A 56131-nucleotide genomic window follows, 5' to 3' on the forward strand; every position below is an offset into this window, starting at 1 on the left:
TGCGCAACCTTCGTCGCCGCGTCACGCGGTCCTGCTGACTTCCTTGCCGATGTCTGTCCCATGGCTCGATCCTCCTTCCCAAAATTAGCATGGAAAGAAGCTTAAGAGGACAGACGGTATCGTCTCGGCCCAAAGCAGACATTGCCATTCAGCAAGTCGCATGGCCGCGAGGATAGCGAGTTCGGTGCCTCCTTGCGCCCCCCTACCCCGCCGCTTCCTTCTGCTTCGCCACCACCGGCTTCGCCGTCGTGAACTGCTCGTCCAGCGCATAGCCGGCGCCGCGGACTGTGCGGATGGGGTCGCGCTGGCGGCCGCGATTGATGGCCTTGCGCAGGCGCCCGACATGGACGTCGACGGTGCGCTCGTCGACATAAATGTCGCGGCCCCAGACGCCGTCGAGGAGCTGCTCGCGCGAGAAGACGCGGCCGGGCGACTGCATGAAGAACTCCATCAGCCGGAACTCGGTCGGGCCGAGCTTGATCTCGCGGCCCGCCCGGCGCACGCGGTGCGTCTCGCGGTCGAGGTCGATGTCGCCGGCGGTGAGCAGCGTCGCGATCTTCTCGGGCTTGGCGCGCCGCAGCATCGCGCGGACGCGGGCGATCAGCTCCGGCGTCGAGAACGGCTTGACGACATAGTCGTCGGCGCCGACGGAGAGGCCGCGCACGCGCTCGGATTCCTCGCCGCGCGCCGTCAGCATGATGATCGGCAGCCGCTCGGTCTCCGGCCGCTGGCGCAGGCGCCGGCAGAGCTCGACGCCCGAGAGGCCGGGCAGCATCCAGTCGAGGATGAGGAGGTCCGGCACCTCTTCCTTCAGCCGCAGATCCGCCTCGTCGCCGCGGGCGATGACGTCGACGGTGAAGCCTTCGGCTTCGAGATTGTAGCGAAGGAGGACGCCGAGCGCCTCCTCGTCCTCCACCACCGCGATACGTGCCGACATGGCCTGTCCGTCCTCAGCCCTCGAGGCCGGCGACGTGGTCGCCCGCCGCCGGCCGCTCGCCGATCAAAGCGGTGTCGTCGCCCTTCGGGCGCTCCATGTCGAACTGCTCGCCGGTCTTGATGTAGTAGATCGTCTCGGCGATGTTGGTCGCGTGGTCGCCGATCCGCTCGATGTTCTTGGCGCTGAACAGGAGATGCGTGCAGGCGGTGATGTTGCGCGGATCCTCCATCATGTAGGTCAGCAGCTCGCGGAAGATCGAGGTGTACATCGCGTCGATATTGGCGTCTTCCGAGCGCACCGCCTCGGCGCGCTTGATGTCGCGCGTGCCATAGGCGTCGAGCACGTCCTTCAGCTGCCCGAGGGCGAGGTCCGACAGGTGCTCGATGCCGCGCACCAGCTGGATCGGCTGCGAGTGGTCGTGCACCGCGATGACGCGCTTGGCGATGTTCTTGGCGAGGTCGCCGATCCGCTCCAGGTCGTTGGAAATGCGGATCGCGCCGACGATCTCGCGCAGGTCCTGCGCCAGCGGCTGGCGCTTGGCGATGGTCATCACCGCGCGCTCGTCGAGCTCGCGCTGGGCGGCGTCGAGCAGGATGTCGTCGGCGACGACGGTCTGCGCCAGCGACCAGTCGCTGCGCATCATCGCGGTCACCGACTGCTCGACCATGCGCTCGGCCTGGCCGCCCATCTCGGAGATGCGGCGCTCGATATATCTCAGTTCGTCGTCATAGGACGAGACGATGTGGTCCGAAACCATGCTCGGTCAGCTCCTTCAGCGTTCGCGGATCAGCCGAAGCGGCCGGTGATGTATTCTTCGGTCTTCGGGTTGCTGGGCGCGGTGAAGATCTTGTTGGTCTCGTCGAACTCCATCAGCTCCCCGAGGAACATGAAGGCGGTCAGGTCCGAGACGCGGGCCGCCTGCTGCATGTTGTGGGTGACGATGGCGATCGTGTACTCTTCCTTCAGCTCGTCGATCAGCTCCTCGATCTTCGCCGTGGAGATCGGGTCGAGCGCCGAGCACGGCTCGTCGAGCAGGATCACCTCGGGCCGCACGGCGACGGTGCGGGCGATGCACAGGCGCTGCTGCTGGCCGCCGGACAGGCCGAGGCCGCTCATCGACAGCTTGTCCTTCACCTCGTCCCAGATCGCCGCGCGCCGCAGCGCGCGCTCGACGCGCTCGTCGAGGTCGGCCTTGCCGAGATTCTCGTAGAGCCGGATGCCGAAGGCGATGTTCTCGTAGATCGACATCGGGAACGGCGTCGGCTTCTGGAACACCATGCCGACGCGGGCGCGCAGGAGGTTGAGGTCCTGCGACCGGTCGAGGATGTTCTTGCCGTCCAGCAGGATCTCGCCCTCGGCCCGCTGCTTCGGATAGATCTCGTAGATGCGGTTGAACATCCGCAACAGCGTGGACTTGCCGCAGCCGGACGGGCCGATGAAGGCGGTCACCGCCTTCTCCGGAACGGTCAGGCTGATGTTCTTCAGCGCCTTGAACTTGTCGTAGAAGAAGGAGACGTCCTTCAGCTCGATCTTCTTCTGCGCCAGGTTGGCCGGCGCCTTGCCGTTGCGGTCCAGGGTCGCTCTGGAGATGCCCTGCGGTGCCAGCGACTGGTCGGTCATCTGTCCTCCTTGGTCGCGGTCAGGAGCCGCGCCACGATGCTGAGTGTCAAGACGGCGAGCGTGGTGATCAGGGCGCCCGCCCAGGCCAGGCTCTGCCAGCTGTCATAGGGGCTGAGGGCGAACTGGAAGATCGTCACCGGCAGGCTCGCCATCGGTGCGTTGAGGTCGAGGCTCCAGAACTGGTTGTTCAGGGCCGTGAACAGGAGCGGCGCGGTCTCGCCGGAGATGCGGGCGACGGCGAGCAGCACGCCGGTGATCATGCCGGCGCTCGCCGCCTTGTAGGCGACCGAGCGGATGACGATCCAGCGCGGCGCGCCGACCGCCGTTCCCGCCTCGCGCAGCGCATCCGGCACGAGGAGCAGCATGTCCTCGGTGGTGCGCACGATGACGGGCAGGACGATGATCGCCAGCGCCATGGCTCCGGCGATCGCGGAGAAATGACCCATCGTGCGCACCATCAGCTCGTAGATGAACAGGCCGACGATGATCGAGGGCGCCGACAGGAGGATGTCGTTGATGAAGCGGATCACGTTGGTGATCTTATCGTGGCGGCCGTATTCCGCCATGTAGGTGCCGGCGAGGATGCCGATCGGCGTGCCGACGAGGACCGCGACGAAGGTCATGATCAGGCTGCCGACGATCGGGTTCAACAGCCCGCCGGTCTCGCCCGGCGGCGGCGTCATCTCGGAGAAGACGGCCCAGTTGATGCCGCTGATCCCCTCGTAGATCAGGTCGATGAGGATCAGCGCCAGCCACATCAGCCCGAAGGCCGCCGCGACGAGGCACAGCCCCATCATCACGTTGTTCTTGGCCTTGCGGGCCGCATGGGACGCCATGATTATTCTCCCGCCCGGCGCTTCATCTGCGCGAGCATGACACGCGCGATGGCGAGCACGATGAAGGTGATGACGAAGAGGACGAGGCCGAGCGCGAACAGCGACGAGGTGTAGAGGTCGCCGGTTGCCTCGGTGAATTCGTTGGCGATTGAGGCCGAGATGGTCGTGCCCGGCGCCAGCAGCGACGGCGTGATGCGATGCGCGTTGCCGATGACGAAGGTGACCGCCATCGTCTCGCCGAGCGCCCGGCCGAGCGCCAGCATCACCCCGCCGAGCACCGCGACGCGGGTGTAGGGCAGCACGATCTTGCGGGTCACCTCCCAGGTCGTCATGCCGAGCCCGTAGGCCGATTCCTTCAGGACCGGCGGCACGGTCGTGAAGACGTCGCGCGCGATCGAGGAGATGAAGGGCAGCACCATGATCGCCAGGATCAGACCCGAGGTCAGGACGCCGATGCCGTAGGGCGGTCCGGCGAACAGCGACGACAGCCCGGGGACGTAGTGGAAGGTGTCGATCAGGAAGGGCTGCAGCGTGTGCTGCAGGAACGGGGCGAAGACGAAGAGGCCCCAGATGCCGTAGATGATCGAGGGGATGCCGGCGAGCAGCTCGACGGCGATGCCGATCGGGCGCCGCAGCGGCCGCGGGCAGGATTCGGTGAGGAAGATCGCGATGCCGAGGCCCACCGGCACGGCGATGATCATCGCGATGAGGGAGGTCACGACGGTGCCGTAGATCGGCGCCAGGGCGCCGAACTTCTCGGTCACCGGGTTCCAGGTGCTCGTGGTGAGGAAGCCGAGCCCGAACGTCTCGAAGGCGAGCCAGGCGCCCGCGATCAGCGAGACCGCGACGCCGGCGAGCACGACGAGCACGATGATGGCCGCGCCGCGGGTGACGTTCCTGAAGATGGTGTCGCTGGTCGAGAACCGCTTGACCGCCTTGGCGCGGGAATGGGCGGATTGGCGGCCGGTCGTATCACCCTCGGCAAGGCTGACCATGAGATACCTCTCCAAAAGCCGGCGGCGCGAGACCGACCGGCGTCGAATTCAGCGATCGAGGCCGGGCGGCCAACAGAGCCGCCCGGCCTCGACGATTACTGCGATGCGGGCATTACGACTTCGGCTGGTAGACCGGCTTGCCGTCGGCCTGCACCTGCTTCCACTCGTCCTTGATCTTCGCCACGACGCTGTCCGGCATCGGGATGTAGTCGAGGCTCTGAGCCATCTTGTCGCCGTTGGCATAGGCCCAGTCGAAGAACTTCAGCGCCTCGGCGGCGTCCTGCGGGTTCTTTGGGTCCTTGTGGATCAGGATGAAGGTGGCGGCGGTCATCGGCCAGGTCTTGGCGCCCGGCTGGTTGGCGAGGATCACGCCGAAGCCCGGCTGGCTCGACCAGTCCGCGCCCTCGGCGGCGGCCGCGAAGGCATCGCTCTTCGGCGCGACCTTCTTGCCGTCCTTGTTCATCATGTCGGCGTAGGTCATCTTGTTCTGCAGCGCGTAGGCATACTCGACGTAACCGATCGAGTTGGCCGTCTGGCCGACATTGGCGGCGACGCCCTCATTGCCCTTGGCGCCGATGCCGACCGGCCACTCGACGGAGGTGTTCACGCCGACCTTGTCCTTCCACTCGGGAGAGACCTGGGCGAGGTAGTAGGTGAAGTTGAAGGTCGTGCCGGAGCCGTCCGAGCGGTGCACGACGGCGATGGCGGCGTCGGGCAGCTTGACCTTCGGGTTCAGCTTCTTGATCGCCTCGTCGTTCCACTGGGTGATCTCACCCATGAAGATCTTGGCGAGGGTCTGGCCGTCGAGGACGAGTTCGCCCGGCTTCATGCCCTTGACGTTGACGACCGGAACGATGCCGCCCATCACGGTCGGGAACTGGACGAGGTTGTTCTTCTGCAGCTCGTCGCCGCCGAGCGGCTTGTCCGAGGCGCCGAAGGTGACGGTGCGCGACTCGATCTGCTTGATGCCGCCGCCGGAGCCGATCGACTGGTAGTTCAGGCCCGTGCCGGTCTTCTTCTTGTAGGCGTCTGCCCACTTGGCGTAGATCGGGTACGGGAAGGTCGCACCAGCGCCGGAGATGTCGGCCGCCGAAGCGTAGGACACCGTCGACAGCGCGATCGCGCCGGCCAGGGCCGCCTTGGTGGTGAGTTTCAGAAGAGTGGTCATTCAAGCCTCGCTGTTTGCGATTTTCTGGCAAACGACGCGGGCTTGCCCCGCGCCGATGGCGCGACTCCTAGGGGAGCTGTGTGACAGCCGGATGAAGCTTTTCGCGCCTTTTTCCGCTGCGGTTCCGGTCGATTTTCCTCACAGGCACAGTCTTGCCAGATCGCGGACGAAAAAATCGTCCGCGGCAAAGACGAAGCCGATGGTCGCACTTTCCCTTTTACCCGGCCGGTCCGATCCAGCCCGCCGACGCTTCTGCCGATCGCCGCAGAACTACTGTCCTGGCCCGCCCGCGAAGCCCGTCTCGATCCGGCAATACTTGCCGACCGCAGGCTGCCGTCGCGATTGGACGGCACGAACCACGGCGCCGACCGCGTGTCGGCGGCCGCATCTTTATGACATCAGCGTATCGCTTTTATGACAGTCTAAGTAGCTGACATAACTGGCATTTCCGTCAAGGCCGGAATCGCGGGGAAGCGTGCGGTGAAGGTCGAGCCCTTGCCGATCTCGGATTCCACCAGAAGCCGGCTGCGATGGCGCAGCAGAATGTTGCGCACGATCGAGAGCCCCAGCCCGGTTCCCTGCTTGGCGCGGGAGTTGCCGACGCTGACCCGGTAGAAGCGCTCGGTCAGTCGCGGCACGTGCTCCGGCGGAATGCCCGGTCCGTAATCGCGCACCGACACGTCGACGACGGGCTCGCCCCGTTCGACGACGCGTGCGACCGACAGCTCCACCGCGGGGCTGCCCTCGCCGTATTTGCAGGCATTCTCGACGAGATTGGCGAAGACCTGGATCAGTTCGTCCTCGTCGCCGACGATCAGCACCTGTTCCTCGCCGGCGCAGAAGCGAACCTCCATGCCGAGGTCGGCGGCGAGCGGCGCCATCTGCGTCTGGACCTTCTTCAAGACGGAGACGAGATCGGCGCGGGCGCTCGGCGGCAGCTGCCGCTTCATCTCGATCCGCGACAGCGACAACAGGTCGTCGATCAGCCGCGACATGCGCTGCGCCTGCTCGCGCATGATGGCGAGGAAGCGTTCGCGCGCCGCCGGGTCGTTCTTCGCCGGCCCCTGCAGCGTCTCGATGAAGCCGGTCAGGGAGGCGAGCGGCGTGCGCAGCTCGTGGCTGGCATTGGCGACGAAGTCGGTCCGCATGCGCTCGACGCGGCGCTCGGCGGTGCGATCGTGGAAAAGCACGAGGAAGAAATGTGGGTCCTCGCCCTGATAGGGCGGGACCGGCAGGATCTCGATCTGCCAGGTGCGCTCCACCGGCCGGCGTTCGTCGAGCGTCGCCTGGCCGGGCGCCATGTTCTTGATCGCCCCCTCGATCGCAGAGACGAGTTCGGGGGCCCGGAAGCGCAGGAGGAAGGAGTCGCCGAGCGCCATGTTGCCGAAGGCGACGAAGGAGGCCGGGTTGCGATAGCGCAGCAGCATGGCGCGGTCGAGGAGGAAGGCCGGCTCCTGCAGCGCCTCGACGATGGCCTTCATGCCGCGTCCCGGCCAGACGATCTGGCCGCGGGCCTCTTCGTCCCTCAGGCGATCCTGGGCGACGCTCGCGCGGCTCGGCCAGTAGACCACGAGCATCAGGGCGACAAAGACCAGGAGACAGCCGAGGGCGGCCTGCGGAGCGCTCCAGGCGAGCGCGGCGAGGGACAGGGCCGCGACGGCCGTGATCCGCTTGGCGCGAAGCCGGCCGACCCGCAGAACGGTGATCTCATCTTCTGCCATGCCGGTCCTGCTCGTTTCCTGCGCCTCGGCGACCGTGGCTGCGAATCGGTCCTTTCCGCCCTTCCCCCGCTTCTACAGGGTCAGTTTCCAATTTCCGTGACGTGATCCGGAAGGCCGGCGGCGAGACCGCCGGCGGCGATCATCCGGCCGCCCGAATCCGGAAGTGGAAGACGGCGAGGTCGTGGGCGCCGTCGCCGGCGCCGGGGTCGATCGCCAGTTCCGCCCCCTCGCCGATCGAGGCCGGCAGATCCATCTGGACGAGGACCGGCTCCTCCTTGGCGGAGGTCGTGAAGCGCTGCTGGCCGCAGACGTTCTTGCCGCCGATCAGGCAGCGCACGGTGAAGGTGCGCGGCTTTCCGTCGGGCGAGCCGACGGCGAGCTCGCCGGTCGCCTTGCGGCCGGCAAAGCGCGACAGGATGTCGGGGGCGAGGTTGAAGGTGACCTCGTTGGACCCGCTGGGCGGCGTCGAGACGAGGACCGCCTGCTTGCCGTCGATGACGGTCGGCTGCAGCATGCCGCCGTCGACGGCGGCATCGACGATCGCCGGACCGGAGAACACGTCGACCCAGTCGGACGCGGCGCCCGGCACGGTCTTGCGGCCGTTGTCGGCCGAACGGATCGCATCCTCGACCGACATCTTCGGCGCCTCGGGCTTCGGCTTCTCGGCGGAAAACAGCGGCAGGACCAGCCAGACGGCCACCCCGAGGAGGAACAGAAGAAGCAGGACGATGACGGCCGGGACAATGTAGCTGCCGAAGCCACCGCGCGCCCCGCCTGCCTCGCTCCGGCGCCCGAGCAGGGCCCGGACCTTCGCCCGCCGATCGCCCGGCCCGGCCACCCGCTCTTCCGCCGACGACGATTCCGTCTGCGGATCGACCATCGACGGCATCCGGCCGCCGGCAGGACGCGCAGGCGCGCCGTCCGCCCCGAAGGCATCGACCGGATCGTCCACGCCGCCCGCCGCGAATGCACCCGGCGCTGCGGCGCCGGCCGAGGATCCGCCGTCCGGGGCGAAGCGCTCCGGCTGAACGCCTTCGCCGGCACCGCCCGCGGCATGATCGGCCTCGATGGCCTCGATCGCCGCGATCAGCTGCCGGCGATGCGCATCGGCCCCCTCGTCGCCCTCGCCCTTGTCCGCCTCCAGACGCAGCAGGGCGCGTTCCGCCGCCTCATAGACCCGCAGACGGAAATCCGGATCGGCGGCATTGCCCTTGTTCAGCGCGCGACGCAGGCTCGTTTCGATTGCGCTAGCCAAGGATAGCCGTCCTCTCCGCTGTCGGTCGCCGGCGCGGTAAGCACGGGCGTTTCCTGAAAATTTTACCAGCAGAGGCACGGCTTTCAAACCGTCCCCCCGCCGCCGTCCACCGGTTGGGCCCCGGTGTCGGCGTTCTTTACTTAGGCGACCAACGCCCAATGTGACAGCGCCCAACGCGAGACGAAAGCCGGATGCAGCACATCGACTCCTCGAAGACGCCCAATCGCATCGCCGAGCACGGCGTCATCGGGGACATGAGGACCCTCGCTCTCGTCGCCCAGGACGGCACGATCGACTTCTTCTGCCATCCCCGGATCGATTCCCCGACGCTGTTCGCCTCGCTGATCGACCCGGAGAACGGCGGCTCCTTTCGACTGAGCGTCAAGGACGGCGACGTCAAGCACCGACAGATCTACCTGCCCGACACCAACATCCTGATCAGCCGCTTCCTCGGCGAGGACGGGATCGGCGAGGTCTGCGACTTCATGCCGGTCGACGGATCGGGGCGAATCGTCCGGCGGGCCCGGGCGATCATGCGGCCGATGACCTTCGAGCTCTCGATCCGGCCCCGCCCCGACTATGCCCGGCGGCAGGCGCGGCTGCGGCCGATCGCGGGCGGCGTCGCGGTCGGCTGGGAAGGGTCCGACGACGAGGTCGCCTTCTATGCCTCCTTCCCGGTGGAAGTCGACGGCGACACGATCCGCGGCGAGACGGTCGTCCGCGAGGACGAGACCTGCCACGTCGTCTTCTGTCCCGGGCGCAAGGAACAGCCAGAGATCGATGCGCGCTACGTCTCGAAGGCCTTCTCCGCGACCAGCGAGTACTGGCACAAATGGGTGAATGCCGGCACATATCCCTCGTTCTGGCGCGAACTCGTGGTGCGCTCTGCGCTGACGCTGAAGCTCCTGACCTCCGCCGAATACGGATCGATCGCCGCTGCGGCGACCTTCGGGCTGCCGGAGGTGATCAGCGGCGAGCGCAACTGGGACTATCGCTTCTGCTGGGTGCGCGACGCCGCCTTCACGCTCTACTCGCTTTCGCGCCTCGGCTATTACGACGAGGCGGAAGCTTTCATCCACTTCCTGATGGAACGCGCCACCGAGACCAGCGAATCCGGCCTGCAGATCATGTACGGGATGGACGGCTCGGAGGAGATCGTCGAGACGACGCTCGACCATCTCGCCGGCTATGCCGGCTCGCAGCCGGTGCGCATCGGCAACGAGGCCGCCAGCCAGCGCCAGATGGACATCTTCGGCGAGTTCATGGACGCGGTCTACATCGCCAGCAAGGCCCGGGGAAAGCCGGCCTATTCTGTCTGGACGAAGATCGCGCGCATCCTCGACTGGCTGTGCGGCCAGTGGCACCTGCCGGACCAGGGCATCTGGGAGAGCCGCGGCGAGCCGCGCGAATATCTCTCCTCGCGGCTGATGTGCTGGGTCGCGCTCGACCGCGGGCTGCGCATGGCGAACGACCTGTCGCTCCCCGCCGACATCATCCGCTGGCGGGATGAGCGCGACAAGATCCAGCGCTCGATCGTCACGGAGTTCTGGAACCCGGACATCGGCGCCTTCACGCAGTTCAAGGCCTCGACGACGCTGGATGCCGTCGTCCTCCTGATGCCGCTCGTGAAGTTCATCAACCCGCGCGACCAGATGTGGACCGCCACGCTGAAGGCGGTGAAGGAGCACCTCGTCCACGACTGCCTCGTCAAGCGCTACATCAACACCGCCGAGAACGACGACGGCCTCGACGGGGAGGAAGGCGCCTTCACGATCTGCTCCTTCTGGTATGTCGAAGCCCTCGCCCGCACCGGCTATGTCGCCGAGGCGCGGCTGATGTTCGAGAAGCTCCACACCTATGCGAACCATCTCGGCCTCTACTCCGAGGAACTGTCCTCGGCCGGCGATCATCTCGGCAATTTCCCGCAGGGGCTGACGCATCTTTCGCTGATCTCTGCAGCCATCTGGCTGGACCGCGCGTTGAACGGCGACAAGCAGGACCCGAACCACTACGGATTTCAGATGATGGAGGATCCCGATGGCGTCTTCTGACCCGCTTCGCCTCGACGGCCAGGTTGCGATCGTGACCGGCTCGTCCTCTGGCATCGGCCAGGCCTCGGCGATCGAGATGGCGCGCGCCGGCGCCGACGTCGTCGTGAACTACCGCTCGTCCGAGGACGGCGCGCAGGAGACCGTCGCCCGGATCGACGCCCTCGGCCGGCGCGGCGTCGCGATAAAGGCCGACGTGTCGGACGAGACCGACGTCGCGCGGCTGTTCGACGAAGCCGAAGAGCGCCTCGGCGCGCCCGACATCGTCATGTCCAATGCCGGCCTGCAGAAGGACGCGGCGATCGGCGAGATGAGCCTCGACGACTGGAACGCGGTGATCTCGGTCAACCTCACCGGCGCGTTCCTGGTCGGGCGCGAGGCGATCCGGCGGTTCCGTCGCAAGGGCCGGCGCGAGAACGTCAGCGCGGCGCTCGGCAAGCTCGTCTACGACTCGTCCGTCCACCAGGTCGTGCCCTGGGCCTTCCACGCCAACTATGCGGCCTCCAAGGGCGGCATCCATCTCCTGATGCAGTCGCTCGCGCAGGAGGTCGCGTCGGAACGGATCCGCGTCAACGCGGTCGCGCCCGGCGCGATCGCGACGGCAATCAATGCCGACGAGCGCAAATCGAACAAGGACGCGATGCTGGAACTGATCCCGTACGGGCGGATCGGCGAGCCTGCGGATGTCGGCCGGGTCGCGGCCTGGCTCGTGTCGGATGCGGCGGACTACATCACCGGACAGACGATCTTCGTCGACGGCGGCATGGCGCTCTATCCCGGCTTCAAGGGCAACGGCTGACGCGGCCGGCCAGCTCTCCCTTCCCCGATCTCACGAATCCCGTCCGCTTCTGCTAAGGAGACGCGACCGCCGCACGGATGCGGCGACGATCACAGGGAGAAACGCGATGGCACTCGACGGACGTGTCGCGATCGTAACCGGCGGCGCCAAGGGGATCGGCTATGCGATCGCCCGCCGATATCTGCACGACGGCGCCAAGGTCGTCATTGCCGACATCGACGAGAAGGCCGGCGCGGCCGCCGCGGCGGAACTCGCCGATTTCGGCGAGGTGCGCGCGGTGGTCTGCAACGTCGCCGAGCGCCTGCATGTGCACAACCTCGTCGCCTCGGCGCTCGACGCCTTCGGCGACATCGACATCCTCGTCAACAATGCCGGCATGGTCCACAAGGGCGACTTCCTCACCCTCGACGAGGCCGATTTCGATCGCGTGCTGAACGTCAACCTCAAGGGCGCCTTTCTCTGCGGCCAGGCGGTCGCCCGCCACCTCGTCGAGAAGGTGAAGAACGGCGGCCCGGCCGGAACGATCGTCAACATGTCCTCGGTGAACGCCGTCTTCGCCCTGCCCGACCAGGTCGGCTATTCCGTCTCCAAGGGCGGCCTCAGCCAGCTGACCAAGGTGATGGCGCTGTCGCTGGCGCAGTACGGCATCCGGGTGAACGCGATCGGCCCCGGCTCGATCATGACCGACATCCTCAGGGCCGTCGCAGACGACGAGGCGGCGCAGAAGAAGATCCTGTCGCGCACGCCGCTCGGCCGGATCGGCGAGCCGAAGGAGATCGCCGCGATCGCCGCCTTCCTCGCTTCGGACGACGCCAGCTACATCACCGGCCAGACCATCTTTGCCGATGGCGGGCGGCTGCCGCTGAACTACACCGTCGACCCGCGCAAGGACGACTGAGCGCAACCTGCGCGACCGCAAGGACGCGGCCCGCGGCCGGGCGGCGGGCGGAAGCGCCGCCGCCCTCCCGTCAGCCTTGCGGAGCGGCCATGAGGCGGCTCCGCCGCCGCCGCGTTCTTCCGTACACGTACCCGCGGCTTCCCGCACGAGTCCTGACCCCGCCCCGGTGGAGCGGCGCGACAGCCTGCGATGCCGTGGAGGCTTCAGCATGTCCTGAGGCGAAGCGTGAGCGAACTTCCCCTTCCGGTCGCCCCGGGCTAGGATTGGATCGATCCAAACGGGGAAGACGGCAGGGCTGATGCGAAAGGGAGATCGAGTGAAGCGGCCGACGCTGCTGGACGTCGCGGACCATGCGGGCGTCTCCCGCGCGACGGCGTCGCTGGTCGTGCGCAAGAGCCCGCTCGTCTCGCAGACGACGCGCGCGCGGGTCGAGGCGGCGATGGCCGAGCTCGGCTACGTCTACAATGTCGGCGCGGCCCGTCTGCGCGCATCGCAGAGCCGCACCGTCGGCGTCGTCGTTCCCAACCTCACCAATCCCTTCTTCGCCGTTCTCCTCGCCGGCATGGAGGCGGTCTTCGAGACGGAGCGGCTCGCCGTCGTCTTCGCCAACTCCAACGAGTCGCTGGAAAAGCAGACCGGCTTCCTGACGCGGATGCGCGAACACGGGGCCGACGGGGTCATCGTCTGCCCGTGCGAGGGAACGGACAGCCGCCTCGTCGAGGACGCGGCGGCCTGGGGCCTGCCGCTCGTCCAGGCGCTGCGCTACGTGCCGGAGACGGTCAGCGACTATGCCGGGATCGACTATCGCGCCGGGATGCGCCACACGACCGAACGGCTGATCGCCCTCGGCCACCGGCGCATCCTGTTCGTCAGCGGCAACCGCAGACACTCCGCACAAGGCGACCGCCTGGAGGGCTTCCGCGACGCGATGCGGGCCCACGGCCTCGACGCGGGGCGCGTGATCGAACTGCCGCTCACCCACATGGCCGCGCGGGAGGCCGCCGCCGGGATCGCCGCCGCCCCGGACCGGCCGAGCGCGGTCATCTGCTTCAACGACGTCGTCGCCCTCGGCCTGCATCGCGGCTTCTTCGATCTCGGCCTGCGCCTCGGCCGCGACATCTCGCTCGTCGGCTTCGACAACGTCGCCGAGGCGGCGCTGGTGGTGCCCGGCCTCGCCTCCGTCGCCACCATGCCCTTCCAGGTCGGCGAGAACGCCGCGCGGCTTCTCCTGCGCCGCATCCGGATGCCCGACGCGCCGGTCGAACGCTCGGTCGCGGCAACCGAATTCGTCGAGCGGGAATCGCTGGGTCCGGCCGATCCTGCCGCTTGACCGTCAGCCTGACCTGCTTTAGATCGATCTAAACGACAGCAGGTCGCTCGAAAAGCCGCCGGATGGGAGACACCGCGGCCGGGAGGTTTCGAGACTTGAACTACCAGCTGAATTTCGCGCCGGTCTTCGAGAACTTCGGCCATCTTCTGGCGGGCACGCTCGTCACGCTCGAACTCTCGTTCGGCGCGATGCTGCTCGGCACGGTGGTGGCGATCGTCTGCGCCGCCGGCAAGACCGGCGGCCCGCGCCCGGTGCGCTGGATCGTCGACGTCTATATCGAGCTCATCCGGAACACGCCGTTCCTGATCCAGATCTTCTTCATCTTCTTCGGCCTGCCGGCGCTCGGCATCCGCTTCTCGCCGAACACCGCCGCACTCGTCGCGCTGACGGTGAATGTCGGCGCCTATGCGACGGAGATCATCCGCGCCGGCATCGAGTCGATCCAGAAGGGGCAGGTCGAGGCGGGCACCGCGCTCGGCCTGAAGCCGGTGCAGATCTTCCGCTACATCATCGTCAAACCGGCGCTGCGCACCGTCTATCCCGCGCTGACCAGCCAGTTCATCTATCTGATGCTGACGTCGAGCGTCGTCTCGGTCATCTCCGCGACGGATCTCGCGGCCGCCGGCAACGACATCCAGTCGAAGACCTTCGCCTCCTTCGAGGTCTATCTCGTCATCACGGGCATGTATCTCGTCCTGTCGATCGCCTTCTCCGGCCTGTTCTCGCTCGTCCGGCGCTGGGCGTTCAACTACCCGCTGAGCCGATAGGAGCCGCCGATGATCCGCCCCTTCGGCATCAACGAAGTCCTGTTCATCGTCGCGGCGATCCAGTGGACGCTCGCGCTTTCGGCCGTCGCCTTTGCCGGCGGGGCGGTCGGCGGGCTGATCGTCGCGCTCTGCCGCGTCTCCGCCTCCAGGGTCCTCTCCTATCTCGCGCTCGGCTACATCCGGCTGTTCCAGGGCACCCCGCTGCTGATGCAGCTGTTCCTGGTCTATTTCGGCCTCAACATCTTCGGCGCCGGCATCAATCCGTGGCTCGCGGCCTCGCTGGCGCTGACGCTGCATGCCAGCGCCTTTCTCGGCGAGATCTGGCGCGGCTGCATCGAGGCGGTGCCGTCGGGACAGTCGGAAGCCGCCTGGGCGCTCGGCCTTGGCTATGTCGACCGGATGAAGTCGATCGTCCTGCCGCAGGCGGCGAAGATCGCGGTCGCTCCCACGGTCGGCTTCCTCGTCCAGCTGATCAAGGGCACCTCGCTCGCCTCGATCATCGGCTTCGTCGAGCTGACCCGCGCCGGGCAGATCATCAACAACGCCACCTTCGTGCCCTTCAAGGTCTTCGGCTTGGTGGCGATCCTCTACTTCGTCCTGTGCTGGCCGCTGTCGCTGCTGGCGCGCTGGATGGAACGCCGTTTCGCAGTGGCCGCGCAGCGCTGAGCCGCCGGCCGACAACAGGGAGAGAACAGTCATGAAGCTCATCAGGAAGGTCGCCGCGCTGGCGGCCGCCGCCGCCGTGTTCGCGGGCCTCGGCACCGCCGCCGTCAAGGCGCAGACGCTGGACGCGGTCAAGCAGCGCGGCACCATCAATGTCGGCATGCTCGTCGACTTCCCGCCCTTCGGCATCCTCAATTCCGAGGGCAAGCCGGACGGCTACGACGCAGACGTCGCCCGCCTGCTGGCCAAGAACCTCGGCGTGAAGCTGAACCTCGTCCCGGTGACCGGGCCGAACCGCATCCCCTATCTCCTCTCCGGCCAGGTCGACGTGCTGGTCGCCTCGCTCGGCATCACGCCGGCCCGCGCCAAGCAGGTCGATTTCTCGCAGCCCTATGCCGGCATCGAGATCTTCGTCTTCGGCGACAAGGACGTGAAGGTGACGGGGCCGAAGGACCTCGCCGGCAAGAGCGTCGGCGTCGCCCGCGCTTCGACTCAGGACACCGCGATCACCAAGGTCGCGCCGGACAGCACCAACATCCAGCGCTTCGACGACGACGCCTCCGCCGTGCAGGCGCTCCTCTCCGGCCAGGTGCCGCTGATCGGCTGCTCCAACACCGTCGTCGCACAGGTCCAGAAGGTCCGGCCGGACACCTACGACACCAAGTTCTCGCTGAGCCAGCAGAAGCAGGGCATCGCGACGCGCCCGGGCGCCGACAAGCTGATGGCGGCGGTCAACGACTTCCTGACCAAGGTGAAGAAGGACGGCGAGCTGAACAAGCTGCACCAGAAGTGGCTGAACGCGCCGCTGCCGGACTTCATCGCCAAGACCAAGAGCTGAGCGGAAAGAGCGCGGGATGTCAGCGATGAGCACCACCTCGCCCACCGGGCGCGCGGACGCAGCCGCCGACACGCCCGCGGTCCGGATGGAGGGTGTCGAGAAGTATTACGGCACCTTCCATGCCCTCAAGCACATCGACCTGACGGTCGCACGCGGCGAGAAGATCGTCGTGTGCGGCCCGTCGGGCTCCGGCAAGTCGACGCTGATCCGATGCGTCAATCAGCTGGAGGCCGTCCAGAAGGGCAAGATCGTCGTCGACGGCATCGAGCTCACCGCCGGGCCGAAGAACGTCGAGCAGGTCCGCCGCGACGTCGGCATGGTCTTCCAGCAGTTCAACCTGTTCCCGCACATGACGGTTCTGAGGAACTGCATGCTCGCGCCGATGAAAGTGCGCGGGGTCGACAAGGCCGAGGCCGAGGCGACGGCGCGCAAATATCTCGAGCGCGTGCGCATCCCGGAACAGGCGGACAAGTATCCGGCGCAGCTTTCCGGCGGCCAGCAGCAGCGCGTCGCGATCGCGCGGGCGCTCTGCATGAATCCGAAGATCATGCTGTTCGACGAGCCGACCTCGGCACTCGATCCCGAGATGGTCAAGGAAGTGCTCGACACGATGATCGATCTCGCCGGCGAGGGCATGACGATGATGGTCGTCACCCACGAGATGGGCTTCGCCCGCCAGGTCGCCGACCGGGTGATCTTCATGGACCGCGGCGAGATCGTCGAGATCGCCGGGCCGGAAGAATTCTTCTCCAATCCCAAGCATGAGCGCACGCGCACCTTCCTCGGCCAGATCACCGGCCACTGAAGACGTCGCGGCGCCGCACGAGGCATGAAGTGAAACAGGAGATCCTGCTCGTCGAGCCGATGCTCGGCGAGATCGAGGAACGGCTTGACTCCGCCTATGCGGTCATCCGGCTGTTCGGGCCGGACGGTCCGGCGCGCGCCGAGGCGGCGGCAGGGCGCATCCGCGCCGTCGTCACCGGCGGCGGCACCGGCGTGTCGAATGAATGGGTGGAGAGGCTCCCGGCGCTCGGTCTCGTCGCGATCAACGGCGTCGGCACCGACAAGGTCGACCTCGACCTTGCCCGCCGGCGCGGCATCCACGTCTCGACGACACCGGGCGTTCTCACCGACGACGTCGCCGATCTCGGGATGGCGCTAGTCCTCGGCGTCCTTCGCCACCTCGGCGCGGGCGACCGGCTGGTGCGCAGCGGCGCCTGGGGCGAAGGCGGGACGCTGCCGCTCGGCTCCAGCCTCCGCGGCAAGCGGCTCGGCATTCTCGGCTTCGGCCAGATCGGCCGGGCGCTGGCCGATCGCGCGCACGCCTTCGGTATGGACATCGCCTACTGGAACCGCTCCGCCGTCGAGGCACCGGCGCATGTCCGCCGCAGCGACACCGCGCTGGCGCTCGCCGCCGAGAGCGACGTCCTCGCCGTCTGCCTGGCGGGCAATGCCGGCACGGCGAACATGGTCGGCGCCGACATGCTCGAGGCCCTCGGCCCGCAGGGCGTTCTCGTCAACGTCGCCCGTGGCAGCGTCGTCGACGAAGACGCGCTGATCGCGGCCCTGTCGGATGGCACGATCGCCGCGGCCGGCCTCGACGTCTTCGTCGGCGAGCCGGCGATCCGGCCGGAGTTCCGCGCGCTGGAGAACGTCCTCCTGATGCCACATCAGGGCAGCGCCACCATCGAGACCCGCCGGGCGATGGGGGAGCTGGTGCTCGCCAACCTGAGCGCCTTCTTCAACGACGAGACGCCGCCGACCTCGGTGGTCCGCCTCGACACGGGAGCCGCCCGATGATCGTCCGCCAGGCCTTCTTCGAGGGCACCATCCATGCCGGCCGCGAGGCGGAGTTCCGCCGGTTCGTGGAGGACCGTCTCGTGCCGATGTGGCGGCGCTTCCCGGGCGTGCGGGACCTGCGCGTCCTGTTCGCGCTGGAGCGCGACGAGGGCGCGCCGCCCTTCCCGCTGGCGCTGGCGATGACCTTCGACGACCGGGCGGCGCTGCAGGAAGCGCTGGCGGCGCCGGTGCGCTTTGAGAGCCGGGCGGTGACCGCCGAACTCATGCAGATGTTCGACGGGCACATCCATCACCACGTGTTCGAGGCGCTCGGGTAGCCGGCGGCACGTCGGCCGGATGACGGAGGCGAAGCCTCACGGCGCCGCGAGCCTTCAGTCGCCGGCCCCGGTTTCGCCGGCGCCCGGCTCGTCCGCCCAGTAGTCGACCGACGGCGTCTGGCGGTGCATCATGCGGAACGTCCCGCCGGTCCGGTGCCGCTTGGTGCGGGCCTGGAACTTGCCGGAGTCGGGATATTCGCAGATGTCGGTGTTCCCCATGGACGAGACGACGAGATAGCGCAGCGGCCGCGTCCCGGTGTTGATCAGCTGGTGCGCGGTCTCCGGGCCGCCCGCCGGCGCACCGAGGACATCCCCCGTCCGGACCTGATGGCGCCCCTCACCGAAGCGATACTCGCCCTCGCCTTCGAGGATGACGAACAGCTCGTCCTCGACATGGTGGTTGTGGAACGGACAGCCCGACCGGCCCGGCGGCACCTCGTTATAGGAGATGCCGAGCGCTTCGAGCCCCAGCATCGCGCCGAACGAGACATCGCGGCCGCCATAGAGGCTGCCGTGCTCCCACGCCGTCAGGTCGAGGCGGCGCGGATCGACGACGGGCTTCATGTCGCTCATGGGACGTCTCCGTTTCGCCAGGTCTTCGCTCTCTCACAGCTGGCGATCGTCCTGCGCGATCGCATGCCGACCCCCAGTTCCGCCCGCGCGGCGCCGCAGACCCGGCTTGCTCGATCGCTGCGCCCGGCATACCTAATCCAGCGAGATCACCCGATATAGAGCGAAGACGACGGACCGCCCGGCGCGGTCCCGAAAGCGAGCCGACATGCCCTATGCCCTTTTGCCGGACCGTGCGGTCCTCACCGTCACCGGCGAGACCGCCGAGCCTTTCCTGCAGACCCTGATCACCGCCGACCTCGACAAGCTCGGCGACGGCGAGATGCGGCCGGCGGCGCTCCTGACCCCGCAGGGCAAGATCCTCTTCGACTTCCTGATCGGGCGGATCGGCGGCGGCTTCCGGATCGATTGCGCGGCGAGCACGGCCGGTGACCTGAAGAAGCGGCTGACGCTCTACCGCCTGCGCGCCAAGGTCGCGATCGAGGCCGAGGAGACGGCGGTCCATGCCGCCTGGGGCGACGGCGCGGCAACCCTTGCCGGCGCGCTCGTCGACCGCCGCTTCCCCGGCGGCGACGTCGTCCGGATCTACGGCGCGGCGCCCGAAGGCATCGCCGAAGCGGGCGCCGGGGATTTCGCCCGGCTGCGCCTCAGAGCCGGCATCGCCGAGGCCGAGACGGACTTTCCCGGCTCCGACGTCTTCCCGCACGACGTGCTCCTCGACCAGAACGGCGGCGTCTCGTTCAAGAAGGGCTGCTTCGTCGGCCAAGAAGTCGTCTCGCGCATGCAGCATCGCGGCACCGCGCGGCGCCGGCTGATGCTCGTCTCCGGCGAGCGGCATTTGACGCCCGGCAGCGACGTGATGGCCGGCGAGCGCGCCATCGGCACCCTCCTTTCGGCGACGGGCACCGACGGCATCGCGCTCCTGCGCATCGACAAGCTCGCCGACGCGATCGCCGCCGATGCGACGCTGTCGGCCGACGGCGTGCCGGTCGAGGCGACGATCCCGGCCTGGGCCAGCTTCACCCTCCCGGCGGCCGAAGCCGGCGCGGAGCCGGAGGCGTGAGCCGGACGAAATCCGCGCCGCCGCCAAAGCGCGTCTGGCAGCGCATGCTGTCCGGGCGCAGGCTCGACCTCCTCGATCCCTCCCCGCTCGACGTCGAGATCGCCGACATCGCCCATGGCCTTGCCCGCGTCGCGCGCTGGAACGGGCAGACGCAGGGCGACTGCGCCTTCTCGGTGGCGCAGCATTCGCTGATCGTCGAGGCGCTCGTCGCCGCGAACGAGCCGGATCCGCGCTGGCGCCTCGCCGCCCTCCTGCACGACGCGCCGGAATACGTCATCGGCGACATGATCTCGCCCTTCAAGAGCGTCATCGGCGGCGACTACAAGAGCGTCGAGAAGCGGCTGCAGGGCGCCGTGCATCTGCGATTCGGCCTGCCGGCCTCGCTGCCGGCGCCGGTCGAGAAGGCGATCAAGGCGGCGGACCGGATCTCCGCCTATTTCGAGGCGACCCTCCTCGCCGGCTTCGAGGCGCACGAGGCGGAAAAGTTCTTCGGGGCGCCCGGCCGCGCCGCCTGCCATCCCGCGGACTTCCAGCCGAAGCAGGCGGCCGAGGTGGAGACGGCGTTCATGGAGCGCTTCGCCGCGCTCGATGCGGACTGCACCGCGAGCGATGCGCCGAAGACGGTGGCCCGCCCGGCCCGGAAGGCTTAAGAGCTTCGGATGACCTATCTCGTCGTCTCCTCCCTCGCCGACCTCCACGCCACCGTCGCAGAACACGGTGCCGAGGACGTCGTGACGCTGATCAATGTCGGAACGCCGGTCGAGCGCCCGGCGAGCATCCACCCGGACCGCCACCTCTTCCTTGGCTTCAACGACATCGTCGATGCGACCGAGGGCATGATCCTGCCGTCGATCGAGCATGTCGACGCGCTGCTCGCCTTCGGCCGGAAATGGGACCGGCGGACGCCGCTCGCCGTGCACTGCTTCGCCGGCATCAGCCGCTCGACGGCGGCCGCCTATATCCTCGCCTCGGCGATCAATCCGGATCTCGACGAGGCGGCGCTGGCGCAGGAGCTGCGCCGCCGTGCGCCTTCCGCGACCCCCAATGCGCGGCTGATCGCGATCGCCGACGAGATGCTCGGGCGCGACGGCCGGATGATCGCCGCCATCCGCGACATCGGCCGCGGCGCGGAGGCATTCTCGGGAACGCCGTTCGTCCTGCCGCTGGAGCTGTGAGGGGGCGGCGGGCGGTCCGTTTCTCGGAGGTCGTCATCCCGGCCCTGAGACGGATGACGAGGTGATGGAGGTCGCTGCGGAGGCGCCTCACCCCCGCGGCTTGTACGTATGCTCCTCGCCCGGGAAGGTCCGCGCGCGCACCTCGTCGGCATAGGCGCCGACGGCCTGAGATACCGCCTGGCCGAGTTCGGCGTAGCGCTTGACGAAGCGCGGGGCACGTGGGGTCAGGCCGAGAAGGTCCTCCAGCACCAGAACCTGCCCGTCGCACTCGGCCGAGGCGCCGATGCCGATGGTCGGGATGTCGATCGCCTCGGTGATCGCCTTGCCGAGCGGGGCGACGACGCCCTCGACCACCACGGCGAAGGCCCCCGCCTCGGCGACGGCCCGCGCGTCCGCGAGGATCTTCTCCCGCGCCGCATCGTCGTGTCCCTGGCTCCGGAATCCGCCGAGCGCGTTCACTGCCTGCGGCGTCAGCCCGATATGGGCGACGACGGGGACGCCGCGGTCGGAGAGGAAGCGGATCGTCTCCGCCATATGCGTCCCGCCCTCGAGCTTCACCGCGTCGCAGCCGGCTTCGGCCATGACGCGCGCGGCTGCCCGGAAGGCGTCCGCCGGGCCAGATTCGTAGGCGCCGAAGGGCAGGTCAACGACGACCATCGCCGTCTCGGAGGCCGAGACGACGGCCTTTCCGTGCGCGATCATCAGGTCCAGCCCGGCGCCGAGCGTCGAGGGCATGCCGTGCTCGACCATGGCGAGGCTGTCGCCGACGAGGATCATGTCGACGGCCGGATCGACCAGCCGCGCCATGGTGGCGCTGTAGGCGGTGACCATGACCAGCGGCACCCCGCCCTTGCGCGCCCGTGCGGCGGGGGCGGTGAGGCGGCGCTTGGCATTCGGCGCGGGCGTGCTCATGCGGCTGACGCAGCTCCCGTGGCAGATGGCTGGGTGGGCGGAGCGACCGTCCGCGCGTCGATCAGCAGCACGCCGCCGAAGGCGGCGGTGACGAGCAGCACGACCGGCCGCTCGCCGATCCGCTCGACGGCGTCCAGCGTCTCGGCGTCGCACAGGTCCAGCGAGCGCAGCTCGGCGCGCGGCTCGCCTGAGATGATCTCCCGCATCGCCGCGACGACCGCGTCCGGATCGCGCTCGCCGCTCGCCACCTGCCGCTCGCCCGCGCCGAGCGCGCGGGCCAGCACCGAGGCGGCGGCGCGGCTGCCCGGGTCGAGCCGGACGTTGCGCGAGGACATCGCGAGCCCGTCGGCCTCGCGCACCGTCGGCACGCCGACGATCGTCACCGGCATGTCGAGGTCGGCGACCATGCGGCGGATCACCGCTAGCTGCTGGAAGTCCTTCTCGCCGAAATAGGCCCGGTCCGGCTGCACGATGTGGAAGAGCTTGGAGACGACCGTCGCGACGCCCTGGAAATGGCCGGGGCGCACCTTGCCGATCAGGATGTCGCCGAGCGGCTCGACCGACACCGTGGTTGCGCCGGGACGCGGATACATCGCCTCGACCGTCGGCGCGAAGACGCCGTCGACACCCTCGGCGGACAGCATTGCGAGATCGCGGTCGCGGTCGCGCGGATAGGCGGCGAAGTCCTCGTTCGGGCCGAACTGCGTCGGATTGACGAAGATCGAGACCACCACGCGATCGCATTCGGCCTTGGCGCGCTTCACCAGCGCCATGTGACCGGCGTGAAGATAGCCCATGGTCGGCACGAGGCCGATCGTCTCGCCGGCGCGGCGATGGCTCGTCAGCGCCGTGCGCAGCGGCGCGATCTGTTCGAATATCTGCACGGGGCTCGCCGTTTCCTGTCCGACGGCTGCGCTTCTAGCCCCTCGGCCTGCCGAACGAAAGGGCAGGCTCGCAAAGGAAGGCATCAGCCGAAAACGCGAAGGCGGCGCCGACTTCAGCCGGCGCCGCCCCCCATTCTGCTCGAGATCGCTCGGCCCGGCGACGGCCGGAGCCGCAGGATTACGCTTCCGAGACTTCCAGGCGGTTGTAGACCAGCAGCGCGACCAGCGTGCAGACGGCGCCGGACAGGAGGTAGAGACCCGCAGCGATCAGCCCGAAATAGTCGGCGAGAAGCAGCGCGACGAAGGGCGCGAAGCCGGCGCCGAACAGCCAGGCGAGATCCGAGACCAGCGCCGAGCCGGTATAGCGGAAGGCGCGCGGGAAGTTGGAGGCCACCGCCCCCGAGCACTGGCCGAAGGACACGCCGAGAAGCGCGAAGCCGACCACCATGAAGATCAGCTCGCCGCTCTCGCCGCCGTCGAGCAGCTGCGGCGCGAAGCCGGAGAAGATGGCGATCAGGAAGGCGAGCGCCATCAGGAGGTTTCGCCGCCCGATGCGATCGGAGATGACGCCGGACAGAACGATGGCGATGACGCCGACGATGCCGCCGATCACCTCGATCAGGAGGAAGCGGGTCGAGGACTGCTGGGTGAACAGGTAGACCCAGGAGAGCGGGAACACCGTGACCATGTGGAACATGGCGAAGCTCGCCAGCGGCGTGAAGGCGCCGATGACGATCGTGCGGCCGTGCTCGCGCACGGTGCGGCGCACCCGGCTCGCCTGCAGCTCGCGGTTCTCGAACTGGCGCACATATTCCGGCGTCACGACGATTCGCAGCCGGGCGAACAGTGCCACGACATTGATCGCGAAGGCGCAGAAGAACGGGAACTGCCAGCCCCAGCTGAGGAAGTCGGCCGTCGGCAGGAAGCCGAGGAAGAAGGCGAACAGGCCGCTGGCGATCATCATGCCGAGCGGCGCGCCGAGCTGCGGGATCATCGCGTACCAGCCGCGCTGATGCTCCGGCGCGTTCATCGCCAGCAGCGAGGCGAGGCCGTCCCACGTGCCGCCGAGCGCCATGCCCTGGCCGATGCGGAAGATTGCCAGGAGCCAGATCGCCGCCGATCCGATCTGGTCATAGGCCGGCAGGAATGCGACAATCACCGTCGAGGTGCCGAGCAGGAAGATCGCGATCGTCAGCTTCACGCCCTTGCCGAAATTTCGGTCGATCGTCATGAACAGCCAGGTGCCGAACGGCCGGGCGATGAAGGCGAGCGCGAAGATCGCGAACGAATAGAGCGTTCCCGTCACCGGATCGACGAACGGAAACACCCGCTGCGGGAAGACCAGCACCGAGGCGATCGCGAAGACGAAGAAGTCGAAGAATTCCGCGGTGCGGCCGATGATCACGCCGATCGCGATCTCGCCCGGATTGACCCCGTGATGATCGCGCGCGTTGACGGCGCGGGCGTCGCGCTCGAATGGATTGGCTGCCGTAATGTGGCTCATTCTTCACCCTTATGCGGACAGAAGCCGGGCACGACCTGGATTCCGCGCCCGGTTGCTGACCTCCCCTTGCCTGTCTAGTGTGCGCTGCGGCATTGGGCAAATTGTCCAATACCCCGGCCCGCCCGGCGGCAATAAGCCGGGCCACGATAAACCTCCCCTCAAGTTCGGGAAAGATCGCTTGCAACGTCTCCGCCTGCTCGCGCTGCTGCCACTCGCCTTCGCCTTGAGTTCCTGCAGCGCCGTCGTGCTCAACCCGTCCGGCGATGTCGCCATGCAGCAGCGCGACCTGCTGCTGATCGCCACCGGGCTGATGCTGATCATCATCATTCCGGTGATGGTGCTGACCGCCGTGTTCGCCTGGAAGTACCGGCAGGGAAATCTCTACGCCAACTACGATCCGGAGTGGGATCACTCCACCAAGCTCGAGCTGGTGATCTGGGCCGCCCCGCTGTTGATCATCATCTGCCTCGGCGCCATCACCTGGCTGGGCACGCATCTGCTCGACCCCTATCGCAAGATCGACCGGATCGCCGCCGACCGGGTCGTCACCGGCCAGGAGAAGCCGCTGGAGGTCGAGGTCGCCGCGCTCGACTGGAAATGGCTGTTCATCTACCCGCAGTACGGCATCGCCACGGTGAATGAACTCGCCGCGCCCGTCGACCGGCCGATCGAGTTCAAGATCACCGCGACCTCGGTGATGAACTCGTTCTTCATTCCCGCGCTCGCCGGCCAGATCTACGCCATGCCGGGCATGGAGACGCAGCTCCACGCGGTGATCAACAAGCCGGGCGTCTATGACGGCTTCTCCGCCAATTACAGCGGCGCCGGCTTCTCGAACATGAACTTCAAGTTCGTCGGCGTCGACGACAAGAGCTTCGACGACTGGATCCAGAAGGTGAAGCAGCAGGGCACGCCGCTGGACATGAAGCGCTACAACCAGCTCGCCCTGCCGAGCGAGGCCTCGCCGGTCCTCTACTTCACGTCCTACGCCAAGGGCCTGTTCGACAAGATCGTCAATCTGTGCACCAAGCCGGGCAAGATGTGCATGGACCAGATGATGGCGATCGACATGAAGGGCGGCGCCGGTCTCGAGAGCCAGGCCAATCGCGCCAAGCTGACCTATGACGCCCACCCGATCGACGGGATCGAACTCACCGAACCGCCCGGCGCGACGGTGCCCGCCAGCCCGCGCGCGCCGCACACGGACCACCCGGAGAGCGGCGAGGCGCCGCAGCCGGATGCCGGCAAGAGTTCGGTCGCACCGCAGCAGTTGAACCAAGGGAACTAGGCCGCCGCCCGGAAACGGACCGCCCCGGTCGAAACCACGGACACATCCGAGACATGTTTGCCAATATGGATCTCACCAAGCTGATCTTCGGGCGCTTCACGCTCGAAGCGATTCCCTATCATGAGCCGATCCTGGTCGTGACGTTCATCGCGGTCGCGATCGGGGGGATCGCCGTGCTCGGCGCCATCACCTATTTCAAGTGGTGGGGCTATCTCTGGCACGAGTGGTTCACCAGCGTCGATCACAAGAAGATCGGCGTCATGTACATGGTGCTCGGCATCATCATGCTGCTGCGCGGCTTCGCCGACGCGCTGATGATGCGCGCCCAGCAGGCGATCGCCTTCAACGGGTCCGAGGGCTTCCTGCCCGCGCACCACTACGACCAGGTGTTCACCGCCCACGGCGTGATCATGATCTTCTTCGTGGCCATGCCGTTCGTGACCGGGCTGATGAACTACGTCGTGCCGCTGCAGATCGGCGCACGCGACGTGTCCTTCCCCTTCCTCAACAATTTCTCGTTCTGGATGACCGTCTCCGGCGCGATGATCATCATGACCTCGCTGTTCATCGGCGAGTTCGCCCGCACCGGCTGGCTGGCCTATCCGCCGCTCTCCGACGCGGCCTACTCGCCGGGCGTCGGCGTCGACTACTACATCTGGGGCCTGCAGATCGCCGGCATCGGAACGCTCCTGTCGGGCGTCAATCTTCTCGTGACCATCGTCAAGATGCGCGCGCCCGGCATGTCGATGATGAAGATGCCGGTCTTCACCTGGACCGCGCTGTGCACCAACACGCTGATCGTCGCCGCCTTCCCGGTGCTGACCGCGGTGCTCGCGCTCCTGACGCTCGACCGGTACGTGGGGACGAACTTCTTCACCAACGACCTCGGCGGCAATCCGATGATGTACGTCAACCTCATCTGGATCTGGGGCCATCCGGAGGTCTACATCCTCATCCTGCCGGCCTTCGGCATCTACTCCGAGGTCACCTCGACCTTCTCGGGCAAGCGCCTGTTCGGCTACACCTCGATGGTCTACGCGACCGTCGTCATCACCATCCTCTCCTACCTCGTCTGGCTGCACCACTTCTTCACCATGGGGTCGGGCGCGAGCGTCAACTCGTTCTTCGGCATCACCACGATGATCATCTCGATCCCGACCGGCGCGAAGATGTTCAACTGGCTGTTCACCATGTATCGCGGCCGTATCCGCTACGAGCCCCCGATGATGTGGACCGTGGCCTTCATGCTGACCTTCGTCATCGGCGGCATGACGGGCGTGCTCCTCGCGGTGCCGCCGGCCGACTTCGTCACCCATAACTCGCTGTTCCTGATCGCGCACTTCCACAACGTGATCATCGGCGGCGTGCTGTTCGGCATATTCGCCGGCATCAACTACTGGTTCCCGAAGGCCTTCGGCTTCAAGCTGGACCCGTTCTGGGGCAAGGTGAGCTTCTGGTTCTGGGTGGTCGGCTTCTACTTCGCCTTCATGCCGCTCTACCTGCTCGGCCTGATGGGCGTGACGCGCCGCCTGCGCGAGTTCGACGACCCGTCGCTGCAGATCTGGTTCATCGTCGCCGCCTTCGGGGCGGTGCTGATCGCTGCCGGCATCGGCGCCTTCCTGATGCAGATCTTCGTCTCGATCCGCGACCGCAACACCGAGCGGCTGCGCGATACGACCGGCGATCCGTGGCATGCCCGCACGCTCGAGTGGTCGACCTCGTCGCCGCCGCCCGAGTACAACTTCGCCTTCACGCCGGTCATCCACGACAACGACGCCTGGTGGGACATGAAGCATCGCGGCTATGCCCGCCCGCTGGAGGGCTTCCGCGCGATCCACATGCCGAAGAGCACCGGCGCCGGCGCCATCCTCGCAGCCCTCAGCTTCGTCTTCGGCTTCGCGATGATCTGGTACATCTGGTGGCTGGCGGCGCTCGCCGCGATCGGCCTCTTCGTCACCGCGATCGGGCACACCTTCAACTACAATCGCGACTACCACATCCCGGCCGAAGAGGTCGTGCGGGCGGAGAACGCACGGACCGCAATGCTCGGGGCAAAGGGCTGAACTGATGGCGAATAGCGTAAGCGCCGATCCGGCCACCGACCGGCCGGTCTTCTACGAGGTCGAGGAGCACGAGCACGCCGAAGGCTCGAGCACCATGCTCGGCTTCTGGATCTACCTGATGAGCGACTGCCTGATCTTCGCGGTCCTCTTCGCCACCTATGCCGTTCTCGGCGGCAGCTATGCCGCCGGGCCCGGCCCGAAGGACGTGTTCGAACTGCCGCTCGTCGCGGTCAACACCTCGCTCCTGCTCCTCTCCTCCATCACCTACGGCTTCGCCATGCTGGAGATGGAGAAGGACCGGCGGAACATGGTGCTGCTGTGGCTGGCGATCACCGGCCTCTTCGGTCTCGGCTTCCTCGGGATCGAGATCCACGAGTTCACCGGCCTCGTCGCCGAAGGCGCCGATCCGCGCCGCTCGGCCTTCCTGTCCGCCTTCTTCACCCTGGTCGGCACGCACGGCCTGCACGTCACCTTCGGCACGATCTGGCTGGTCACGCTGATGGTGCAGGTCAGCCAGAAGGGCCTGGTCCTCGCCAATCGCCGCCGCCTGATGTGCCTGTCCCTGTTCTGGCACTTCCTCGACGTGATCTGGATCGGCGTCTTCACCTTCGTCTATCTCCTGGGAGTGCTGCGATGAGCACCAACGCGCAAGTCGACGCACCGGCCATCGGCCATCGGCCACACCGGCCACGGCTCCCACCAGCACGTCCATGCGGAAGGCGGCCAGGCGCACGGCACGATGAAGAGCTACCTGACGGGCTTCGTCCTGTCGGTGGTGCTGACCGCGATCCCGTTCTGGCTGGTGATGTCGGGCGTCCTCCACAGCACCGTCGCGACGACCGTCACGGTCATTGCCTTCGCCTTCGTGCAGATCATCGTGCACATGGTCTACTTCCTGCACATGAACGGCCGCTCGGAAGGCGGCTGGACGATGATGGCGCTGATCTTCACCCTCATCCTGGTGGTGATCACGCTGAGCGGCTCGATCTGGGTCATGTACCACCTCAACGTGAACATGATGCCGGCGATGCGCGAGATGCAGAACATGGAGGTCAACGGACCGACGGGCGTTCCCGCCGTGGGCGGCAAGCATCCGATGCCGAACGACGCCATCGGCGAAGGCGTGATCCCGCAGCAAGGCGATGCCGGGGCTCAGGGCGGCCAGATGGACATGGGTGCCGGAGCCGGCGGCTCCGCCCAGTAACGCCACACCGGGCCCGCGGCCGCGTCCTCTTCGGGAGGCGGCCGCGGCCAAAATGTTTCGTGATGACCGAGACTGCCACTCCCGACGATGAGGCACGGGCGGAAGCGCAAACGCCGCGCTCGCTGCGCAGCCTGATCCTGCTGCTGACCGCCGGCGCCCTGTTCTTCGCGCTCTTCGTCGGGCTCGGGATCTGGCAGCTCGAGCGGCGCGTCTGGAAGCTGAACCTCATCGCCAGCGTCAACGCCCGCGTCGACGCCCCGCCGATCCCGGCCCCCGGCCCGTCCGACTGGCCGAGGCTGACCGCGGGCAACGACGAATATCGCCATGTGAAGGTGCATGGCCGCTTCCTCAACGATCGCGAGACCTTCGTGAAGGCCGTGACCGACCTCGGCGGCGGCTATTGGGTGATGACGCCCTTCGTCACCGATCGCGGCTTCACCGTGATGGTCGATCGCGGCTTCGTGCCGCCGGACCTTCGGGACCCCGCGAAGCGCGCCCGCGGCGAGATCGCCGGTGAAACGACGGTCACCGGGCTGCTTCGGATGAGCGAGCCGGGCGGCGCCTTCCTGCACAGCAACGTCCCGGCGGACGACCGCTGGTATTCGCGGGACGTCGCGGCGATCGCCAAGGCCAGAGCCGTCATCGGCCCCCTCGCCCCGTACTTCATCGATGCCGAGCGCATGGCGGCGCCGGACGTCTACCCCGTCGGCGGCCTCACCGTCATCTCGTTCCACAACAGCCATCTCGTCTACGCCTTCACCTGGTTCGGGATGGCCCTCCTGACGCTGGCGGCGATGACCTATGTGGTGGTCGACGAGCGCCGGCTGCGCCAGGGCGGCAAGGCGTAGCGCCGGGGCTGCGACACGGCGCGGCACCTTTGCGGCAAGCGGTTACGGGGAAAGCTTCGAGCGCCTATATGGCGGGCATGACATCGGGCACCGACAGTTTCGACATGCGGGCGGCGACCGGCATCCCCTCGCCGGGACGGGCCGCGTCGGCGGAGGTCGGCCCGGCGATCGACTCGGCGAACCAGAAGAATCTCCTGATCCTCGTCCAGCTGCGCTGGATCGCCGTCGTCGGGCAGATCCTGACGATCTGCTTCGTGCATTTCGGCCTCGACATCACCCTGCCGCTCGGCCCTCTTTCGGTGGTCGTGGCGCTGCTCGTCGGCCTGAACTTCGCGACGCTGGTCTGGCTGCGCAAGCGGCCTGAGGTCGGCAGCCACGTCCTCGAGGCCGCCATGATCTTCGACGTGGTGGCGCTGACGGCGCAGTTCGCGCTGACCGGGGGCATCAACAATCCCTTCATCCCGCTCTACCTCCTGCAGGTCGTGCTGGGCGCGGTGCTTCTTCCCCCGCGCGCCACCTGGTCGCTGGCCGCGATCTCCTTCTCCGGCCTCGTGGTCATCTCCGTTCTCAACATGCCGCTGATGCTGCCGGAGACCGCGTCCGGCGACTACGCGCTGTTCCTGCGCACCCTCGCTTTGCTCCTGTGCCTCGGCCTCGACGGCCTGCTGCTCGTGGTCTTCGTCGCGCAGGTGACCCGGAACCTTCGGGAACGCGACGCCCATCTCGCGGTCATGCGCCAGCAGGCGGCCGAGGAGGACCACATCATCCGCATGGGACTGCTCGCCTCGAGCGCGGCGCACGAGCTCGGCACGCCCCTCGCCTCGCTGTCGGTCATTCTCGGCGACTGGGCGCGCGTGCCGGCGATCGCCAGGGACGGCGACCTTGCCCAGGAGCTCGGCGAGATGCAGGCGGCGGTGAAGCGCTGCAAGTCGATCGTCACCGGCGTCCTGATGAGCGCCGGCGAGGCGCGCGGCGAAGCGGCCGGGCTGACGACGCTCTCCCGCTTCCTCGACGCCGTCGTCGACGAGTGGCGGACGACCCGGCCGGACGCGACGCTGGCCTACGAGACCTTTCTGGAAAACGATCTCGCCATCGTCTCCGACACGACGCTGAAGCAGGTGATCTTCAACCTCCTCGACAACGCCTATGAGTCCCCGTCGCGCTGGATCGGCCTCTCGGCAGAGCGGCGCGGCGAGATGTTCCTGCTGACCGTCACCGACCAGGGGCCGGGCTTTGCGCCGAAAGTGCTGCAGCAGTTCGGCAAGCCCTACCAGTCCACCAAGGGCCGCCAGGGGGGCGGCATCGGCCTGTTCATCGTCGTCAACGTGGTGCGCAAGCTCGGCGGCAACGTCACTGCCAGGAACCGACCCGGCCGCGGCGCCCTCGTCTCGCTGGAGCTGCCGCTGTCGGCCCTTGCCATTGGAGATCTCGATCATGCCGGATGAGCGCTCGCTCGTCATCGTCGAGGACGACCTCGGCTTCGCCCGCACGCTGAAGCGCTCCTTCGAGCGACGCGGCTACACCGTCTTCCACGCGCCCGGCCGAAGCGAACTCGACGCGCTTCTGAAGGAGCGCAGCTTCGGCTACGCCGTCGTCGACCTGAAGCTCGAGGGTGCGTCCGGCCTGCAATGCGTCGAGACGCTGCACGCCCACGACGAGGACATGCTGATCGTCGTCCTGACCGGCTTCGCCTCGATCGCGACGGCGGTGGAGGCGATCAAGCTCGGCGCCTGCCACTATCTCGCCAAGCCGTCCAACACCGACGACATCGAGGAGGCCTTCTCCAAGGCCGAGGGCAATGCCGAGGTGGCGCTGACGGAGCGCCCGACGTCGATCAAGACGCTCGAATGGGAACGGATCCACGAGACGCTGGTCGAGACGGATTTCAATATTTCAGAGACGGCGCGGCGGCTCGGCATGCACCGCCGCACGCTGGCGCGGAAACTGGAGAAGCGGCAGGTGAAGTGAGCCGCGGCAGGTGAAGGCTTGAACCGCCGCGATCGACGGGAAGGACGCGCGCGCTGTCTGCCCCCACGCGTCGCAGCCGACACGCCCCGGTCCGAAGGCCTCAGTCGGCCTTGACCTGCATCTTCGCCTGCAGCTTCGCGCACTGGTCCGTCATATCGGCGCGGGGCGTGAAGATGGTGAAGTCGTAGGGCGCCGGCGCGTCGGCTCGCAGGCCGTAATCGGACGGCTTCGCCTCGCCCTTCGCGACCTCGACCATCTGCACCGAGACGGACTTCTCGCCCGGCTGGCGCTGATGCAGGAGCGACGGCACCGCCCGGTCGTTGCGGACATGGCCGTCGCCGGCGATCAGCACGGCGCGGCCGGTCGCGTCGGCTGCCTGCATCATCGCGTCGGCGAGAGCTCCGTCGCGCGCCCGCTGCGCGTCGACCATCGGCGCCACCGCCTTGTCAGGCAACAGCCCGCAATGGGCATCCTTGATCTCGCCGGCGAGCGCCAGCGCCTCGTCCGCAGGCAGCGCGCCCGTCAGGCCCAGCCGTTCCTGCTCGGCCTGCTGAAGCACGCCGGCTCCCTCACGGGCGATCGCCGACACCGTGCCGGCGTCGAGATCGCCGGCGAAGATCGGAAGATCGTGCGCCAAGGCGGTGTCGAAGATCGGCCGATAGTTCTGGAAGTCCGGCCAGCCCCGCTCGTTCCAGCGGACGGACTTGGCGAAGTCGGCGGGATCGGTGCCGTCCTTGCCGAACCGCTCCGCAGCCTCGGCGAAACGGCGCGGGATCATCTCGAAGACGAGCGACAGGTCGTTGTTCGCCTTCTCCGCCAGGTCGCCGACGATATCCGCCTGGATGCGGTGATGATCCGGATTGTCGTGGATCTCGCCGAGAAGCACGTAGCGGGCGCCCGCCGCCGTACCGACGAGGTCGGAGGCATCGGTGCGCGTCCCGTCGGCGCGGAACACGCCGCCGACCAGCGGATTGTCGGCCAGGAACCGCGATTGCCAGACCGGCGCCGCGGCGTCGAAGATGGGGGTCGCGAGAGGCTTGGACGCGTCCGCGTCGGCTTTCACCGGCGCGGCCTTGCCCGACTGGGCGACGGTGGTGAGGAATGCCGCTGCGCCCTTCGGCCCGGCCGGGGCGCCGGAGAAGGCATTGGCGCCCGCGGAGGGGCCACGCGCCTCGGGCGCTGACGCCCGCGCCGCCTCGACGACCGCCGGCGCCGCGTCGTCGGCATCGCGCTCGAACGGCTTCACCGTGGCGATCTGGACGTCGGCGAAATTGTCGCCGTCCTTGCGGTAGGGCAGCGCCATTCTCGCCGGCTCGCGCGGCGGAACGAAGTTGACGCTGTCTTCCGTCCGCTTGAGCGGGATCTTGGCGATCACCGCCTGGGCGTTGTCGGCCACGGCATAGCCGAGCCCGGCAAGGACCGTCACGACAGTCGGCAAGATCCAGTCAGCGCGTTTCAATCTGCATTTCCCCGATGCACGCGAGCAGCGCCTACCCCCCGGCATCGCTTCCCCCGCCCTGCTTCGTAACAAATCGTGCCACGATGTGGCAAAACTATTGCAGACAGGACAGGAATGACACGGCACAAGTAAAAAAATGCCGAAGACGCGCGCTTCGACGGGCTGAATCTGCGGGTTCGGATGAAAAGGCGGATATGGCCGCGGGATCCGGACCGCGCCAGGCGCCCGGATCCCGCGTGTCGCCTCCCCGGCAACTCCCGCCGCGCGATCGGCGAATCACTCCGCCGCTCTCCTCGGGTATCCACGCATCATGGATACAGCCGTCACGGGAGACGGGCCAGACCGCCGGAACACACCTCGGCGGCTTTTCCCCGGCTTCCTTAAGAGGTCGTTAAGCGCGACCCGGCGGGAGGCTTCGGATCTCGCCATTCCGCCGCTTTCAGAGCCGCGCGGCGAGCGCCTTCGTCGGCCAGCAGGTCTGCGGCAGGCCGAGCGCCTTTTCGGCGGCACCGATCGAGCGGCGCGTCTTGAAGCCGGCGAGGCCGTCGACGCCGCCGACGTCGTAGCCCCTGCCCTCGAGCTTCTCCTGCATCCGCGCGACGTCGCCGCGGGTCATCCGGTCGGTCGGCGAAAAGCTGCCCTTCAGCGGCGCGCCGCCAGTCATGCGGTCCGCGACGAGCCCGACGAACAGGGCATAGAGGTCGGAATTGTTGTAGGCCTTGATGACGTAGAAGTTGTCGGTGACGACGAAGGCCGGGCCGAACCGGCCGGCCGGCATCAGGAGATGATCCTGCCGATTTTCCGCATCGTGCGGCAGGCCGGCGCCGGAGGGGCGCCTCACGCCATCCCTTGCAAATCCCGCCAGCGTCTCGCCGCGATCCGGGCCCTCGCCCGTGCAGGACAGCGTCTTCGGGACCAGCGCCTCGAAGCCCCAGCCGCGGCCGCGCTGCCAGCCGGCCTGATGCAGGAAGTTCGCGATCGAGGCGAGCGTATCCGGCACCGAGTTCCAGATGTCCTTGCGGCCGTCGCCGTCGAAGTCGACGGCATATTGCAGGAATTTCGACGGCATGAACTGCGGCTGGCCGAGCGCACCGGCCCAGGACGACTTCAGCTGCGACGCCTTCAGGTGCCCATCGGCGACGATCTGCAGCGCAGCCAGAAGTTCGGTGCGGAACATCTCCTTGCGCCGGGAGAGCCAGGCCTTGGTGCCGAGCACCTGGAAGGCGTTCTGGGGGATCTTCGCCCGGCCGAAGTTCGATTCGCGCCCCCAGATCGCGACGACGATCGGCGCCGGAACGCCGTAGCGCGCCTCGATCCGCTTCAGCACGGCGCCGTAGCGCTGCAGAAGCGCCTTGCCGGTCGCGGCGTTGGCCGCGATCGCCCGGTCGGAGAGATAGTCGGCGCCGCTCTTGAACTCGGCCTGGAAGTTGTTCTCCTCGACCTTCGCCGTCTCGCCGGGCAGGACGAGGTCCGGCAGCGACAGATCGGGCTTCACGCCGCCGAAAGCCGCGTTGAACACCGGCCGCGGCACCCCGCGCGCCTTGGCCGCCGGCCAGATGTCGGTCTCGAGGAAATGGTGGAAGCCGTCGCTCGTGCTGTCGGCGCGGCTTGCGGACGGCGCAGCCAGGGCGATGACGAGCGCGGACAGGATGAGCAGGATCGGTCGCATACGGGCATGCTACAGGCGCCCGCACGCCATAACCAGTGCGGGCGGCGAGACGATTCAGCTGCGCCGCATGACGGTCCAGACGGCCGTGCCGGCGAGGATCGCCGCGGCCGACCGGTTGAGCGAGCGCATCACCGCCGAGTTGCGGATCGCGCCGCGCGCAGCCGCGGCCAGCGCCGCGTATGGGGTCAGGATCAGGAACAGGACCGGCACGGTGACGAGCGCGAGCAGGCCATAGCCTGGGAGGGTGATCGCCTTGAGGTCGAGGATCGACGGCAGCAGCGCGAGATAGAAGAAGATCGTCTTGGGGTTCGACAGCGTCACCATCAGCCCGGCGGAAAAGCTCGATCCGACGCTGCGCGAGGACAGCGCCTCGACGCGCTGGCGTTCGGGATCGGACCGCCACATCTTCCAGGCGAGATAGGCGAGGTAGAGAGCAGCGCCGTAGCGGATGACGACGAACACCTCCCCGAACGCCTCGGCCACCAGCGCCAGGCCGAAGCAGGCGGCCGTCAGATAGATGAGGTCGCCGAGCACGAGGCCCGCGATCAGCGCCAGCCCGTGCCGGAATCCGGAGCCGAGCGCCCGCCCGACCAGCGCCATGACGCCGGGTCCCGGGATCGCCGCGGCAATGCCGAGGGCGAGCGCGTAGGCGGCAATGGCATAGAGGGTCATGCTGTGGTCCCCGTTCGGACGTCAATGGTCGAAGCCATTTTACCGCAAATGTGGACCCCCGTCAGAGCGCAGTCCTGGACCGCATCGCCGCGGCGAGCGTGCCCTCGTCGAGATAGTCGAGTTCGCCGCCGACGGGAACGCCGTGGGCGAGGCGCGTCACCTTCACGTCGAGGCCGTCGAGCTGGTCCATGATGTAGTGGGCGGTCGTCTGGCCCTCGACGGTGGCGTTCACCGCCAAAACCAGCTCCTTCACCGTGCCGGCATGGATGCGGTCGACGAGCTGGCGGATGGTCAGATCCTCCGGCCCGACGCCTTCCAGCGGAGACAGCACCCCGCCGAGGACGTGATAGGCGGCGTTCAGCGCCTTCGCCCGCTCCAGCGCCCAGAGGTCCGACACGTCCTCGACGACGACGACCGTCGCCTGATCGCGGGCGTGGTCGCAGCAGATCGTGCAGGGATCGCGGGTGTCGATATTGCCGCAGGTCGAGCAGACCTGCACCTTGTCCAGCGCCTCGCCCATGGCGGCGGACAGCGGCGCCAGCAGCTGCTCGCGCCGCTTGACGAGATGCAGCGCCGCGCGCCGCGCCGAACGGGGCCCGAGCCCCGGCAGCTTGGCGAGCAGCTGGATCAGCCGCTCGATCTCCGGGCCGGCGATGGATTTGGCCATGTCAGAACGGGAACTTCATCCCCGCCGGCAGGTTCAGCCCGGCCGTCAGCTCCTGCGTCTTCTCCTGGATCGCCAGCTGCAGCTTGGCGTGCGCGTCGTTGTGGGCGGCAACGATGAGGTCTTCCAGGATGTCCTTCTCGTCCGCCTTCATCAGCGAGGCGTCGACGGTGACGCCGCGCATCTCGCCCTTGCCGGAGAGCGTGACGGTGACGACGCCGCCGCCGGACTGACCGGAGACCTCGATCTGCCCGATATCGTCCTGCAGCCCGGCCATCTTCTCCTGCATGGCCTTGGCCTGCTTCATCATGTTCATCAGGTCTTTCATCGGGTGATCTCCTCGGTGGCGGCAGGCGTCTCACGCCCTGCCTCAAGATTTGACGGCCGTCCCGCCGAACCCATCGACGACAGGGTTCAGTCCTCGTCGTCCTCGGCGAGTTCGTCCGGGTCGTGCATCAGGTCGTCATCGCCGGCCTCCGCCGCAAGCGGCGCATCGTCGAGCGCCTTCTCCGCGTCGGCCCGCAGACGGACATGGGTGATCTTGGCGCCGGGGAAAGCGGCGAGCACCGCGGCGACCTCCGGATCGCTCGCCGCATCCGACACCAGCGCGTCGCGCCGCGCCGCATCCTGCTCGTCGAGGGTCGGCTGGCCGCCGGCATTGGCGACCGAGACCACCCAGCGCCGGCCGGTCCAGTCGTGCAGGCGCCGCTGCAGGTCGCCGAGGAGCGTGCGCGGGGCTTCCGGCGTCAGCTCCACCTCCAGGCGGCCCGGCGAGAACTTCACCGGCCTGAGGTAACGGCGCACCGACACACGCATCAGCGAATCGCGCTTCTCCTCCGCGAGCCGCGCGAGATCGGCCATGGAGCGGATGGCGACTTCCTCGGTCTCGACCGCCGCCGGTCGGGTGGCCGGCCGGAGACCGGCGCGTTGTCCGGGGCGCGCCTCGGCGCGCGGCGCGGTGTGCACGATCTGCGGCGCAGCGCTGGCGGATGCCGCGCCGCGGGCCTCGACCCGTGCGCCGCCCGATCCTCCGCCGGCGCCGACGGCGCCGGACATCATCGCCTCGCCGCCATCGCTGCCGCCCTGCCCGCCAGCCGGCGCGGAGCCCGGCGCAGGCGACGGCAGCGCCGAGGGCCCCTCCTCCCGGATCAGCCGCAACAGCTCGTCCGGCGAGGGCAGGTCGGCGGCATGGGCGATGCGGATCAGCGCCATTTCGGCCGCCTGGCGGGGCGTCGCGGTATCGCGGATCTCCTCCAGCGCCTTCAGGAGCATCTGCCAGACCTGTCCGAGCGTGCGGATCGACAGCGTCTTCGAGAAGGCGAGGCCCCGCTCGGCCTCCATCGGCGACAGCGCCGCGTCCTCGGCCGCTTCCGGCACATAGCGCAGCGTCGTGACGAGGTGGGTGAAGTCGGCGAGTTCCGCGAGCACGACGGCCGGATCGGCGCCGGAGGCATACTGATCGCGCAGCTCGACGAGCGCCGCCTTGCCGTCGCCCTTCATCACCATCTCGAAGAGGTCGATGATGCGGACACGGTCGGCGAGCCCCAGCATGTCGCGCACCGCCTCGGCGGTCACCGTGCCGGCGCCGTGGGCGATCGCCTGGTCGGTCAGGGACAGCGCGTCGCGGGCCGAGCCCTCCGCCGCGCGGGCGATCAGCCGCAGCGCGTCGTCGTCGATCGCGACCTGTTCCTTGCCGGCAATGGCTTTGAGATGCGCGACGAGCTTGGCCGAATCAATGCGCCTGAGATCGAAGCGCTGGCAGCGCGACAGGACGGTGATCGGCACCTTGCGGATCTCGGTCGTCGCGAAGACGAACTTCACATGCTCCGGCGGCTCTTCCAGGGTCTTGAGCAGGCCGTTGAAGGCCTGGTTCGACAGCATGTGCACTTCGTCGATGATGTAGACCTTGTAGCGCGCAGAGACCGGCCGGTAGCGCACCTGCGCGATGATCTCGCGGATGTCGTCGATGCCGGTGTGGGAGGCCGCATCCATCTCGACGACGTCGACATGCCGCCCCTCCATGATCGCCTGGCAATGGACGCCGGGACCGGTCATGTGGATCGTCGGCTGGTGGATCTCGTCGGTCTCGTAGTTCAGCGCGCGAGCCAGGATGCGGGCGGTGGTCGTCTTGCCGACGCCGCGCACGCCGGTCAGCATCCAGGCCTGCGCGATGCGTCCGCTCTCGAAGGCGTTGGTCAGCGTGCGCACCATCGGCTCCTGGCCGATCAGGTCGTCGAAGGAGCGCGGCCGGTATTTGCGCGCAAGGACGCGGTAGGGCGTCGCCGCCTCGGCCGGTGCGTCGTCGAGGCTCACGCGTCACCCGCGGCGCAGCCGAGCGGCGCGTGGGAGGACCGGGATCTGAGCGGGCTGACGGACATTGGGACGATGAGGCTCACCGGATCGCGTTCGGGACGGTCACCGGTTTTGCGATCTCGGGAGGAAAGACGCAAGCCGCGCCGCGAGAAACTTCGCCGCGCTGCCGGCCGCGACGCCAGCCGCCGCCGCATCGGGCGGCGTTGGCCGGGGGCAGAATTTCATGAGGCGAAGAAGGTGGGAGGCTGGCACGATGACCCGTGCCGTGGCTCGTTGGGGCTGCTTCCTTCCGGACCTGACCCGGTTGGCGAGTGGCTCGTCCACCACCAACCTCCCGGGACTGCATATCGGCGATGTCAGGCCTAGATGCAACCCCGACACCGGCAATTTGGGAGACGACAGACATGCGAGCCTTCGAAATCGACCCCCGCCTGGACAAGGATACGGTGGCGGTCGGCAAACTCGGGCTCTGCGACCTCCGCCTGATGAACGACCGCCGCTGGCCCTGGCTGATCCTCGTGCCGCAGCGCGCCGGCGTCACCGAACTGCACGATCTCTCGCCGCTCGACCAGACCATGCTGATCTTCGAGGCCGACCTCGTCGCGAAGGCGCTCAAGTCGCTGGTCAAGGCCGACAAGATCAATGTCGGCGCGCTCGGCAACATGGTTCCCATGCTGCATCTGCATGTGATAGCGCGGCGCGCGGGCGATCCGAACTGGCCGGGACCGGTCTGGGGCTTCGGGAAGGCGGATCCCTATCCGCCGGAGGAAGCCGAAGGGTTCCTGGCAGATATCCGTCGGGCGATCCTGCCCGCATGAAAGCGACGACAGAAGTCATGTCCGAGAATCGAGACGAGATCAGCGCCCGCACAGGCTTTGCGGGCAACCGGCTGTGGCGCGACGGTGAGCAGCGGACCGAGCAGAGCCTCGAAGCCGCCCTCGCCCACGCGGATGCGACGCTGTACCTCACCGCGGACGGCAAGTGGCTGTGCGCGACGAGCGGCGAGGCTCCGGACCCGGCATTCGCGCGGGCGGCGGCGGAAGAGCTCGGCGCCCAACTGCCCGAGAGCGTGCTCCTCGGTTTCGACCCGAGCGGCCGGCCGGCCCTCGCCGCCGAGTTCGGCGGCGTTCCCGAGGCGACGGACGCGTTGGCGCTCGTCGATCTTCGCTCGCTCGCCATGCAGGGCCGGCTCGATCCGGACGTCGAGGGACAGCTCGGCCAGGCCGCCCATCTCCTCGGCTGGCACCGCAAGAACCGCTTCTGCGGGCGCTGCGGCTCGCCGACGGTCCCGGAAGCCGCCGGCTATCGCCGCCGCTGCACGGAATGCGGCGACGTCGTCTTCCCGCGCACCGACCCGGTGACGATCATGCTGGTCCACGACGGCAACGGGCGCTGCATCCTCGGGCGCCAGCCGCGTTTTGCCGAGAAGTTCTGGTCGTGCCTGGCCGGCTTCGTCGAGCCGGGCGAGACGGTCGAAGACGCGGTGCGGCGCGAGACGAAGGAGGAGGCCGGCATCACCGTCGGCCCTGTCTCCTATCTCGCCTCGCAGCCCTGGCCGTTCCCCGGCTCGCTGATGATCGGCTGCGTCGGCCTCGCGACGAGCCAAGAGATCACCTTCGACGGCGAGGAACTCGAGGACTGCCGCTGGTTTGACCGTGCGGAGGTCCAGGCGATGCTGGAGGGGCGGCATCCGGACGGGCTGTCGCTGCCGAGCCGCTTCGCGATCGCGCATCACCTGATCAAGGCCTTCGCCGACGGCGCGGTATAGCCGAGAGCGATTTCGGCGGCCGGGAGTTTCACTGAGCCGGCCCGCGGCCGCCGGCGGTGAGAGCGCATGCAACGCCGGCCGAACGTGATAATCCTCCCGGCCATGCCAGCCGACGCCTCCCCCGCCCCGCCCGAATTCGACGACGCCTTTCGCGACCGACTGACGGATCTTCTCGCCTGGCGGCGCGACGTGCGGCGGTTCCGGACCGATCCCGTCCCCGACGCACTGATCGACGCCCTTCTCGACCTCGTCCAGGCGGCACCCTCGGTCGGCAACAGCCAGCCGTGGCGGTTCGTGAGGGTGGAGAGCGCCGCGGCGCGGGCGGCGGTCCGCCGCAGCTTCGAGCGCTGCAATGCGGAGGCGCTTGGAGGCTATGGCGGAGAGCGGGCGAAGCTCTACGCCGGGCTGAAGCTTTCCGGGCTCGATCGGGCGCCGGTCCAGCTGGCGGTCTTCTGCGACGGGACGACCGGCCAGGGCGCGGGCCTCGGCCGCATGACCATGCCGCAGACGCTGGACTTCTCCGTCGTCGGCGCGATCCACGTTCTGTGGCTCGCGGCGCGCGCCCATGGCCTCGGCCTCGGCTGGGTCTCGATCCTCGACCCGGATGACGTCACCGCGGGGCTGGATCCGCCGGCCGGCTGGCGCTTCATCGCCCATCTCTGCCTCGGCTGGCCGGAGGAGGAGCACGACACGCCGGAACTCGAGCGGCAGGGCTGGCAGGCGCGAACGGCGGCGGGGCGGCGCGTTCTGACGAGATGACGCGTGTCGCGGCGGACATCAAACGGCGCGTCGAGACTGACGACCGGCCCGCGCCCAGTCCATCTGCTCGCCGGTCTCGACGGCACCCGGCCTGACCGCCCGAAGCCGAGAAAGGGCGGGCGCCGGCTCTTCGCCTCGCTCGATCAGCAGCCGAAGCGCGATCATGCCGGAGCGGCCGAGACCACCGCGGCAATGCAGGAGGACGCGGCCTCCGGCATCCAGCAGCGTGTGCAGCCGCACCGCGAGGTCCGGCCACGCTGCCTCCGTAGCCCCGGCCGGCACCTCGAAGTCGCGGATTGGCAGATGCGCCCATGCGATGCCGAGCGAAGCCAGCCGACCGCCCAGCATGCCACACCCGACCGCCTCCATCTCCGCCCGTTCGGTGAGGGAGACGACGAGGCTCGGCCGCCAGTCGGCGACGACGGCAAGATCGCCGGACAGATCGCCGCCGAGACCCGGCAGCCGGCACAGTCCGAGCCGGCCGCGACCGACCCCGATCGTCCCGATCTGAAGACTGTCCGGCGTTTCTCCGCCCATGCAGGAGACCTCACGACTTCGAAGTGCGTTGGCCGAACGGCCTGCGGCCCGCTTCCAGCGTCGAACGGCCCGACCTCGCTCAGGCCGCGTATCGCCGGGCCATGACGGCGGCGAGATCCCGGACCGGCTGCGGCCGGCTGAAGAAATAGCCCTGGAATTCGTGGCAGCCGGTCAGGCGGAGCTGCGCCGCCTGCTCGGCGGTCTCGACGCCCTCGGCGGTGATCGTCATGCCGAGGCCGGTCGCGATGTCGCGGATGGCGCGCACGATGACCTGGCAATCGGGCCGCTTGTTGAGGTCGCTGACGAAGGAGCGGTCGATCTTGATCTTGTCGAAGGGGAAGAGCCGGAGATAGCTGAGCGAGGAATAGCCGGTGCCGAAGTCGTCCAGCGCCACATGCACCCCGATCGCGCGGATCCGACGCAGGATGTCGACCGCCGCGTTCACGTCGTCGACCAGCGCCGTCTCCGTGACTTCGATCTCCAGCCGGTTCGCCGGCAGGCCGGCGGCGTGGAGGGCTTCGATGATCCGGTCCGGCAGTTCCCGGTCGCGGAACTGGACCGGCGAGATGTTGACCGACACGCGCTGCCCGGCGGGCCAGGTGGCGGCCTCCCGGCAAGCCTCCCCGATCACCCACAGACCGATCGGGACGATCAGGCCGCTTTCCTCGGCGAGCGGGATGAAGTCGACCGGCGGTATCATGCCGCGCTCGGGATGCTCCCAGCGCAGCAGCGCCTCGCAGCCGGTCACGTCCCCGGTCCTAACGTCGACGAAGGGCTGGTAGTGCAGGCTGAACTCGCCCCGGGCCAGGGCCAGCCGGAGATCCTGCAGCAGCACCTGCCGGACCTGCAGCTGCTGGTCCATGTCCGCGGCGAAGAAGCGGAAGGTGCCGCGGCCGGCCTGTTTGGCGCGGTACAGCGCCGAGTCGGCGCCGTTCAGCAGGCTCTCCTGCGAGGCGCCGTCGGCGGGAGCGAAGGCGACGCCGATGCTGGCCCCCACCACCGCCTCGACCTCGCCGATCCGGATCGGCTCGGCGACGGCGGACAGCAGCCGGCGGCACAGCGCCTCGACCGCATCCGGCTCGTGCCGCCAGCTGAGGACGACGAACTCGTCGCCGCCGAAGCGCGCGACCATGCTGCCCGATTCCAGCGCCGCCTTCAGCCGCCGTGCGATCTCAACCAGGAGCCGGTCGCCGACGGGATGGCCGTAGCAGTCGTTGACCGGCTTGAAGCCGTCGAGGTCGATGCTGAGAAGGGCGAAGGCCCGCCCGGCCCGCAAGGCGTCGTCAACCGCGTGGCCGAGGAGCGTGCGGTTGGGCAGGTCGGTCAGGGCGTCGTGATGGGCGAGATGGACGATCCGGGCTTCCGCCTGCTTCGCCGCAGTGACGTCCGCCATGACGCCGCGATAGCCGGTGAAGCCCGCCCGCGCGTCGAACAGCGGCCGTCCGGAGACCTGGAACCAGCGCGACGCCGAACCGATCCTGCAGGGCACGACCACGTCGCGGAACGAGCGCCGCGCCGCCAGATCGTCGCGCAGGCGCTCGAGCGCCTGAGCGTTTCCGGGCATGTCGGGGTCGGCGAGGATGTCGGCGATCGCTTGCCCGGCGAGCGGCCGGTCGAAGATCACTTCGGCGAACCGCGTCGAGGGAGCGAAGACGTCGAGATTCGCGTCGGTCTGCCACAGCCAGTCGCTCGACTGGTCCTCGTGCTCGCGCAGCAACAGCCCGATGACCTCGGTCTTCTTCTCGAGCTCCAGCTGCTGCTGCACCGACTGCGCGAAGAGGGAGGAATGCTGGCGGATCACCTGCAGCGCAGCGCCGGCTCCGCAGATGAACAGCACGGCGAGCGCCGCGCGCTCCCAGTCCATCCCGGCATAGAACGCGCTGGCGGTGAACACGGCCATCTGCGTCAGCAGAAAGGTGATCGAAATGCGCAGGACCGGCGCGTGGATGGAACTCGCGGACCAGAAGGTGCCGATGCAGAGGGCCAGCATGAACGCGAAGGTGAATCCCTGCGTGGTGAACACCAGCAGCGAGGGATAGCTCGTCATCACCAGCGCAGTCACCGCGCTCCAGACGGCGAAGGGCGCGACCTGCCGCAGGGAGATGGGCTGCGGCAACTGCCGGAGCATGCGCCTGGCGATGGGGATGCGCACGCAGCACAGCACCAGCACCGCGCCGTACCAGACGAAGATCGCCGGCCCCAGTTCGGCGTGGAACAGGATCACGGCGAGGGTTGCGGCGGCGGTGAACCCGATCAGGCCGCGCTCGACGTTCGATTCCGACGCATGAAGCTGCCGGCCGCGAAGCTGATCGTCTCCCGCGCCGGATTGCGGCGGCTCTTCGGCGCCGGGATCGGCTGCGCTGGTGATCGTCGACAAGGTTGTGGCTCCGGACATCGTCGCCGCGCCGTTGCATCGCGGCGCGGGTATCGACGCATTGAAGCGCAAACCTCTGAAGAAATACCTGCTTTCTTCAGAAACATCCGCGCCGTATCATCCGCAACCGATTGCCTTGGGAGGCCGCCTACTCCCCCGGCAGGAGGAGGGCGTGACGGTTCTCCGCCGCCGGGTAGACGCCGAGATTGCGGTATTCGGCGGAGAAGAAGCCGAGTTCCTCCAGCGCGCGGGCGAGCGCGGGGTCGTGCGGATGACCCTCGACGTCGGCATAGAACAGCGTCGCGGAGAAGCTGCCGCCGAGCTGGTAGCTCTCCAGCTTGGTCATGTTGATGCCGTTGGTGGCGAACCCGCCGAGCGCCTTGTAGAGCGCCGCCGGGATGTTGCGCACGCGGAAGACGAAGGTCGTCACCACGTCGCGGCTGATATAGGTGCGGCCGCTCTCCGACAGGGCCGCATCGCGCTTCGCCCAGAGGCTGAGGCGCTGCTCGTCGGGATCGGCCAGCGGCTGCATGTCCGGATTGGCGAGGATGACGAAACGGGTGACGTTGTTCGCCGCGTCCTCGACGTCCTCCTCCAGGATGGCGAGGCCGTAGCGCTCGGCGGCGAGTTCCGGCGCGAGGGCAGCCCGCGTCCGGTCGCCGCTCTGCGAAACCTCGCGCGCGGCCCCCGCCGTGTCGCCCGCCACCACCGGCTTCCAACCGTTCGCGCGGATATATTTCCGGCACTGGCCCAGCGCATGGATGTGGCTGTGGACGCTCCGGATCTCGCTGCGCTTCACGCCCGGCAGCGCCATCAGCTGGAAGTGGATCGGCATGAAATACTCGCCGACGATCTGCAGGCCGGAATCCGGCATCAGGAGATGGATGTCGGCGACGCGGCCGGCCAGCGTGTTCTCGATCGGGATCATCGCCCGCTCGACGCGCCGCATCCGGCCCTCGTGCTCGGCCGAGCCGGCCTTCAGCGCCGCGAAGGCGTCGTCGAAGGAGGGGCACGGCAGCGGCTCGTAGGCGTCGCCGAAGACGCTCGCGCAGGCCATGTCGGAATTGGCGCCGGGCTCGCCCTGGAAGGCGATCATCGGGCGGTCTTTGGCCGAACTCATTTCAGGATACTCCGTACATCTGCCGGGCCCGCTCCAGATCGTCCGGCCCGTCGACGCCGAGCGGGACCGTGTCGACGATCTCGGCGTCGATGCGCATGCCGTCCTCCAGCGCGCGCAGCTGTTCCAGCTTCTCGCGCGTCTCCAGCGTCGAGGGGGACAGCTCGACGAATCGCTCCAGGCTGGCGCGGCGATAGGCGTAGAGGCCGACATGGTGATAGTGCGGCCCCGGCCCCCAGGGCGCCGTCGCCCGGGTGAAGTAGAGCGCCCGCATCCGCGTCGGGCCGATCGGCGAACCGACCAGCTTGACGACGTTCGGATTGGTGCGCTCGGCCTCGTGGGTGATCTGGACCGCGAGCGTCGCGATGTCGCAGCGCGGATCCTCGAAAGGCGCGAGCACCTGGCGGATGGCCTCCGGCTCGATCGTCGGCAGGTCACCCTGGACGTTGACGATCGTCTCCGCCGTAGCCTCCGGATCGACCGCCTGCAGCGCCTCGAAGATGCGGTCGGAGCCGGACTGATGCGCCGCCGACGTCATCACCGCCTCGAAGCCTGCCGACACGACCGCGTCGCGAATCGCCTCGGCGTCGGTCGCCACGAACACGCGACCGATCCTGGCCGCGGCGGCGCGCTCGGCGACGCGTACCACCATCGGCTTGCCGGCGATGTCGGCCAGGGCTTTCGCCGGCAGCCGGGTCGAGCCGTAGCGTGCGGGGATGAGGACGAGGATCGCCATGGGTTTCGCCTGAACTAAAGGTGAAGGGCCACACGCCTTGAACCGCCGGTGCGGCGATGACAAGGCTGTCGCAAGGCCAGCTCACGGCGGCTCTTACAGGTGTTGCCTTGGAATCGCAAAAGACCTAGGTTTCGCGCGGTTTTGCTTTGGGGGAGACGCCGGACGGCGTCGGCAAAAAGTCAGGGGGAGGTCGTTCCGGCCGATGGATTCGTTCGAAGCCAACAAGATCTTCGGAGCCGTTCTGGGAACGGTCTTCGTGCTGTTCGGCGGCAGCCTGCTCGCGGAAGGGCTGTTCAGCTCGGAGGCGCCGGAAAAGCCGGGCTTCGAGATCGCCGTCGCGGAACCGCAGCAGGGCGGCGGGACCGAGCAGAAGGCGGCTGCCGAGGATCCGCCGGTCGCCGCTCTCCTGCAGAACGCCGACGTCAAGGAAGGGCAGACGATCTTCAAGAAGTGCCAGGCCTGCCACAGCGGCGAGAAGGGCGGCCCGAACAAGGTCGGCCCGCACCTGTGGGGCGTCGTCGACCGGCCGGTGGCCTCGGTCTCCGACTTCTCCTATTCCGCCGGCATGAAGAAGTTCTCCGACAACGGCCAGAAGAAGTGGACCTACGACCACATCTACCACTTCATCAAGGCGCCGAAGGACTACGTGCCGGGCACGGCGATGGGCTTCGCGGGCCTGAAGGACCCGCAGCAGCGCGCTGACGTCATCGCTTATCTGCGGACGCTGAACGACAACCCGCCGCCGCTGCCGCCACCGCCGGCCGAGGGGCAGAAGAGCGCGGACGCCGGCAATGGCGGCGCGCCCGCGAGCGCCGAGGCGAACGCCGAGACCAATCCCGCGACGACCACCCAGCCGGGCGTCGCCGCTGCCCAGGAGCCGACGCAGACGCCAGCGACGACCGACAGCCAGGCCGCCGCGCCGCAGCCGAACGCCCAGGCCGCGCCGACGCAGGCGAATGAGAACAAGCCGAACCCGCCGGCCGCCCAGCAGCAGGCGGCTAACCAGGCCAACGCGCCGAAGGGCGGCGACGTCAACGCCGGCGCCGAAGGCACGCAGGGGATGAGCGCTGCGCCGGCGCAAGGCATCGCGCAGCCCGCCCCGGCGGGCCAGCGGCAGGCGGCGGCCAGCAGCCAGCCGGCAGGCGGCACGCAGCAGGCGGCGATCACCGGCGACCCGGCCGCCGGCAAGCAGGTCTTCCGCAAGTGCCAGGCCTGCCACGCCATCGGCGAAGGCGCCAAGAACAAGATCGGGCCGGAGCTGAACGGCATCGTCGGCGAGAAGGTCGCCCTCGTCGAAGGCTACAACTTCTCGAGCGCGCTGCAGAACTACGCCAAGACCCATCCGGTCTGGACGGTCGACGAGCTGCACCAGTGGCTCTCGGGCCCGCAGAAGCTGGTTCCCGGCACCAAGATGTCCTTCCCCGGCCTCAGCAGCCAGGACGACATCAACAACGTCATCGCCTATCTCGCGAGCTTCGGCCCGGACGGCAAGCCGAAGAACCCTTGAGCCGGGCGAACAGCCCGCATGCGAAGGAAGCCCCGGCAGCGTCCGGGGCTTTTTTCGTCTGGACCGCCGCCATCTGCCCGACAACCTCGCGCATGGTTCCCGGCCCGGAGCCGAAATCCGAGGCCCGTCAGCGAATTACGCAATCGTCAGGTGACAGCTCATCGCAGGATGGCCATAAACGTCGCGGAATGTTCTCGCTGCCCGCGCACCGCACCCGCAACGGAGATGTCCATTTGCCGTCACTGCCGCGTCTTGCCCGCCTCGCCGGCTCCGCCGCCCTCGCCTTCGCCCTGACGGTCGGCGCCGCCCTCGCCCAGGACGCGCCGAAGGCATCGACGCCGCAGGAGGCCGCCAAGCCGGCTGCGGCGGGTGAAACGGCCGGTGGTTGGCAGACCTCGATCTCCCTCATCGCCCCGTCGAAATATCCGCCCGACTTCAAGCACTACGACTACGTCAATCCGGACGCGCCGAAGGGCGGCACGCTGAACAGCGCCGTCATCGGCTCCTTCGACAGCTTCAATCCCTTCATCGTGCGCGGCACGCCGGCCGCCGGTCTCGCCACCTTCGGCGGCGGGCTGCTCTACGATTCGCTGATGGAGCAGTCGACCGACGAGCCGGCGACCTCCTACGGCATGATCGCCGAGGCGCTCCGCTATCCGCCCGACTTTTCCTCCGTCACCTTCCGGCTGAACCCCAAGGCCCGCTGGCACGACGGCAAGCCGATCACCGTCGAGGACGTGATCTGGAGCTTCAACACGCTGAAGTCCCTGCATCCGCAATGGGCGGCCTACTACAAGAACGTCGTCAAGGCGGAGAAGACGGGCGACCGGGAGGTGACCTTCACCTTCGACCAGAAGAACAACCGCGAGCTGCCGAACATCATGGGCGACCTGACGGTGCTGCCCAAGCACTACTGGGAGGGCACCGGCCCGGACGGCAAGAAGCGCGACATCTCGCAGCCGACCTCCGAGCCGCCGCTCGGTTCCGGCCCCTACAGGATCGGCAAGTTCTCGATGGGCAAGTCGATCGAGTGGGAGCGGGTGCCGGACTACTGGGCCGCCGACAATCCGACGCGCGTCGGGCGCTACAACTACGGCCGGATCGACTACACCTATTTCCGCGACCAGAACGCCGCCTGGGAGGCCTTCAAGAAGGGCGGGCTCGACGACTACCGCATCGAGAACATCTCGCAGCGCTGGGCCGAGGGCTACGACTTTCCCGCCGTCAAGAACGGCGAGGTGATCCAGAAGACGGTGCCGAACCATTCGGTCGCGAACATGCAGGCCTATGTCCTGAACAACCGCCTGCCGAAATTTCAGGACCGGCGGGTGCGCGAGGCGCTGACCCTCGCCTTCAACTTCCAGGAGATGAACCGCACGCTGTTCCACGGCCTCTACAAGCGGCTCGACAGCTATTTCGCCAACAGCGAACTGGCATCGAGCGGCCTGCCGGGCGATCGCGAGCTGAAATTCCTGACGCCGCTGAAGGGCAAGATCCCGGACGAGGTCTTCACCAAGCCCTTCACCCTGCCCGACTACGACACGGCGAACGCGACGCGCACCTATCTCAGGCAGGCCTATCAGCTGCTGACCGAGGCCGGCTATGTCCGCAAGGGCACCGGGCTCGTGAACGCCAGGACCGGCGAGCCCTTCACCATCGAGATGCTCGGCGACGACCCCTCGGAGAATCGCATCCTCGAACCTTATGCCCGCAGCCTGGAGCGGCTCGGCATCAAGGCGACCGTGCGCATCGTCGACCAGAACCAATATATCGACCGGTTGCGCAACTTCGATTTCGAGGTCGCCAGCATCCCCTATTATCCGCAGTCGCTGTCGCCCGGCAACGAGCAGCGCGACTACTGGAGTTCGAAGGCGGCCGACAGTCCCGGCAGCCGGAACTATGCCGGCATCAAGAATCCGGCGATCGACACGCTCATCAACGACATCGTCTTTGCCAAGGACAGGGCCGATCTCGTGGCGGCGACCCATGCGCTCGACCGGGTGATGCTGTGGGAATATTACGTCATCCCGCAGTGGTACAACGACAAGGTCTGGCTCGCCTACTGGACGAAGCTCCAGATGCCGAAGCAGCGGCCGAGTTCCGCCTCGATCGATCCCTATGCCTGGTGGGTCAAGGGCGCCGGCAAGGACACGGCGTCGGCGAAGTGATGGCGACCGCTCTGACGCATCTCACCCGCCGCCGCTTCGGCCAGCTGGCTCTCGCCGCCGGCGGGGCCGCGGCCCTGCCGGGCAAGCTCTTCGCCGCCGTGCCCACCGACAGGCCGCTGCACGGCCTGTCGGTCTTCGGCGAGCTGAAATACGGGCCGGACTACACCGCCTTCGACTATGCCGCGCCGGACGCGCCGGACGGCGGCCCGATGAACCTGTCCGTCTCGAGCTGGCTGTTCAACCAGTCGCCGCAGACCTTCGACACGCTGAACACCTTCGTCCTGCAGGGCAATGCGCCGCCGCGCATGGAGTACCTCTACGATTCGCTGATGGTCTCCTCGATGGACGAGCCCGACGCGATCTACTGCGCGCTGGCGAAGAGCGTCACCGTCTCCCCCGACCGGAACGGCTTCACCTTCGAACTCCGGCCCGAGGCGCACTTTTCGACCGGCGCGCCGGTGACGGCGAAGGATGTCGTCTTTTCCTACGAGCAGCTGAAGCAGAACGGCCATCCGAGCCTGCAGGTCTCGCTGCGCAACGTCGGCAAGGTCGAGGCGCTGGCGGACGGGCGCGTCCGGATCGCCTTCAACGGCCGCCAGGGCTTCGGCGACGCGCTGGACGCGCTCGGCATGCCGATCCTCTCGGCCGACTTCTTCGGCCGGCGCAGCCTCACCGACGTCTCGACCGAGATCATCCCGGGGTCCGGGCGCTATAGCGTCGGCCGGTCCGACTTCGGCCGCTTCATCGAATACGACAAGCGGCCGGGCTACTGGGCGAAGGACCTGCCCTTCGCGCGCGGGCTCGACCACTTCCAGACGATCCGCATCGACTTCTTCCGCGATCGGCAGCCGGCGCTGGAGGCCTTCAAGAAGGGCCTCATCACCTTCCGCGAGGAGTTCACCTCGAAGGACTGGGCGACCGAATACGACTTCCCCGCGGTGAAGCGCGGTGCGGTGGTCAAGCGCACCTTCCCGCGGGAGAAGCGGCCGACCTTCCAGTGCTGGGCGCTGAACCAGCGGCGCGAGCGCTTCGCCGACAGCCGCGTGCGCCATGCGATCAACCTGTGCTTCGACTTCGAGTGGACGAACACCAACCTGATGTTCGGCCTGCGCCGGCATTCGAATTCGCCCTTCGAGGGCTCCGATTTCGTCGCCACCGGCACGCCGTCGAAGGCGGAACTGGCGCTGCTGGAGCCTCTGCGCGGCAAGGTTCCGGAGGAGGTGTTCGGTCCGGTCTGGCTGCAGCCTGTGAGCGACGGCTCCGGGCGGGACCGCAAGAACCTGCGCCTCGCCTCCGACCTCTTCGCCGCCGCCGGCTGGCGGCGGCAGGGCAGCCGGTTGGTCGACAAGTCCGGCCAGCCCTTCGTCCTGGAGTTTCTGACGCGCGGCCAGGAACAGGCGCGCGTCTATGCGAAGATGATCGACACGCTGCGCCTCCTCGGGGTCGACGCCTCGATCCGGCTCGTCGACGAGGCGCAGTATCAGGCGCGCAGCAACAGCTTCGACTTCGACATGATCCTCGCCGCCTTCCAGCTGGGTGCGACGCCGACGCGCGAGAGCCTGTCGCTGTTCTTCGGCGGCGACGCGAAGGATCGGCCGGGCTCCTACAACTATCCCGGCATGTCGAGCGAAGCCGTGGATACGCTGATCGGCAAGGTCGGGGCGGCGCGGAGCCGGGCGGATCTCGTCACCGCGATGCGGGCGCTCGACCGGGTGCTGCGCTGGCGGCTCGACTGGATCCCGAACATCAACGCGCCGTTCCACTACGCGGCCTTCTGGGACATGTTCGGCTTCAAGCCCGACAAGCCCGACTATGCCTGGCCGGTCGAGCGGCTGTGGTGGTTCGACGCGGCCAAGGCGAAGGCAGTCGGCAAGGCCTGAGCAAGCGCTGCGGGCGACTGTGCCGGCATGGCCGGCGGGCATGAAGTCGCCCGATTTTGCGCCGAGGGCCCGGAACGGTTAACGAGAACGAGCCGCGCACCGCGGCGCGCCGGGCCGCCGGCGAGACCTTCGGAGACGATCACCCCGATATGGGCGCCTACATCCTCCGCCGCCTCCTCCTGATGATCCCGACCCTGTTCGGGATCATGGCGATTTCGTTCATCGTCGTGCAGTTCGCGCCGGGCGGTCCGGTCGAACAGGTCATCGCCAGCCTGCAGGGCGATGCCGGCGGCGCCTCGGCGCGCGTTTCCGGCGGCGGCGGCGACTTCAGCGCCGCGCAGAGCGGCGGCAGCGATTCCGGCTATCGCGGCGCACAGGGGTTGAGCCCCGAGTTCCTCGCCAAGCTCAACAAGCAGTTCGGCTTCGACAAGCCGCCGCTGCAGCGCTTCGGCCTGATGCTGTGGAACTACATCCGCTTCGATTTCGGCGAGAGCTATTTCCGCTCGATCTCGGTGTGGGACCTGATCCTGGAGAAGATGCCTGTCTCGATCTCGCTCGGCCTGTGGATCACCCTCCTCTCCTACCTGATCTCGATCCCGCTCGGCATCCGCAAGGCGCTGAAGGACGGCTCGACCTTCGACGTCTGGACGTCCGGCATCGTCATCGTCGCCTATGCCATCCCCGGCTTTCTCTTCGCCGTGCTCCTGATCGTGCTCTTCGCCGGCGGCTCCTTCTTTGACTGGTTCCCGCTGCGCGGGCTCCTGTCGGACGGCGTCAGCGGCGCCTGGTGTGCGCCCTGGTCGGCGAAGTTCGACGCCTCCGCCTGCTTTGCGCGCACGGTCCCCGACTATTTCTGGCACCTCACGCTGCCGCTGATCGCGCTGTCGCTGTCGGCGTTCGCCACGACCACCCTCCTGACGAAGAACTCCTTCCTCGACGAGATCCGCAAGCAGTACGTCACGACCGCTCGCGCGAAGGGCCTGACCGAGCGCCGCGTGCTCTACGGCCACGTCTTCCGCAATGCCATGCTGATCATCATCGCCGGCTTCCCCGGCGCCTTCATCTCGGCCTTCTTCACCGGCTCACTGCTCATCGAGCAGATCTTCTCGCTCGACGGGCTCGGCCTCCTCGGCTTCGACAGCATCTATCAGCGCGATTATCCCGTGGTGTTCGGCACGCTTTACATCTTCTCGCTGATCGGCCTCGTGACGACGCTGATCTCCGACCTGACCTACACCTGGATCGATCCGCGCATCGACTTCGAACGGCGGGAGGTCTGAGGATGATGGACGATCGCGGCAACCGCCCCGCCAGCGAGACGCTCAATGCCGACGGGCCACGCGGCGACGAGCCGCTGAAGGATCGGCTCGGCCACGACCACCCGCCCGGCGAGCTGCCGGACATGCGCGCCGAGGCGATCGCCGAGGAGCAGACGAGCGGCGTCGCGCAGCTCGCGCCGGAGGCCGAGTTCACCCGGCGCCCGCGCCTGTCGCCGCTGAACAAGCGCCGCTGGCAGAACTTCAAGGCGAACAAGCGCGGCTACTGGTCGCTGTGGATCTTCGCGGTCCTCTTCGTCGTCACGCTGTTCGCCGAGTTCATCGCCAACGACAAGCCGCTGCTCGTCGACTACAAGGGCGAGTTCTACTATCCGGTCTTCGTCGACTACCCGGAAGTGACCTTCGGCGGCTTCCTGCCGGTCACCGACTATCGCGACCCCTTCGTGCAGGACGAGATCAATTCGCATGGCTGGATGGTCTGGCCGCTGATCCGCTACTCCTACGGCACGGTCAACAACGAGATCCCCTCGACCGCGCCCTCGCCGCCGTCCTGGCTTTTGACCAAGGCCGAGCGCTGCAAGAACTATCCGAAGGGCGTCGACGACCCGAACTGCACCTTCGGCAACATGAACTGGCTCGGCACCGACAACCAGGCGCGCGACGTCCTGGCGCGGCTGATCTACGGCTTCCGCATCTCGGTGCTGTTCGGGCTGATCCTCACCGCCGCCTCGGCGCTGATCGGCGTCTCCGCCGGCGCGATCCAGGGCTATTTCGGCGGCTGGATCGACCTCCTCTTCCAGCGCTTCATCGAGATCTGGTCGTCGATCCCGGTGCTCTACCTGCTGCTGATCATCGCCGCCGTGCTGCCGCCCGGCTTCTGGGTGCTGCTCGGGGTGATGCTCCTGTTCTCCTGGGTCGCCTTCGTCGGCGTCGTGCGGGCGGAGTTCCTGCGGGCCCGCAACTTCGAATATGTCAACGCCGCGCGGGCGCTCGGCGTCGGCGACCGGACGATCATCTTCCGCCACATGCTGCCGAACGCCATGGTGGCGACGCTGACCTTCCTGCCCTTCATCCTGAACGGCTCGATCACGACGCTGACCTCGCTCGACTTCCTCGGCTTCGGCCTGCCCCCCGGCTCGCCGTCGCTGGGCGAGATCCTGGCGCAGGGCAAGAACAACCTTCAGGCCCCCTGGCTCGGTTTTTCCGGCTTCATCGTGCTATCTCTGATGCTCTCCCTGCTCGTCTTCATCGGGGAGGCAGTGCGCGACGCCTTCGACCCGCGCAAGAGCTTCGGGTGACAGACATGAACGAACTGAGAAAGATTGTCGTCGACGATTATCCGGCGGACAACCTACCGGAGGACATCCGCAAGGACCTGGACCCTGGGCAACGCGTCAGGGTGACGGTCGAGCCCTACAGGCAAGAGCCGCGATATCTTCGCTTCCACGGGATCGCCGCGCACAAGAAGACGACGATCGAAGAAGCCGTCGCACGCGTTCGCGCTCTGCGCGACGAGTGGGATTAGACAATGGCGCGCTGGACCGTCTATCTCGACTCCAACGCACTGATCAGCTTCGTCGAAGTCGATGATGATCCTGTCATCCGTCTCTTCGATGTCGTCGAACCCGGGATGGCCAAGCTCTTCACCAGTGAACTCAGCCTGTCCGAGGTTCTTGTCGGGCCCCTTCGGGACGGAGACCATAGTCTGGTCGCCGCCTACGAGGAATTCCTGATCAGCGACGAGAGTTTGACCGTCCTGCCGATCGACCGGGCAGTCCTGCGAGACGCCGCTAGGCTACGGGCGGCTTTCGGCGGCAAGACGCCCGACGCCATTCACGTGGCGACAGCGATCGCCAGCAATTGCAACGTTATCGTCTCATCCGACCAGCGGCTTCGCATGCCGAAAGCGATTTCTCGGATCGCGGTGGAGGATGTCGGCGACTGGGAAAAGTGGCCATGACCGATCACCACCATCACCACGCCGGCCAGTCGCACGGCCACGATCATGGGCGCGGTCACTCCCATGACCATCATGACCACCACGGCCACTCCCATTCGCACGGCTTCGGCGGCCACGCGCATGGCGCCAACGAGACGCGGATGGCGATCGCGGCGGGGCTGACCGGCGTGTTCATGCTGGCCGAAGTGATCGGCGGCCTGTTCTCCGGCTCGCTGGCGCTTCTGGCCGATGCCGGGCACATGCTGACCGACTTCGCCGCCCTCGGCCTCGGCTGGTTCGCCTTCCGGCTGTCGCGGCGGCCGAGCGACGCGGAGCGGACCTATGGCTACGACCGCTTCGAAGTACTCGTCGCCTTCGTCAACGGCCTCGTCCTGTTCCTGATCGCCGCCTTCATCGTCTACGAGGCGGTGGAGCGGCTGATGTCGCCGAGCAGGGTGCTCGGCGGGACCATGCTGGCGATCGCGATCGGCGGCCTCGTCGTGAATATTGCGGTGTTCTTCGTGCTGCACGGCGGCGACCGGGAGAACCTCAATGTCCGCGGCGCCGTCCTTCACGTTCTGGGCGATCTTCTCGGCTCCGTCGCAGCGATAGCCGCCGCCGTCGTCATCCTCTTCACCGGCTGGTTCCCGATCGACCCGATCCTGTCCGTGCTGGTCTCGGTGATCATCCTCGTCTCCGCCTACAGGCTGGTGCGCGATGCCGGCCATGTGCTCCTCGAAGGCACGCCCGGCGACGTCGAAAGCGCAGACATCGCGCCGCATCTCGTCGGTGCGGTCGAGGGTCTGCGCGAAGTGCATCACGTCCACACCTGGGCGATCACGCCGCAGCGGCGCATGGCGACGCTGCACGCCTGCATCGAGGAGACGACGGACGGGACGATCGTGACTCGCGCGATCAAGAAGGAGCTGCAGGAGCGGTTCTCGATCGGGCATGCGACGGTCGAGATCGAATGGGAGGTCTGCGCCGACAACGGCCAAAGTTCCTGTCATGAGACCGGAGCCCCGCCGACAGACCTCGCTGCGCGCGTCGACGATCACGGCACGGTCCACACCGGCCCGCGCGGCGGCGATCATTCCCACACGCACTCGCACCGGACCGCCGGCGGGGGCTTCTCGCCCCTTACCGCCTGAACCGTTCGAGGCTTTCCACGCAAGGACCGCAGCGCTTGACCACGACCCCGGCCGCCGCGCCCGCCATTCGCGCTTCCGACCCGCTCCTGTCGGTCGAGAACCTCTCGGTCGCCTTCCAGCAAGGCGGCAAGACCGTCACCGCCGTCGACGGCGTCTCCTTTGCGATCGGCCGGGGCGAGACGCTGGCGCTGGTCGGTGAATCGGGCTCCGGCAAGTCGGTCTCGGCGCTGTCGATCCTGAAGCTCCTGCCCTACCCGGCCGCCAGCCACCCCTCCGGCGCGATCCTCTTCGAGGGCCAGAACCTCATCGGCACCGACGACCGGCAGCTGCGCAAGGTGCGCGGCAACCGCATCTCGATGATCTTCCAGGAGCCGATGTCCTCGCTGAACCCGCTGCACACGATCGAGCGGCAGGTCGGCGAGGTGCTGACCCTGCATCGCGGTCTCGGCGAGAAGGCCGCGCGGGCGCGCACGCTGGAGCTTCTCGCCCAGGTCGGCATCCGCAATCCGGAGGAGCGCCTCGGCGCCTATCCGCACCAGCTCTCCGGCGGGCAGCGCCAGCGCGTGATGATCGCCATGGCGCTCGCCAACGAGCCCGACCTTCTGATCGCAGACGAGCCGACGACGGCCCTCGACGTCACCGTGCAGGCGCAGATCCTGGAGCTTCTGAA

At 67.9% G+C, this 56131-nt stretch carries 53 protein-coding genes, 1 other RNA gene and 1 pseudogene (1 of these 55 cut by a window edge); 32 read left to right on the top strand and 23 right to left on the bottom strand.

The window, feature by feature from the left end; all coding sequences use genetic code 11:
* Positions 1-202: 202 nt before the first annotated feature.
* The 8 genes from phoB to AB5S17_RS20535 form a co-directional block, all read right to left on the bottom strand.
* Positions 203-937, bottom strand: a complete 735-nt coding sequence (gene phoB / locus AB5S17_RS20500) for a phosphate regulon transcriptional regulator PhoB (RefSeq protein ID WP_369242911.1) — start codon at positions 935-937, stop codon at positions 203-205.
* 13 nt (positions 938-950) lie between these two features.
* A complete protein-coding gene (gene phoU / locus AB5S17_RS20505) occupies positions 951-1694 on the bottom strand; it encodes a phosphate signaling complex protein PhoU (RefSeq protein WP_369242913.1) in 744 nt (247 codons plus the stop codon).
* Positions 1695-1723: 29 nt separating this feature from the next.
* A complete protein-coding gene (gene pstB / locus AB5S17_RS20510) occupies positions 1724-2557 on the bottom strand; it encodes a phosphate ABC transporter ATP-binding protein PstB (RefSeq protein WP_369242915.1) in 834 nt (277 codons plus the stop codon).
* The gene (gene pstA / locus AB5S17_RS20515) at positions 2554-3393 is read right to left on the bottom strand and encodes a phosphate ABC transporter permease PstA (RefSeq protein ID WP_369242917.1); all 840 of its coding nucleotides are present in this window, start codon (positions 3391-3393) and stop codon (positions 2554-2556) included. The genes pstB and pstA overlap by 4 nt, the downstream gene beginning before the upstream one ends.
* Before the next feature lie 2 nt (positions 3394-3395).
* Positions 3396-4388 carry a phosphate ABC transporter permease subunit PstC gene (pstC, locus tag AB5S17_RS20520; protein WP_369242919.1) on the bottom strand — a complete coding sequence of 331 codons (993 nt, stop codon included), beginning with the start codon at positions 4386-4388 and terminating at the stop codon, positions 3396-3398.
* Positions 4389-4500: 112 nt separating this feature from the next.
* Positions 4501-5556, bottom strand: a complete 1056-nt coding sequence (gene pstS / locus AB5S17_RS20525; RefSeq protein ID WP_369242921.1) for a phosphate ABC transporter substrate-binding protein PstS — start codon at positions 5554-5556, stop codon at positions 4501-4503.
* 422 nt (positions 5557-5978) lie between these two features.
* Positions 5979-7277: an ATP-binding protein gene (locus AB5S17_RS20530; RefSeq protein WP_369242923.1), complete on the bottom strand. Its 1299-nt coding sequence runs from the start codon at positions 7275-7277 to the stop codon at positions 5979-5981.
* A gap of 139 nt (positions 7278-7416) precedes the next feature.
* Positions 7417-8532: a hypothetical protein gene (locus AB5S17_RS20535; RefSeq protein ID WP_369242925.1), complete on the bottom strand. Its 1116-nt coding sequence runs from the start codon at positions 8530-8532 to the stop codon at positions 7417-7419.
* A gap of 191 nt (positions 8533-8723) precedes the next feature.
* Between AB5S17_RS20535 and AB5S17_RS20540 the strand changes: the two genes are divergently transcribed.
* The 10 genes from AB5S17_RS20540 (at position 8724) to AB5S17_RS20585 (ending at position 17992) form a co-directional block, all read left to right on the top strand.
* The gene (locus AB5S17_RS20540; RefSeq protein ID WP_369242927.1) at positions 8724-10583 is read left to right on the top strand and encodes a glycoside hydrolase family 15 protein; all 1860 of its coding nucleotides are present in this window, start codon (positions 8724-8726) and stop codon (positions 10581-10583) included.
* A complete protein-coding gene (locus AB5S17_RS20545; RefSeq protein ID WP_369242929.1) occupies positions 10570-11379 on the top strand; it encodes an SDR family oxidoreductase in 810 nt (269 codons plus the stop codon). The genes AB5S17_RS20540 and AB5S17_RS20545 overlap by 14 nt, the downstream gene beginning before the upstream one ends.
* A gap of 106 nt (positions 11380-11485) precedes the next feature.
* Positions 11486-12277, top strand: a complete 792-nt coding sequence (locus AB5S17_RS20550) for an SDR family NAD(P)-dependent oxidoreductase (protein WP_369242931.1) — start codon at positions 11486-11488, stop codon at positions 12275-12277.
* Positions 12278-12593: 316 nt separating this feature from the next.
* The gene (locus AB5S17_RS20555; protein WP_369242933.1) at positions 12594-13607 is read left to right on the top strand and encodes a LacI family DNA-binding transcriptional regulator; all 1014 of its coding nucleotides are present in this window, start codon (positions 12594-12596) and stop codon (positions 13605-13607) included.
* 95 nt (positions 13608-13702) lie between these two features.
* Positions 13703-14374 (top strand): amino acid ABC transporter permease, encoded by a 672-nt coding sequence (locus AB5S17_RS20560; protein ID WP_369242935.1) that lies wholly within the window; start codon positions 13703-13705, stop codon positions 14372-14374.
* 9 nt (positions 14375-14383) lie between these two features.
* A complete protein-coding gene (locus tag AB5S17_RS20565) occupies positions 14384-15040 on the top strand; it encodes an amino acid ABC transporter permease (protein WP_369242937.1) in 657 nt (218 codons plus the stop codon).
* A gap of 31 nt (positions 15041-15071) precedes the next feature.
* A complete protein-coding gene (locus AB5S17_RS20570) occupies positions 15072-15875 on the top strand; it encodes a transporter substrate-binding domain-containing protein (protein WP_369242939.1) in 804 nt (267 codons plus the stop codon).
* A 25-nt stretch (positions 15876-15900) separates the two neighbouring features.
* Positions 15901-16680: an amino acid ABC transporter ATP-binding protein gene (locus AB5S17_RS20575; protein WP_369242940.1), complete on the top strand. Its 780-nt coding sequence runs from the start codon at positions 15901-15903 to the stop codon at positions 16678-16680.
* Positions 16681-16739: 59 nt separating this feature from the next.
* Positions 16740-17675 (top strand): 2-hydroxyacid dehydrogenase, encoded by a 936-nt coding sequence (locus tag AB5S17_RS20580; RefSeq protein WP_369243091.1) that lies wholly within the window; start codon positions 16740-16742, stop codon positions 17673-17675.
* Positions 17672-17992 (top strand): hypothetical protein, encoded by a 321-nt coding sequence (locus AB5S17_RS20585; RefSeq protein ID WP_369242942.1) that lies wholly within the window; start codon positions 17672-17674, stop codon positions 17990-17992. The genes AB5S17_RS20580 and AB5S17_RS20585 overlap by 4 nt, the downstream gene beginning before the upstream one ends.
* 54 nt (positions 17993-18046) lie before the next feature.
* Here AB5S17_RS20585 and AB5S17_RS20590 read toward each other — a convergent pair whose 3' ends face one another.
* Complete coding sequence (locus tag AB5S17_RS20590; protein ID WP_369242943.1) at positions 18047-18565, bottom strand: cupin domain-containing protein; 519 nt, start codon at positions 18563-18565, stop codon at positions 18047-18049.
* Between the two features lie 205 nt (positions 18566-18770).
* On the opposite strand from AB5S17_RS20590, the gene AB5S17_RS20595 reads away from it, so the two are divergent.
* The 3 genes from AB5S17_RS20595 to AB5S17_RS20605 are packed head-to-tail and all read left to right on the top strand — an operon-like array spanning position 18771 to position 20800.
* The gene (locus AB5S17_RS20595) at positions 18771-19625 is read left to right on the top strand and encodes a folate-binding protein YgfZ (protein WP_369242945.1); all 855 of its coding nucleotides are present in this window, start codon (positions 18771-18773) and stop codon (positions 19623-19625) included.
* 44 nt (positions 19626-19669) lie between these two features.
* Positions 19670-20275 (top strand): hydrolase, encoded by a 606-nt coding sequence (locus AB5S17_RS20600; RefSeq protein ID WP_369243093.1) that lies wholly within the window; start codon positions 19670-19672, stop codon positions 20273-20275.
* A 9-nt stretch (positions 20276-20284) separates the two neighbouring features.
* The gene (locus AB5S17_RS20605; protein WP_369242947.1) at positions 20285-20800 is read left to right on the top strand and encodes a tyrosine phosphatase family protein; all 516 of its coding nucleotides are present in this window, start codon (positions 20285-20287) and stop codon (positions 20798-20800) included.
* Between the two features lie 87 nt (positions 20801-20887).
* On the opposite strand, the gene panB is transcribed toward AB5S17_RS20605, so the two are convergent.
* From panB to AB5S17_RS20620, 3 genes are all read right to left on the bottom strand, one after another.
* A complete protein-coding gene (gene panB, locus AB5S17_RS20610) occupies positions 20888-21712 on the bottom strand; it encodes a 3-methyl-2-oxobutanoate hydroxymethyltransferase (RefSeq protein WP_369242949.1) in 825 nt (274 codons plus the stop codon).
* Complete coding sequence (panC, locus tag AB5S17_RS20615; RefSeq protein WP_369242951.1) at positions 21709-22596, bottom strand: pantoate--beta-alanine ligase; 888 nt, start codon at positions 22594-22596, stop codon at positions 21709-21711. The genes panB and panC overlap by 4 nt, the downstream gene beginning before the upstream one ends.
* A gap of 178 nt (positions 22597-22774) precedes the next feature.
* Positions 22775-24100, bottom strand: coding sequence for an MFS transporter (locus AB5S17_RS20620; protein ID WP_369242953.1), 1326 nt, complete (start codon positions 24098-24100; stop codon positions 22775-22777).
* 178 nt (positions 24101-24278) lie between these two features.
* Here AB5S17_RS20620 and cyoA point away from each other — a divergent pair, with 178 nt between their 5' ends.
* From cyoA to AB5S17_RS20655, 7 genes and pseudogenes are all read left to right on the top strand, one after another.
* Positions 24279-25388 carry a ubiquinol oxidase subunit II gene (cyoA, locus tag AB5S17_RS20625; protein ID WP_369242955.1) on the top strand — a complete coding sequence of 370 codons (1110 nt, stop codon included), beginning with the start codon at positions 24279-24281 and terminating at the stop codon, positions 25386-25388.
* A gap of 53 nt (positions 25389-25441) precedes the next feature.
* A complete protein-coding gene (cyoB, locus tag AB5S17_RS20630) occupies positions 25442-27451 on the top strand; it encodes a cytochrome o ubiquinol oxidase subunit I (protein ID WP_369242957.1) in 2010 nt (669 codons plus the stop codon).
* Between the two features lie 4 nt (positions 27452-27455).
* Entirely contained in the window at positions 27456-28088 is a 633-nt protein-coding gene (gene cyoC / locus AB5S17_RS20635) for a cytochrome o ubiquinol oxidase subunit III (RefSeq protein ID WP_369242959.1), read from the top strand.
* 36 nt (positions 28089-28124) lie between these two features.
* Positions 28125-28499, top strand: a pseudogene (gene cyoD / locus AB5S17_RS20640) (cytochrome o ubiquinol oxidase subunit IV); the annotation flags it as partial.
* Between the two features lie 218 nt (positions 28500-28717).
* Complete coding sequence (locus AB5S17_RS20645; RefSeq protein WP_369242961.1) at positions 28718-29503, top strand: SURF1 family protein; 786 nt, start codon at positions 28718-28720, stop codon at positions 29501-29503.
* Between the two features lie 68 nt (positions 29504-29571).
* A complete protein-coding gene (locus AB5S17_RS20650; protein ID WP_369242963.1) occupies positions 29572-30948 on the top strand; it encodes an ATP-binding protein in 1377 nt (458 codons plus the stop codon).
* Positions 30938-31471, top strand: a complete 534-nt coding sequence (locus tag AB5S17_RS20655; protein ID WP_369242965.1) for a response regulator transcription factor — start codon at positions 30938-30940, stop codon at positions 31469-31471. Before AB5S17_RS20650 ends, AB5S17_RS20655 begins: the two co-directional genes overlap by 11 nt.
* A gap of 100 nt (positions 31472-31571) precedes the next feature.
* Here AB5S17_RS20655 and AB5S17_RS20660 read toward each other — a convergent pair whose 3' ends face one another.
* The 7 genes from AB5S17_RS20660 to ffs all read right to left on the bottom strand — a co-directional run bounded on the left by AB5S17_RS20660 (position 31572) and on the right by ffs (position 38583).
* The gene (locus AB5S17_RS20660) at positions 31572-32930 is read right to left on the bottom strand and encodes a ChaN family lipoprotein (RefSeq protein ID WP_369242967.1); all 1359 of its coding nucleotides are present in this window, start codon (positions 32928-32930) and stop codon (positions 31572-31574) included.
* A 439-nt stretch (positions 32931-33369) separates the two neighbouring features.
* Positions 33370-34599 (bottom strand): lytic murein transglycosylase, encoded by a 1230-nt coding sequence (locus AB5S17_RS20665; RefSeq protein WP_369242969.1) that lies wholly within the window; start codon positions 34597-34599, stop codon positions 33370-33372.
* Between the two features lie 54 nt (positions 34600-34653).
* The gene (locus AB5S17_RS20670; RefSeq protein ID WP_369242971.1) at positions 34654-35271 is read right to left on the bottom strand and encodes a LysE family translocator; all 618 of its coding nucleotides are present in this window, start codon (positions 35269-35271) and stop codon (positions 34654-34656) included.
* A 61-nt stretch (positions 35272-35332) separates the two neighbouring features.
* Complete coding sequence (gene recR, locus AB5S17_RS20675; protein ID WP_369242973.1) at positions 35333-35938, bottom strand: recombination mediator RecR; 606 nt, start codon at positions 35936-35938, stop codon at positions 35333-35335.
* 1 nt (position 35939) lies between these two features.
* Positions 35940-36263 (bottom strand): YbaB/EbfC family nucleoid-associated protein, encoded by a 324-nt coding sequence (locus AB5S17_RS20680; protein WP_369242975.1) that lies wholly within the window; start codon positions 36261-36263, stop codon positions 35940-35942.
* 86 nt (positions 36264-36349) lie between these two features.
* Complete coding sequence (locus AB5S17_RS20685) at positions 36350-38248, bottom strand: DNA polymerase III subunit gamma/tau (protein WP_369242977.1); 1899 nt, start codon at positions 38246-38248, stop codon at positions 36350-36352.
* A gap of 237 nt (positions 38249-38485) precedes the next feature.
* Positions 38486-38583, bottom strand: an RNA gene (gene ffs / locus AB5S17_RS20690) — signal recognition particle sRNA small type.
* A gap of 69 nt (positions 38584-38652) precedes the next feature.
* Here ffs and AB5S17_RS20695 point away from each other — a divergent pair.
* The 3 genes from AB5S17_RS20695 to bluB all read left to right on the top strand — a co-directional run bounded on the left by AB5S17_RS20695 (position 38653) and on the right by bluB (position 40775).
* A complete protein-coding gene (locus AB5S17_RS20695; RefSeq protein WP_369242979.1) occupies positions 38653-39066 on the top strand; it encodes an HIT domain-containing protein in 414 nt (137 codons plus the stop codon).
* A 17-nt stretch (positions 39067-39083) separates the two neighbouring features.
* Positions 39084-40016, top strand: coding sequence for an NAD(+) diphosphatase (gene nudC, locus AB5S17_RS20700; protein WP_369242981.1), 933 nt, complete (start codon positions 39084-39086; stop codon positions 40014-40016).
* A gap of 102 nt (positions 40017-40118) precedes the next feature.
* Entirely contained in the window at positions 40119-40775 is a 657-nt protein-coding gene (bluB, locus tag AB5S17_RS20705) for a 5,6-dimethylbenzimidazole synthase (RefSeq protein WP_369242983.1), read from the top strand.
* A gap of 18 nt (positions 40776-40793) precedes the next feature.
* On the opposite strand, the gene AB5S17_RS20710 is transcribed toward bluB, so the two are convergent.
* From AB5S17_RS20710 to AB5S17_RS20725, 4 genes are all read right to left on the bottom strand, one after another.
* A complete protein-coding gene (locus AB5S17_RS20710) occupies positions 40794-41312 on the bottom strand; it encodes a hypothetical protein (RefSeq protein WP_369242985.1) in 519 nt (172 codons plus the stop codon).
* A 79-nt stretch (positions 41313-41391) separates the two neighbouring features.
* On the bottom strand, positions 41392-43689 hold the full coding sequence (locus AB5S17_RS20715) for a putative bifunctional diguanylate cyclase/phosphodiesterase (RefSeq protein ID WP_369242987.1): 2298 nt from the start codon (positions 43687-43689) through the stop codon (positions 41392-41394).
* Positions 43690-43834: 145 nt separating this feature from the next.
* The gene (locus tag AB5S17_RS20720) at positions 43835-44806 is read right to left on the bottom strand and encodes a prephenate dehydratase (protein WP_369242989.1); all 972 of its coding nucleotides are present in this window, start codon (positions 44804-44806) and stop codon (positions 43835-43837) included.
* Position 44807: 1 nt separating this feature from the next.
* Positions 44808-45539 (bottom strand): 3-deoxy-manno-octulosonate cytidylyltransferase, encoded by a 732-nt coding sequence (locus AB5S17_RS20725; RefSeq protein ID WP_369242991.1) that lies wholly within the window; start codon positions 45537-45539, stop codon positions 44808-44810.
* Positions 45540-45741: 202 nt separating this feature from the next.
* Here AB5S17_RS20725 and AB5S17_RS20730 point away from each other — a divergent pair, with 202 nt between their 5' ends.
* The 9 genes from AB5S17_RS20730 to AB5S17_RS20770 form a co-directional block, all read left to right on the top strand.
* On the top strand, positions 45742-47046 hold the full coding sequence (locus AB5S17_RS20730; protein ID WP_369242993.1) for a c-type cytochrome: 1305 nt from the start codon (positions 45742-45744) through the stop codon (positions 47044-47046).
* A 233-nt stretch (positions 47047-47279) separates the two neighbouring features.
* Positions 47280-49214, top strand: a complete 1935-nt coding sequence (locus AB5S17_RS20735) for an ABC transporter substrate-binding protein (RefSeq protein ID WP_369242995.1) — start codon at positions 47280-47282, stop codon at positions 49212-49214.
* A complete protein-coding gene (locus AB5S17_RS20740) occupies positions 49214-51094 on the top strand; it encodes an extracellular solute-binding protein (protein ID WP_369242997.1) in 1881 nt (626 codons plus the stop codon). The genes AB5S17_RS20735 and AB5S17_RS20740 overlap by 1 nt, the downstream gene beginning before the upstream one ends.
* A 149-nt stretch (positions 51095-51243) precedes the next feature.
* Positions 51244-52374 (top strand): microcin C ABC transporter permease YejB, encoded by a 1131-nt coding sequence (locus tag AB5S17_RS20745; protein WP_369242999.1) that lies wholly within the window; start codon positions 51244-51246, stop codon positions 52372-52374.
* A 122-nt stretch (positions 52375-52496) separates the two neighbouring features.
* Positions 52497-53669, top strand: a complete 1173-nt coding sequence (locus AB5S17_RS20750) for an ABC transporter permease (RefSeq protein ID WP_369243095.1) — start codon at positions 52497-52499, stop codon at positions 53667-53669.
* A gap of 5 nt (positions 53670-53674) precedes the next feature.
* The gene (locus tag AB5S17_RS20755; RefSeq protein WP_369243001.1) at positions 53675-53896 is read left to right on the top strand and encodes a hypothetical protein; all 222 of its coding nucleotides are present in this window, start codon (positions 53675-53677) and stop codon (positions 53894-53896) included.
* A 3-nt stretch (positions 53897-53899) separates the two neighbouring features.
* Positions 53900-54331: a type II toxin-antitoxin system VapC family toxin gene (locus tag AB5S17_RS20760; protein ID WP_369243003.1), complete on the top strand. Its 432-nt coding sequence runs from the start codon at positions 53900-53902 to the stop codon at positions 54329-54331.
* Positions 54328-55461 (top strand): cation diffusion facilitator family transporter, encoded by a 1134-nt coding sequence (locus AB5S17_RS20765; RefSeq protein ID WP_369243005.1) that lies wholly within the window; start codon positions 54328-54330, stop codon positions 55459-55461. Before AB5S17_RS20760 ends, AB5S17_RS20765 begins: the two co-directional genes overlap by 4 nt.
* 35 nt (positions 55462-55496) lie before the next feature.
* Positions 55497-56131, top strand: partial view of an ABC transporter ATP-binding protein gene (locus AB5S17_RS20770; protein WP_369243007.1) — the start only. It continues 1030 nt past the right edge of the window; the window shows 635 of its 1665 coding nt (coding positions 1-635); the start codon lies at positions 55497-55499; its stop codon lies beyond the right edge, outside the window.

It is taken from the genome of Jiella sp. M17.18 (assembly GCF_041027365.1).
In the GTDB taxonomy this organism is placed as follows: domain Bacteria; phylum Pseudomonadota; class Alphaproteobacteria; order Rhizobiales; family Rhizobiaceae; genus VKMB-3413.

What these genes read in the sequence shown, in the direction of transcription:
- phoB (WP_369242911.1), bottom strand. Translation starts at nt 937, where the DNA reads ATGTCGGCACGTATCGCGGTGGTGGAGGACGAGGAGGCGCTCGGCGTC.
- phoU (WP_369242913.1), bottom strand. Translation starts at nt 1,694, where the DNA reads ATGGTTTCGGACCACATCGTCTCGTCCTATGACGACGAACTGAGATAT.
- pstB (WP_369242915.1), bottom strand. Translation starts at nt 2,557, where the DNA reads ATGACCGACCAGTCGCTGGCACCGCAGGGCATCTCCAGAGCGACCCTG.
- pstA (WP_369242917.1), bottom strand. Translation starts at nt 3,393, where the DNA reads ATGGCGTCCCATGCGGCCCGCAAGGCCAAGAACAACGTGATGATGGGG.
- pstC (WP_369242919.1), bottom strand. Translation starts at nt 4,388, where the DNA reads ATGGTCAGCCTTGCCGAGGGTGATACGACCGGCCGCCAATCCGCCCAT.
- pstS (WP_369242921.1), bottom strand. Translation starts at nt 5,556, where the DNA reads ATGACCACTCTTCTGAAACTCACCACCAAGGCGGCCCTGGCCGGCGCG.
- AB5S17_RS20530 (WP_369242923.1), bottom strand. Translation starts at nt 7,277, where the DNA reads ATGGCAGAAGATGAGATCACCGTTCTGCGGGTCGGCCGGCTTCGCGCC.
- AB5S17_RS20540 (WP_369242927.1), top strand. Translation starts at nt 8,724, where the DNA reads ATGCAGCACATCGACTCCTCGAAGACGCCCAATCGCATCGCCGAGCAC.
- AB5S17_RS20545 (WP_369242929.1), top strand. Translation starts at nt 10,570, where the DNA reads ATGGCGTCTTCTGACCCGCTTCGCCTCGACGGCCAGGTTGCGATCGTG.
- AB5S17_RS20550 (WP_369242931.1), top strand. Translation starts at nt 11,486, where the DNA reads ATGGCACTCGACGGACGTGTCGCGATCGTAACCGGCGGCGCCAAGGGG.
- AB5S17_RS20565 (WP_369242937.1), top strand. Translation starts at nt 14,384, where the DNA reads ATGATCCGCCCCTTCGGCATCAACGAAGTCCTGTTCATCGTCGCGGCG.
- AB5S17_RS20570 (WP_369242939.1), top strand. Translation starts at nt 15,072, where the DNA reads ATGAAGCTCATCAGGAAGGTCGCCGCGCTGGCGGCCGCCGCCGCCGTG.
- AB5S17_RS20575 (WP_369242940.1), top strand. Translation starts at nt 15,901, where the DNA reads ATGAGCACCACCTCGCCCACCGGGCGCGCGGACGCAGCCGCCGACACG.
- AB5S17_RS20580 (WP_369243091.1), top strand. Translation starts at nt 16,740, where the DNA reads ATGCTCGGCGAGATCGAGGAACGGCTTGACTCCGCCTATGCGGTCATC.
- AB5S17_RS20585 (WP_369242942.1), top strand. Translation starts at nt 17,672, where the DNA reads ATGATCGTCCGCCAGGCCTTCTTCGAGGGCACCATCCATGCCGGCCGC.
- AB5S17_RS20590 (WP_369242943.1), bottom strand. Translation starts at nt 18,565, where the DNA reads ATGAGCGACATGAAGCCCGTCGTCGATCCGCGCCGCCTCGACCTGACG.
- AB5S17_RS20595 (WP_369242945.1), top strand. Translation starts at nt 18,771, where the DNA reads ATGCCCTATGCCCTTTTGCCGGACCGTGCGGTCCTCACCGTCACCGGC.
- AB5S17_RS20600 (WP_369243093.1), top strand. Translation starts at nt 19,670, where the DNA reads ATGCTGTCCGGGCGCAGGCTCGACCTCCTCGATCCCTCCCCGCTCGAC.
- AB5S17_RS20605 (WP_369242947.1), top strand. Translation starts at nt 20,285, where the DNA reads ATGACCTATCTCGTCGTCTCCTCCCTCGCCGACCTCCACGCCACCGTC.
- panB (WP_369242949.1), bottom strand. Translation starts at nt 21,712, where the DNA reads ATGAGCACGCCCGCGCCGAATGCCAAGCGCCGCCTCACCGCCCCCGCC.
- AB5S17_RS20620 (WP_369242953.1), bottom strand. Translation starts at nt 24,100, where the DNA reads ATGAGCCACATTACGGCAGCCAATCCATTCGAGCGCGACGCCCGCGCC.
- cyoB (WP_369242957.1), top strand. Translation starts at nt 25,442, where the DNA reads ATGTTTGCCAATATGGATCTCACCAAGCTGATCTTCGGGCGCTTCACG.
- cyoC (WP_369242959.1), top strand. Translation starts at nt 27,456, where the DNA reads ATGGCGAATAGCGTAAGCGCCGATCCGGCCACCGACCGGCCGGTCTTC.
- AB5S17_RS20645 (WP_369242961.1), top strand. Translation starts at nt 28,718, where the DNA reads ATGACCGAGACTGCCACTCCCGACGATGAGGCACGGGCGGAAGCGCAA.
- AB5S17_RS20650 (WP_369242963.1), top strand. Translation starts at nt 29,572, where the DNA reads ATGGCGGGCATGACATCGGGCACCGACAGTTTCGACATGCGGGCGGCG.
- AB5S17_RS20655 (WP_369242965.1), top strand. Translation starts at nt 30,938, where the DNA reads ATGCCGGATGAGCGCTCGCTCGTCATCGTCGAGGACGACCTCGGCTTC.
- AB5S17_RS20665 (WP_369242969.1), bottom strand. Translation starts at nt 34,599, where the DNA reads ATGCGACCGATCCTGCTCATCCTGTCCGCGCTCGTCATCGCCCTGGCT.
- AB5S17_RS20670 (WP_369242971.1), bottom strand. Translation starts at nt 35,271, where the DNA reads ATGACCCTCTATGCCATTGCCGCCTACGCGCTCGCCCTCGGCATTGCC.
- recR (WP_369242973.1), bottom strand. Translation starts at nt 35,938, where the DNA reads ATGGCCAAATCCATCGCCGGCCCGGAGATCGAGCGGCTGATCCAGCTG.
- AB5S17_RS20680 (WP_369242975.1), bottom strand. Translation starts at nt 36,263, where the DNA reads ATGAAAGACCTGATGAACATGATGAAGCAGGCCAAGGCCATGCAGGAG.
- AB5S17_RS20695 (WP_369242979.1), top strand. Translation starts at nt 38,653, where the DNA reads ATGCGAGCCTTCGAAATCGACCCCCGCCTGGACAAGGATACGGTGGCG.
- nudC (WP_369242981.1), top strand. Translation starts at nt 39,084, where the DNA reads ATGTCCGAGAATCGAGACGAGATCAGCGCCCGCACAGGCTTTGCGGGC.
- bluB (WP_369242983.1), top strand. Translation starts at nt 40,119, where the DNA reads ATGCCAGCCGACGCCTCCCCCGCCCCGCCCGAATTCGACGACGCCTTT.
- AB5S17_RS20710 (WP_369242985.1), bottom strand. Translation starts at nt 41,312, where the DNA reads ATGGGCGGAGAAACGCCGGACAGTCTTCAGATCGGGACGATCGGGGTC.
- AB5S17_RS20720 (WP_369242989.1), bottom strand. Translation starts at nt 44,806, where the DNA reads ATGAGTTCGGCCAAAGACCGCCCGATGATCGCCTTCCAGGGCGAGCCC.
- AB5S17_RS20725 (WP_369242991.1), bottom strand. Translation starts at nt 45,539, where the DNA reads ATGGCGATCCTCGTCCTCATCCCCGCACGCTACGGCTCGACCCGGCTG.
- AB5S17_RS20730 (WP_369242993.1), top strand. Translation starts at nt 45,742, where the DNA reads ATGGATTCGTTCGAAGCCAACAAGATCTTCGGAGCCGTTCTGGGAACG.
- AB5S17_RS20740 (WP_369242997.1), top strand. Translation starts at nt 49,214, where the DNA reads ATGGCGACCGCTCTGACGCATCTCACCCGCCGCCGCTTCGGCCAGCTG.
- AB5S17_RS20745 (WP_369242999.1), top strand. Translation starts at nt 51,244, where the DNA reads ATGGGCGCCTACATCCTCCGCCGCCTCCTCCTGATGATCCCGACCCTG.
- AB5S17_RS20750 (WP_369243095.1), top strand. Translation starts at nt 52,497, where the DNA reads ATGCGCGCCGAGGCGATCGCCGAGGAGCAGACGAGCGGCGTCGCGCAG.
- AB5S17_RS20755 (WP_369243001.1), top strand. Translation starts at nt 53,675, where the DNA reads ATGAACGAACTGAGAAAGATTGTCGTCGACGATTATCCGGCGGACAAC.
- AB5S17_RS20760 (WP_369243003.1), top strand. Translation starts at nt 53,900, where the DNA reads ATGGCGCGCTGGACCGTCTATCTCGACTCCAACGCACTGATCAGCTTC.
- AB5S17_RS20765 (WP_369243005.1), top strand. Translation starts at nt 54,328, where the DNA reads ATGACCGATCACCACCATCACCACGCCGGCCAGTCGCACGGCCACGAT.